This is a genomic window from Chitinophaga lutea (assembly GCF_003813775.1).
GTDB classification, from domain to species: Bacteria; Bacteroidota; Bacteroidia; order Chitinophagales; family Chitinophagaceae; genus Chitinophaga; species Chitinophaga lutea.
Genome location: NZ_RPDH01000001.1, coordinates 2,824,138 through 2,881,808, shown reverse-complemented (window position 1 = coordinate 2,881,808; position 57,671 = coordinate 2,824,138). Strand labels below are relative to the sequence as shown.

Here is a 57,671-nt window from a genome sequence, read left to right as displayed (position 1 = left end):
GGCTGCCGTCTTTCATCAGGTAGGTCTGCACCAGGTCGCGGGAAGGCGACTGTTCGTAGTTGTTGATGTTGCCGTTATTGCCGCCATTCTTTTTCAAATCCTGGTCGAAAATATTTACCAGCATCACTTCCTTGTTGTTCGCCAGGTTCGCGCTGCTGAACAGGGCATAATAGTCCGTAGCAGGATTGCCGGTGTTGTGCAGCTGGAACTTCCCGGAACTGATGATTTCCTCCGATACCTTGGCGGCCGTTTGCAGGAATGCGTCGGCTGTTGCTTCCAGTTTCAGTTCGCTGTGATATTTCCTGTAAGTGCCTTCGTGCAGGGCAATCCGCGCCTGCGCCAGCTTCACGGCCCATTTCCCGGGCGTACCGGCCGGTACGGACTCTTTCACTTTTGCCGCCGCAAACTCGAGGTCGGCCATCACGCTGTCCATGATCAGCTTTCTCGGGTCGCGGGGTTTGTATAACGACACACTGTCGCCGGGATCCATCGCATGCGCATACCAGGGCACATCCGAGAATCTTTTTACTTTATCCATGTAAAAGAGCGCCCGGTAATACCTGGCGAGGCCCGCGTAGTGGTCTTTCACCTCCTGCGTTACGCCGGCATTATGATAGTTGTCGAGGAAATAGTTGATGTTGCGCAGCCTACCCCAGCTCCAGCCACCGGTGATGGTTTGGGACGAAGGCGTGCCCGTCATCATGCTTTTTATTTCCATGGCGCCGGTAGTGGCTTTGTCATCCGTATCCTGGTCGCTCACGTAACGGCCACGATCCGCCATGCTCAGCAGGCCGGTAACATAGAGGTTCAGGTCTTCCTCCGACTTGAAAAACAAATCCGGAGGAATGGATGTTTGCGGGTAGCGGTTCAGAAAGTCTTTCTGGCACGATGCTGCCGTCAGCCCTATCACGACGGCCAGCGATATGTTGAGAAGCGAGAATTTTTTCACTTGAAATGCTTTTTATCTTAAAAATCAAGATTGATACCGAAGGCATATTTCCGCTGGAAGGGATAAGCCCAACCAAAACCATCCTCGATGGACTCGGGATCAAAATATTTTTTGATGGAAGAGAACTCGTACAGGTTCTCACCGGTCACGAACACCCGGAGACGGCTGATGTGTATCTTTTTAGCCACCGATGAAGGCAGCGTATAACCCAGCGTTACGTTCTTGAAACGCAGGTAAGCGCCGTTCAGCAGGTATTTGGACTGCGGAATGTCGAGGCCGGAGCCATAGTTGGCGTCCGCCAGCCATGATTGCAATACCGGGAAATATCCGTTGGGATTGGCATCGGCGAGGCCTGCGGCAATGTATGAAGCAGAGTGCCTGTCGCGCGCAGCACCGGTTTCAGATGCACCGCGGTAGAAATCGAGGTTCCAGGGGTATACGCCGGCATATGGCTGCTGGTACGGGCCCCAGAAAAGATAGTGGCGGGGATAAAAATCACGTTTGGCTACGCCCTGCAGGAAAACAGACAGGTCGATGTTGTTCCACTGCGCCTCCAGCGTGATGCCGTAGCGATAGCGGGTGGCGCTGTTGCCGATGATTTTATAGTCGCCCGGATTTGCGGTGGTGCCATTACCCTTGGTGATCTTGCCGTCTTTATTCTGATCGGTATATTTCGGCCAGCCCGGCACAATATCGAGGGCGCCCCAGGGTACGATAGCCGTCTGGTCGAGCGCCTTGATCTCATCCGCATCCTTGAAATAGCCGTTGTTCTCCAGGCCCCAGATCTCTCCCACATACTGGCCGACGCGGTAATCGCTCAGCAGGCCGAGTTTGTTTTTGTCGTATTTCGTGATTTTGGTGCGGGAATCGGAGATGATAAAACGGGAGCTGAAAGTGAGTGGTTTATTGCCCAGCGAGAATTCGTTCTTATAACCTACAGACAGTTCCCAGCCTCTTGTATCAAGGTCTGCGGAGTTGGTCGGCGGAACGGAGGTGCCCAGTACGCCGGGTGCGGAAGACGCCGCTACGAGCATCCCGATGGTTTTACGGGAATACATGTCGAACCCGATCAGTATGCGGTCCTGGAAAAGGCCCAAATCGGCGCCCACGTTGAACGTATTTACTTTTTCCCAGGTGTACGACTGCGGGTCGACCGGCAGCAATGCCGCACCGGTAGCCACCGTGGGGAAAGCGCCGTTAACCAGGTAACCGGATGTGCCGACGGGGATTGTCGGGATGTGGCGGAAGTCGCTCGTCACCTGGTTGCCCAGCGCCCCGTAAGAGGCCCTGAACTTGAGGGTGGACAGTTGCCTGATGTTGCGGACGAAAGCTTCTTCGCTGGCGATCCATGCGCCTGAGATGGAGGGGAAGAAACCCCAGCGGTTGGAGGGCAGGAACCTGGAAGAGCCGTCCCACCGGCCGTTCGCTTCAATCACGTAACGGTTTTTGTACGTATAGTTCAGGCGCCCGAAATAACCGCGCAGCGCGTAGGTGGTATAACCGGCGCCCACAGTAGGCGTGCCGGTGGCCAGCGACAGGTACGGAAGGCTGGATGTGATCAGCACGTCCCTGGCCGCCTGTTCGAACGACCAGATATATTCTTCCTGGTTAAACCCAGCCAGTGCTTTTATCTCATGATCAGCGCCCAGTTTTTTGGTATAGTTGGCATACAGGTCATACACATCATGCTTCACAATGCCGTTGCGCACAGACACGGAGCCGCTGCCGCCTTCGGTACGGATGTCCTTCGGGCCATACCCGATGCTGTACTTTCTATAGTCGGTGTTGTATTTCCACATTTCGCGCTTGAAGCTGGCGTTGGCAGTCACCAGCAGATCGCCGTTGAGGAAGGTACCTACGCCTCTCACCACGTCCTGGAAACCGAAGCGGGTAGACACGTTCCGGCCGCCGCTGGTCAGCTTCGCGCCAAGCCGCCCTGCATCGGTATTCGCCCAGGTGCCGTCCGGGTTTTTAGCCACCTGCGTGGGCATGAGGTAATACAGATCGGTGATGCCGTAAGTGGGCGCATCGTATTTGATCTGGTAGATGTTCAGGTTGTTGTCAATCTTCAGCCAGCCCAGCGGCGAGAAATTCACGCGCGCACGGAGGCCGTAGCGGTTCCAGTCGTCTTTCGCGAGTTTGTTGAGGCCGTTCTCTTTGGTGTAGTCGGCCGACAGGAAATACCCGAAAGGTTTGCCTTTCCCGGTTTCGCCGCCACCGCTGAACGTCACGCTGTGATTGGAAGAGCTGCTCGACTTGTTGAAAAAGTATTCGTTCCAGTCGTTGCTGCCCATATAGATCCACTTGTTCGGATCATTGGGGTCGGTGCGCACGTCTTCCACGGAGGGATTGTCTGAACGCTCTTTCGCCCACTGGTAATGATAATCGGAATAGTTCACATAGTCCCAGGGCGTATTGTCCGTGGCGGTTTCCAGCACCCTCGAAAAGATGTAGGGGTCGGTTACCTGTTTGGGCAGTACGGTGGGCCTTGAGCTGGAGATGTAGTTATTGTAGCTCATCCGCTGCTTTCCGCCGGCGCCCTGTTTGGTGGTGATGAGCACTACCCCGAACGAGGCGCGCGCACCATAGATGGCGGCAGACGCCGCGTCTCTCAGCACGGTGATCGTGGCGATGTCGTTGGCATTCAGGCGGAAGAAGTCGTCCGTAGCCGCCGTGATGCCGTCGATGATGATCAGCGGGGTGGTTTCCCCGAAAAGCGAGCCCACGCCGCGGATATTGATGTTGGGCGTGGCGCCGGGAGCGCCGCCCTTGTAGTTGATATTCAGGCCGGGGCTCACACCCTGGAGGCCCTGGAATATGTTCGAGATGGGGCGCTCGGCCAGCTGTTTGCCGGCAACCTGGTCTACCGCACCGGTGGTGCTGATTTTCCGCTGCACGCCGTACCCTACCACCACCACTTCTTCCATCGAATTGGAATTGGGCTGGAGGACGACGTTCAGCGACGCACCGGAGCCCATCTGCAGTTCCTGCGTAACATATCCCACATAAGAAAATATCAGCGTCCCTTCTTCAGGTACCTTCAGTTCGAATTCACCCTTTTCATTGGTGAGCACGCCGATAGTGGTGTTCTTCAGCCGTACGCTCACCATCTGCAGCGGTTCGCCCGCAGGGTTCACCACTTTGCCTTTCGCCACAATGTCTTTCGCCACGGTAGCGGAGGGGGCGATCACGATAAGGTCGCCCGACAGGAAACGGTAGCCGAGGTTGGTATTGGCCAGCATCTGCTCCAGTACCTGCTGGATGGGCTGTTCCTTCGCGTCGATGGTCACTTTATGCCATGCAGGCAACCTGTCATCGTTGTAAACGAAACGGTATTTCGTTTGCAGTTCGATGAGGCTAAATGCTTTTTCAAGATTAGTACGGGACAATTTTACGGAAACGGTATGCTGGGAGCGAACGCTGGCGCTGACCTGCATACACGCAACAAAAACGAACATCGCGGAGAGCTTCATAAAAATAAACAGTTTTTTGAGGCTTCGCCCTGGTGGAAGCCAACTCACCACTGTACTTTTTTTCATACCTTTGAGTTGTTGGTTAATTGATAATTGATAAATGTTTAACGCATAGCAATGTCACTAGCCGACTTAATGGCGGGAAATGGCGCAATCATTTCCCGTTTTCTTTCCGGCTATACTGCAGAATGATATTATATGTGGCTGAAATTCTTTTATTCGATCCAGATCACACCGTCGTCGCCCTGTCTGAAGTGAAAGGAGCCGGTCAGCTCCAGTGCTTTCAGTACTTCAATGAGGCTTTCCTTGTCAAACACTCCCGATAAGTACACCTGTCTTTTGTTGTCGTTTTTAAAGCGGATATCTGCGTCGAACCAGTGCTCGAGCAGTACTGCCACCCGTTCGAGCGGCATTTTCTTGAAAGCGAGTTTATTTTCCACCCAGGCCGTTTCAGCGATCACGCTGTCTTCCACTTCCGTCAGCCTCGATTTCACCGGCTGATGTATCTCCACCGGGTTATGACCGTTGTTGTCCGGAGTTACTACAGCGGTCAGCATGGTGAGTTTTTCATTGGGCCTCAGGCGTACCACCCTGTTCTCCGTTTCATCCAGCACCACTTCCACCGCACCGCGTATAAGGGAGGTCACGGCGCTGTCTTCCTGCGGGTAGGCGCGCACATTGAATTCCGTGCCCAATACGCGGATGGCGAAAGTTTTTGTTCGTACGGTAAACGGGCGGTCAGCATCTTTCGCCACATCGAAAAAAGCTTCGCCTTCCAGCGTCACCTCCCTTTTCCCGCCGGTGAACTGTTTGGGGTAGTCCAGTTTACTGCCGGCATTGAGCCATACGGTGGTGCCGTCCGGCAGTTTGATATGGCTGCGGGAGCCTTTCTGCGTCACGAGTTGCTGCGGGGCGCCCTCCAACGGCGAATTGGCGGCGGGCAACCATTGGCGGCCCACGAAAAATGCCAGCGCCACGGCAGCGGCCACGCCTGTGAGTTGTAACACCATTCGTCTCACTTTACCTTTCGGGCGCACCGGTACCGGCTCGTCGTCCGCGTCCCCGGCTGCTTCCAGGCGGAGTTTATGCCTTCTCAGGGCCATATCCACTTCCTCGGGGCCAAAGAGCCGCTCCCGGTCTTTCCATGGATGCATGAGCATTTCCTTGATATAAGAAGCTTCCGGATGTTGTTGTAACAGGCGTTCCAGCTCCTTCTCCTCTTCGGGAAGCAGCTCATTTGCCATTTTCCGGGCAAACAGATTCCATATCCTTTCATGCGTCATACCAGAAGGACAGGTATGGCCTCAAAAGTTCCCTAAAGACTGCTGAAAAAATTTGTGTTAACGGAAAAGGAAGGATTTGGCGAGGTCGTGCGGCATATTCAGCCGGATGGCTTCCGCTACTTTTTTCACCGCGATGGTGAGCTGGGCGTCGACTGTTTTGGAGGAGATTTCCAGTAATTCGGCCACTTCTTTGTACTTCATCCCGTCCTGCTTCACCAAACGGAAAATAAGCTGGCAACGGGCTGGCAGGCTCCGGATGGCGGCCTCTATCCGCTGCGCCACCTCGGCGGAAATCATGCCTTCTTCCTGGTCGGGCGCCATGGCCAGCGCATCGGTATCCAAGGTATCCAAATGGGCATGCTGGTTCCTGCGGTGCTGTTCCAGCGTATTGAGAGAGCGGTTGCGGGTGCAAACGTAAAGATATACGCCGGGGTTCTCCACATCGGCCAGCTGCCGGCGTTTTTGCCAGACCATCATGAACACGTCAGACACGATCTCCTCCGCCAGGTGGAAAGAACCGGTGATAGCGGCCGAAAAATGAATCAACCGGCTGCAAAACAGCCTGTACAACTCATCATAAGCCTGCATATCCCCTCCTTCACAAATGTTCAGGAAAAGGCGTTTGATCAGTTCATTTTCAGTCATGCCCCAAAAATATGGTATTTAGTATCCTGCGATTATTAACGTATCGTTATTTCCCCGTTCTGGTTGATTATCCTTCGTTCACTGTCAGTGTTTCTGGAAGTAAAGTACAAATTTTATTAAATTTAGCTCCAAATTCTGATGTTATGAAACTAAAATCTGCTATCCTCTGTCTGCTCTGCGCTGCATCGCCCTTCATCCGCGCTGCCGCCCAACAGCCTACCCTCGAGAAATTATGGACTTCGGACACCACCCTGCGGGTACCGGAATCGGTCTATTTCGACGCGAAAAGAAATGTACTGTACGTGGCCAATATCGACGGCGCTCCCTGGGGAAAAGACGGTAAGGGATTCATTTCCCAGCTGACGCCGGACGGTAAGATCACGAACCTCAAATGGGTGGAAGGCCTCAGCGCGCCGAAAGGCATGGGCGTACACGGGAATCATCTTTACGTGGCCGACCTCGACGCCGTGGTGGTGATCGACATCGCCAAGGGCGCCATCGTAACCCGCCATACCATCGACGGGGCGCTGAACCTCAACGATATCACCGTCAGCCCGAAAGGCACCGTATATGTGTCCGATTCCAAAAGGAAAAAAGTGCACACGTTTGAAAACGGCAAATCAGCCGAACTGCTCGACAGCGCGAAAAGCGGCCTGAAAGGCCCCAACGGCCTGCTGTTCAGCCAGGGCCAGCTGCTGGTGCTCGACGGCGGCGCGGTGAACCGCGCTGAAAAAGACAACAGGATCGCCAAACTGGTAGATGTCACCAAAGGCACCGACGGCATCGAACATGTGAAAGCGGACGAATATGTGGTGTCGTGCTGGCAGGGTGAAATGTTCTATGTAGACCTGAAAGCCGGCACCGCCATCAAAATGCTCGACACGCAGGGTGAAAAGCTGCAGACGGCCGATATCGGTTACGATGCGAAAAAACGCATCGTATATGTGCCGACGTTCTACGGCAACCGCGTGACGGCCTACCAGTTAAAACCAGCGAAGTAACGCGTTTTAAGGGCTTCCTCCGATTCATGAAATCATAACGCGGGAAGCCCTTATCCTTTACGCATCTCACAGGCTCCTTTTGTACCTTTGCGCCAATGCGTCTGACCCGGATATTCATGATACTGGCAGTTTGTTTGCACGGCATCGCTGCCCGGGCACAGCGGACTGATACCTATACCTTCTCTCATATCTCCATTGAAGACGGGTTGGCGGGGAATCATATATCCTCCATCCTGCAAGACCGTAAGGGTTTTATCTGGATAGCCGGCACCGCCCTTCAGCGCTACGACGGCGAACGTTTCCTGACCATCACCAACTTCGACCGGCTGCCCGGTTCGATGTATTATGAAGATATCGCCCTGTTCGAAGACCGTACAGGCCGCATCTGGATAGGCACGCCGGACAACATCCGTATGTACGACCCCGTTACCGCCAAAGTAAGAGCCGTGCCGATCGAAGACGGACTGCTGTTTGCCGGCAATGTGGGCTGCCATGCCATTATCCAGGATAACAAAGGCGTGATCTGGACCACTACCTCCGCCGGGCTGTTGATGCTCGACAGTGCGGCCAGCCGCTTCCGCAGGGCGCCCGGGCTGCCGGACAGTATCCGCCGCCAGATGAACAGCGCCATTCTTGAAGACTATACCGGTCGCCTCTGGCTGAGCGGCACCAACGGCCTTTACGTGTACAGCGCCGACCGCCGTGAAGTGTACAGCCATTACAACAACCCCGCCGGCCTGACCGCTTTCGGTATGGGCTACAGCGTCAAGAAACTGTATGAAGATTCGAAACACCGTATCTGGATGGCCAGCCGCGGCAGCAAGGAGCTGTTCGTCTGGAACCCTGTCAATAACCGGCTGCGGGCTTACCGCTTCGTGAACAGAAATAACGACAGCGACCAGGTGTACGACATCAGCGAAGACCTTCAGGGCAACATCTGGACCGCCATGCTGGGCAACGGCCTTTACCGGCATAACAATACCCACGATACTTTCGACCTGCGCATCCCCGGCAACAATGCGGACGCGCTGGGCCTGCACTTCGACTATGAATCCAACTGCCTGCTGCACGACCGCGATGGCCACCTCTGGGTGGGCACCGACAAGGGCATCAACATCATGAGCCTGCACAACCAGTCGTTCACCCGCCTCGATTACCGCCGCAGCTTCCCCGATTCGGAAGTGACCGGAATTTACCGCGCCACCAACGGCGACGCCTACATCGGCTATTGGGGAGCAGGGTTCGTACGGCTCAACACTGCGCTCCAGCTGCAGCAGCAATACACCTACAGCGCCACCGGCAACGGTCTGCCGGAGGAAAGAAGCCTCGTGTGGAGCTTTGCGGAGCTGCGCAACGGCCGCATCCTGATCGGGCAGGAAAACGGGTACATCTCCGAATTCGATCCGCAGCAGCGCCGCTTTAAAAACTACCGGCCCAAGGGGCTGTACGACCAGACCGTGCTCACCATCACACCGGAAAAAGACACCACCGTTTGGCTAGGCATATACAAACACGGCCTTGCCCGCTGGAACCCTGTACAGAACACCATCTCCAACTATCCGCAGGTGCTGCATGCCATACAGCGCAATACTTCGGTGATGGCCATCGTGCCGCAGGCCGATTCCCTGCTCTGGCTCGCCACCACCAGCGGCGGACTGCTCCGCTTCCACAAAGACCGCGGGCTGGTGGAAAAACAGGTCATGTTCCGCCACCACAACGATACCGTGCGCAACATCACAAGCCTGCTGCGGTACAACGACAGCCTGCTGGTGGCGGGCACCGACCACGGCATCTTTTTCTACAACCATCTCCGCAACACCTGGGAGGTACAGGATATCAACGGCGAACATTTCGACGAATGGATCCTGAGCATGCATAAAGCCGCCGAAGAAGATGCCATCTGGTTCACGACGCAGTACGGCTTTTACCGCCTCAACGGCAAAACCCGCACCTTCAGCGCCTTCATACAGAACGACGATATCATCGACAACCACCGCCGCGTGCGGCGCAACATTGCCCTGCTTTCGAACGGCGACCTGCTGGTGGGCGCCTCCGACCACGCGGTGAGTTTTTCACCGCAGCACCTCCAGGAAAAACCCGCACCGCCCGATGTGACCATCGTGGAGATGCGGGTGATGAACCAGCTGGTGAACACCGATTCCGTAGCCGGCACCGACCGCGCCATCATGCTCCCGCACGATCAGAACTTTATCAGCATCTCGTTCAAATCACTGCAATACCATAACGAGAATGCCCGGTACTATTATCAACTCGAAGGCGTGGACGCCGACTGGCTGCCGGCCGAAAGCCTGCTGGTGGCGCGGTACACCGATCTTTCCCCCGGCCGCTATACCTTCCGCGTAAAAAGCATGAACACAGCCGGGATATTTTCGCGCAACACCACTTATTTCCGCATCGAGATAAAACCCGCGTTCTGGCAAACGTGGTGGTTCAGGGCGCTCGGCGTGCTGGTGCTGCTGGGCCTCATTTACGGGTACTTCCGCTTCCGCGTGTACCTCGTGAAAAAAGACGCCAAGAGCCGCGCGGCCTTCCGCGAAGAACTGGCGCAGCTGGAGATGAAGGCGCTGCGCGCACAGATGAACCCGCATTTCATTTTCAATGCACTCAATTCCATCCAGACGTTCATGATGAAAAATCAGACGGAGCAGGCCCTCGCCTATCTCAGCCGCTTCGCGCGGCTGATCCGTAACGTGCTGGACACCTCGCAGCTCAACAACATTTCCATCACACGGGAAGGCAGCATGCTGGAGAACTACCTCGAGCTGGAGAAACTGCGCCTCGATAATAAATTCGATTACAGGATAGACGTGGACCCTGCGCTGGACAGCGACTTCGTGGAGATACCCGCCATGGTGCTACAGCCCTTCGTGGAAAACGCCATCTGGCACGGGCTGCTGCACAAGGAGGAAAAGGGGTTATTGCACATCGCTTTCATCCGGGAAAACGGGCAGATACATGTGGTGATCGAAGATGATGGTATCGGCCGCGATGCCGCTACCATCATCAAGCAGCAAAGCCATCCCGCGCATGTGTCGCGGGGCCTGCAGATAACAAAAGACCGGCTGCAGATTTACAACAGCCGGTTCAATCTGGATGCTTCTTTTGATATCGAGGACCTCCGGGATGCCGCCGGCAAACCTTCCGGTACGCGCGTGAACCTGTGGTTCCCGCTGCAGGACGATTAACCCAGGCCGATCTCCTCGTGCCGCTCGGGTATTTCAATATCGTCGAATCCTTTTTTGTGGAGCCAGTCTTTAAACACCGTCTGCACTTCATATTCCCCATGTACGAGGAATAATTTCTTCACCCCGCGCGGATTCTGGCAGGCCAGCCACTGGCTCATATCTTCATAATCGCCGTGCGCGCTCATGGAACGGATAACGCCTACTTCCGCTTTCACCTCGTGCCGCTCACCGTAAATCGATACTTCGGTAGCACCGCGCATCAGGCGGCCGCCGAGTGATTGCGGTTCGCAGTACCCCACGATCAGCACGGTGTTTTTCCACTCGCCGATGTTATTGGCGATGTGGTGCTTCACGCGGCCGGCTTCCGCCATGCCCGATGCGGAGATGATCACGCAGGGTTCCTTGCGGAAGTTGAGCATTTTCGATTCTTCCACCGTTTTGATATACCGCAGGCCGGGGAAGCTGAACGGGTCGTCATCCACTTCCAGCATTTTGGCGACCTTCCTGTTGAAACATTCCGGGTGCATGCGCGTGACCTGGGTGGCTTCGAGCGACAGCGGACTGTCTACGAACAGATCCACTCTAGGCAGTTTGCCCGCCAGCTGTGCGCGGTTGAGCGCATAGAGCAATTCCTGGGTGCGGCCCACGCTGAAAGCGGGGATGATGAGTTTGCCCTTTTTCACCACGCAGGTTTCGTGGATGAACTTGAGCAACGCTTCATCTGTCGGCTCCACATCGGCATGCAGCGTGCTGCCGTATGTGGATTCCATGATGATATAATCGGCCTGGGGGAATACTTCGGGTGATTTGAGGATGGGGTCGCCATATCGGCCGATGTCGCCGCTGAAGGTCACCTGCCGCGTAACGCCCGATTCCGTGATGCGCAGGTGCACACAGGCACTGCCGATGATATGGCCCGCGTCGGTGAACAATACTTCGAGATCTTCATCGATGCGGTGCCATTTGCCGTACGGAACGGGCGTCAGCTGTTCCACTGCACGTTTGGCGTCTTCCAGCGTATATAACGGCTGGATGTACGGTTTTCCTTCCCTAGCATTCTTTTTGTTGACGAACTTGATATCGTCTTCCTGTATCTCGGCGGAGTCGAGGAGCAGTATTTCAGAGAGGTCGCGCGAGGCGGGCGTACAATAGATATCGCCTTTATAGCCCAGCTTGCACAAACGCGGCACGAGGCCGGAGTGGTCGATGTGGGCGTGGGAAAGGATCATCACGTCCACTTCCTGCGGATCGAACCCGAAATCGTGATTGAGGGGCACAGTTTCCCGGCCCATACCCTGGTACATCCCGCAATCCAGTAAAATCTTCTTTCCGTTCTTCAGGGTGATCAGGTGCTTTGAACCGGTAACGGTTCTGGCGGCACCATGAAATGTTATCTTCATAGCTATACTTTTTTAAAACTCCACGTGATCTGGAATCTGGCAATTTCTATACCATCTTCCTGTTTCCCCGTCACCTTGATATGGATGGTGGAAGGTTCGCCGCTGTTCACGGCCAGTGCTACGGCACGATGAATATCGTCGCCGGCTTCGCAGGTGAAGTATGTTTTTGTTTTGGCTTTTTTAAGGAAGAGCGCCTCCATCCCTGTAACGAGCATGGATACACGCAAACCCGCTCCCTGCGTATGTGCGATGGCCAGCACGCCGGAGCTCATTTCCGCCGCCATAGCCAGGCAGGCGAAGTAGGTGGATCTGAACGGGTTCTGCGAGAGCCAGCGGAAAGGCACCACCGTGGTGCAGCTGTGCGCATCCATGGAAACCACCCTCACGCCGGCCAGCCAGGCGCTGGGCAGCTTGTATAAAAGGAACAGGGAAAACCGGAAGCGGTTGTTCACCAGCCTGATAAACCGATTGTTCGCTACGGGTACGGCCATATGTTCAATTATTACAGGTTGTGCACGTAAGCGGAAATGGCCCGCTGTGCATTCACCCCGGGTTCGCCGGTCGGTTTTTCCACCGGCACATTATTGATTTGCCTGTCCAATATTACGGCATTTGTGTTATCCGCCAGCTGAATGTCCAGAATATCTTTCAGCTGCCGGAAATACGTTTTGTCGTAAATGGGGAAACACACTTCTATCCGGCGGTGCAGGTTGCGGTTCATCCAGTCCGCACTGCCCATATATATCTCTTCGTTTCCGTTGTTCTGAAAATAAAATATCCGCGCGTGCTCGAGGTAGCGGTCTACGATCCTCCGCACCGTAATGCCTGGCTGCGGCACAATGCAGCAGATACTGCGTATGATCAGCACCACCTCCACGCCTGCTTCCACGGCGGCGTACAGTGCGGCGATCATTTCCTTTTCCTGCAGGTTGTTGAGCTTGATGACGATGCGCGCCTTCCGGCCGGCACGGGCATGTTCCGCCTCGCGGGCGATCATGCCCAGGAACCGGTCCATCAGGTTGAACTGCGCTACCAGTAAATGATTGAAGGGAATAAAATTGTAGCGGGCAGGGGCGATGCCGGTTTGCATATAGAGGAACAGCAACTCCAGTTCCTGCGTCATTTCCTTATGCGCCGTGAGCAGCACATGATCGGTATAAAAACGGGCGGTGCTTTCGTTGAAATTGCCGGTAGCCATCAGGCCCACATAATCCCAGGTGTTGCCGCGCTGCCTTTTGACCAGCGCCACTTTCGCGTGCACCTTCAGGTTGGGGATGCTGTAGAGTATTTTGATGCCGGCTTCCTTCATCCGTTTGGCCCAGCGTACATTATTCGCTTCGTCGAACCGCGCTTTCAGTTCCACCATCACCGTTACCTGCTTGCCGTTGCGGGCCGCGCTGATAAGGGCATGCACGATCTGCGAGCCGGACGCCACGCGGTAGAGAGTCACATATATTTCTTTGACATCCGGGTCGAGGGCGGCCTCGTTGAAATACCGGAGGATGTAATCATAATTCTGGTAGGGCACATGCAGCACCACGTCCTGCTCCAGCACGGTGTCGAGCAGACCTTTTTCGCCATCCAGCGGCTTCACGCGGGCGGGCGGCATGGGCGGGTAAAAGAGCGACGGGTCTTTGGAGGGCAGCGGCATGTCGGCCAGGTCGCGGAGATGATGGTACCTTCCGCCGGCCACCATTTCCTGCGGGGCTATCCGGAAGTATTTCGCCAGCGCGGCCTGCAGGTGTTCCGGCATGGCCGCATCGTACAGAAACCTCGTCGGCAACCCCAGGTCGCGCTTGATGAGCATGTTCTCCACCTTCTGCAGCAGCGTGCCGCTGAATTCGTCCACATCGATTTCTGCATCGCGGGTCAGCTTGATGCTGTATGCACCCTGCACTGATCTCCCGGGAAACACGAGGTCCAGGTGCGCGCGCACCACATCATCGAGGAAGGCGATGCCGCCGCCGGAGAGTTTCAGGAAACGGGGTAAGATACCGGAAGGGATGTTGACCATGCCCATGCCCCCGTCTTCAAAACCGGCTATGAGGTAGAGGGCGTTGTTTTCGAGGAAGGTTTCCGCCGGGGTGTGCAGTTGCAGTACCACGGGATGCAGCAGGCCCATCACCGTGCTGTGGAAATAGTCCTGCACGGCCGCTTCGGGCGGCAGCGGCGTGCCATAATGAAGGTGAATGCCCTTCTGCTGCAGCGCCTGCAATACATTTTTCAGCATGCTGCCATACAGGTTCAACTGCCGGCCGATTTCGGCCTGCGCCTGCGGCAATACGCTGGTATTGGCCTCTTCGAGCTGGTGCAGCGCCATCAAAGCGGGCATGCGCACCCTGAAAAACTCGTCGAGGTTCGAAGAAAAAATCGAGAGAAAACGAACGCGTTCGAATAAAGGCACTGCCTCATCGCCCGCCATCATCAGCACACGGCCGTTGAAAGAAAGCCAGCTCAGGTCCCTGTCGTTCAGTGATGTATCCATCTTGTACAAATCCTATCCTTTTGACGAAAAAAACAAAGCTGCAATCGTAAATGCCAGCACCGAAGCGATGAGCCCGAACATAAATGTATTGTAAGCGAAGCGGAGCAGCCTGTATTTGCGCCCCAGCACCACGCCCAGGTTGTAGATGTCGTGTATCATATTGCTGTAAAGATACTCCCCGTTCCCCATGATCGTTTCCATCCCGTCTTCGTATTCCTGGTAAGTCATCTGGTGGAAGTTCCCGAAAAAGAGCAGGTTCGATTTTTTGCTGCGGATGTCGAGGTCGGTGAAACGGCCGCTCGTCACATTCGGGCGCGTGGCCAGCACGGCAAACACGATGGTGGTGACGCTCGTGGTCAGGAAGAGGATGGCGGGCAGGATGAACTGCGGGTAGTCTTCCAGCTTGCGAAGCAGCACGGAGAGCAATACGGAAATGATGATGGCGTTCACCGATATCATGATATTGGCCTTGGAATCGGCCATGGAGCTCAGGCGGATGTGATTGGTGGAAGTGGTGCGGAACATGGTTTCCACGCCTCGGCTGGAGCGTTTGTCCTTTTCCCCCTTTTCCCCTTTCAGTTCTTTTTCATGCACCTTCTCAAACTGTTTCTCGGCCGCTTTGAGCTGTTTCTTTTCTTTCTCCCGCTCTTTCTCCTGCTCGCGCAGCGCTTCGCTCTGTTTTTCCTCGAGCTTGGTGCGGAGCTTTTCCAGGTTCTCTTCTTTCTGCTGCTTCAGCAGCGTCTGGCTGTAAGCGGTGTGATATTTATGCGATTCGAGGAACTGTATGCTCGACTTCGCCCAGTCGGCCCCCGATATTTTACTGCCGGTGGCCAGTTCGGTTTCGGCGCGGAGGAGTTTGTTGCGCTTTGAAAATTCCTTGGTGCCCAGGTGAAAAAGATCGGCGTCGCAAACGATCTGCTCCAGCAGGTTCTGCGGCGCCTGCGGCATTTTGGTGGCCAGTATGCAGCCTGCTATCTGTTGTGCGGTGGCTTCTGGCAGGCCCTGCGACAGTGCGAAGGCCCGTGCGGCATCGGCGCCGGCCTGCTCGTGATGCTGACGCTCTCCCAATAAATACCCCATATCATGAAACCATACGGCGATCATCACCACGAGCAATTCCTGCTCAGGCAACCGGTAATGCGCGGTGATCTGTTCCGCCGCATGTACCACCTGCAGCGTATGCGCCTTGTTATGATATACCAGTACAGGCTCGGTATGCTGATCAAACTGTTGGGTTACATAAAGCTGCGCGGCGGCAATCACTGAACTAATTTCCATTGGATATTGTATTTACAGAGAAGAATTCAATTCCAAATTACGTCATTTTTTGCGTTAATTTTATTGTCTAAAGTCCGGTTTTATGAAGCTTATTAAGTATTACGCCCTGCTGTTGCTGTTCTTCTCCTGCCAGATGGTCGGGGAAAAACAGGAAAAAGGAGCCACCTCCCCGCAAGGATACGAGCTCTCAAAGCCGGAGCGTTTTAAAGTCCGTGAGTCGCTCCAGGAAATCTCCGGCCTCGTGTATAACGGCGACGAATCCAACTTCATCGCCAATAACGACGAGCAGGGCAAACTCTTCCAGGTAGGCCTGCGCACGACCGATCCCTACCCTTCCTGGAAATTCGGCAAAGGAGGCGACTATGAAGAAGTGGTGCATGCGGGAAACGACTGGCTGGTGCTGAAAAGCAACGGCACCATGTATAAGGTGGCCGGTCTTTTCACCGACTCTACGGACTCCGAAGCCTTCCATTTCCCGGTGCCCGGCAAACGGGAATTCGAAGCGGCCTATTACGATGCCGGCAAAAACACCACCTTCATTATCTGTAAAAACTGCGAGGAAGATAAAGGCGAGAAAGCCACCAGCGTGTATGCTTTCCGGATGGACAGCCTGCGGTACGATTCCGCAGCCGCCTTCCGTTTCGAGAACAGGGACATTCCCGGGCTGAAAGAATCGCCCTCCAAACACTTCCGGCCTTCCGCCGCCGCCGTGCACCCCCTCGAAAACCGGGTGTACATCGTGGCTTCCATCAACCGCCTGCTCGTCATTACCGACCTCTCCGGCAAAGTCCTGGAAGCGCATCCCCTGCCGCGGAAACATTTTTCACAACCGGAAGGCATTACCTTTGCGCCTAACGGCGACATGTATATTTCAAACGAAGGAGACGAGGAAAACACCGCCGATATCCTCAAATTTAAGTACCATCCGCACACCAAATAACTATGCACACCAGGCTATACGTATTGATCACCCTTTTCCTGCTGACGGCAGCAGGCGCGCATGCTCAGTCGGCAGACAGCATACAGCAACGCATCATCCTCATCGGCGACGCGGGGGAAATGCACAATGGTAAAATCCCCGTCATCGATGCCGTCAAAAGGAACATCGACCTGCAGCGGGGGAAAAATACCGTGCTTTACCTGGGCGACAACGTATACCCGCTGGGGTTGCCCGACCCCGCCGCGAAGAACCGGCGGGAAAAGGAAAGCATCCTCGACTACCAGGTGAGCCTCGTGAAAGGCACCAAAGCGGAAGGCATCTTCGTGCCTGGCAACCACGACTGGTCGAAACACCGCCCGGAAGGCTGGCGCACGGTCATGCAGCAACAGTTGTACATCGATTCGATGCAGCTGCCCAACGTGCAGTTCCTGCCGAAGTCCGGCTGCCCGGGCCCGGAAACCGTAGCCCTCGGCGACAACGTGCTGCTGGTGATCATGGACACCGAATGGTGGCTGTACCCCGGTAAAAAGCCGGGCATCGAATCGGGCTGCGACTGCAAAACGGAGGACGAGGTGCTCACGGCCATTGCCGACATTGCGGCCCGCAACCCTACCAAACTGCTGGTGTTCGCCGGGCATCATCCGCTGCGTAGCCACGGTCCACATGGCGGATATTATACCTTCAAAAAACACATCTTCCCCTTAACCGACGCCAAACCGTACCTCTATGTGCCGCTGCCCGTGATCGGCTCCGTTTACCCGCTGGTGCGCGGTGTGTTCGGCACACGGGAAGACATGCCGCACCCGCTCTACCGCCGGATGATCAAAGGCATAGAAACCGCCATCCCGGGCGATGCGCCCGTGGTGTTCGTGTCCGGCCACGACCATACGCTGCAGCTCATCCGCGAAGGCAACCGCAACTTCATCGTGAGCGGCGCCGGCGCGAAAGACAACCAGGTCAAAAAAGGCAGGAACTCTCTCTTCGCCACCTCCGTCAACGGTTATACGGTGCTGGAAGTGCTGAAGAACGGGAAAATATATGCCCGCTTTTATAACGACCACGATGCTGCGCCTCTCTACACCAGCGAGCTGCTCGATCTGGCGGCGTACCACCGGCGCGAGGAAGCCATCGCGGCCACCGCGTTCCCGAAACTCGTGACCGTTGCCGCGGATTCGCAGTATGCAGACGTGAATGGTTTTCACCGCCTGATGCTCGGCCGCAACTACCGCTCCGTTTGGGCCACGGCCCTTACCTTCCCGGTGATGGAACTGGATACCCTGAAAATCCTCAAACGTGGCGGCGGCAAACAAACGCGCTCCCTGCGGCTGGAAGATAAAAGCGGCCGCGAATGGGTGCTGCGCTCCCTCAAAAAGGATCCGCTCAGCGCCGTGCCCGAAGCCCTCCGTGAAACCTTCGCCCGTGAAGTGGTGCAGGACCAGATATCCGCCGCCAACCCCTACGCCCCGCTGGTGGTGGCGCCCCTGGCCGAAGCTGCCGGCGTGCCCCATACCAATCCCCGCTTCGTATACCTGCCTAACGATACCGCGCTGGGTATTTACCGGAAAGACTTTGCGGATGGCGTGTACCTCTTTGAAGAAAGGGAACCGGTAACGGCCAGCAAAACATACAATACGCTCAAGGTACTGGAAGACCTTGCTTCCGATAACGACAACAGCGTGAACCAGCGCGCTTACCTGCAGGCCCGCCTGCTCGATATCTTTATGGCGGACTGGGACCGCCACGAAGACCAGTGGCGCTGGTATGCGGAAAAAGATAAAAAGGCCAAGGAATTTTATCCCATCCCCCGCGACCGCGACCAGGCGTTTTTCGTGAACCAGGGCGTTATTCCCCGCCTCGCCGCAAAACGGTACATATTCCCGGCAGTGCAGGGCTTCCGCACCAAAATCCCCGACATCGGCGGATGGAACTTCAACCCCCGCTTCCTCGACCGGAATATGCTCAACGGCCTGGAAGACTCCACCTGGGAGAGAATGTCGAAAAACATGACCGTGCTGATGACCGACACGCTCATCGTATCGGCGGTAAACCAGCTGCAGCCTGCCATCCGCAAGCAGGTAGACAGTATGATGATCCGTACGCTGAAAGCCAGAAGGGGCATCCTCCAAAAAGAAGCGCTGAAATACTACCGCTTTCTCGCCAAGGGCGTGGACGTAACGGGGTCCGTCAAAAACGAACAGTTCACCATCACCCGCCAGCCCGATGGTTTTGTGAACGTGACCTCGCAGAAGATCAGCAAAAAGGGAGAGCTGGAACAAACGCTGTACAACAGGACCTTCAACCCGGCGCATACCAAAGAGGTGGCAATTTACGGCCTCGGCGGCGAAGACCGGTTCGTTCTCCGCGGCAACGAAGGCAGCCCCATCCGCATCCGCCTCATCGGCGGCCGTGAAAAGGATACGTATATCGACAGCAGCGCCCGCAGGAGCGGCAAACGCACCATGATCTACGACCTCGCCAAGGGGCCGGACAGTTTTGCCGTGAACAGCAACGAGCGCCTGCGCCTGTCGTCCGACCCGGCGGTGATCCACTACAACCGGAAGGCCTTCCAATACAACATCCTGCAACCCCTCATCGCCGGCGGCTATAACCTCGACGATGGCCTGCTGCTGGGCCTGGGCCTGCAATACAAAGGCCACGGCTTCCGGAAAGATTCGTTCGCCGTGAAGCACGTCATTTCCGGGATGCACGCGGTGGCCACCCAGGCTTACCAGTTCAAGTACCAGGGCCAGTTCAACGATGTGATCGGCCGCTCGGACCTGCTGATCGGCGCGTTGATACGCGCACCGCACAACACCGCCAACTTCTTCGGTTTCGGTAACGAAACGTCATACGACAAGGAAATAACGGATCCCGCTATACGGTACTACCGCGGCCGGTTCAATATTTATATGGGCGAAGTGTCGCTGCGGACCAACCTCGCCCAGAACATCAGCGGCACCATCACGCCGTCGATCACCGCGGTCACGCTCAATGCGGAAGACAATGCGGGCCGCTACCTCACCAACTATGACCTCAACAAGCTCGATTCCGCGCAGCTGTTCGCCAACAAATTGCATGCGGGCCTGCGGCTCGGTTTCAATATCGACACGCGCGACAATGATCTTGTGGCCACCCGCGGATTGCTGTGGACCACTACCATCCAGGGGAACAAAGGGCTGAACGGCGCCAGCAACAACTACGCGCAGCTGCGCTCCGACATGAGCATTTACGCTTCGCTGGGCCTGCCGCCCAACGTGGTGTTCGTAGCCCGTTTCGGCGGCGGCACAACCTGGGGCAAACCGGAGTTCTTCCAGGCCCTCTCGCTGGGCGGTTCCTCCAACCTGCGCGGTTTCCGCAACAACCGTTTCAGCGGCACCAGCATGCTGTACAACAACCTGGAGCTCCGGATCAAACTGTTCGACTTCACGTCCTATATCATTCCGGGCTCTGTAGGCCTCATCGCGTTTAACGACGTGGGCCGCGTATGGGTGAAGGAAGAAAAGTCCGGGCAGTGGCACAATGGTTTCGGAGGCGGCCTCTACCTCTCTCCCATCAACATGTTCATTGTAACGGCCATGCTGGGGCATTCGCGTGAAGGCACCCTGCCGTACGTAACGTTCGGGTTTAAATTCTGATAACCTGCTTATAATGTGAAACGCCCGGCTGATCGCCGGGCGTTTTTATTTGCAATACTTGTTCTATCCTACTTGTGCTGTATGGTTGGCCGTTCCTCTCCGGCTCCGTCTTCCCAAACCGGCGGGTTCTTTTTATTTTCAGCCACCCGCAATCCCATCACTTCTCCAAACCCATTCAAAGCCGTTCCGCTGAATTACGCTTCCGTTTTCACCAGGCCTTCCATGTTCACGGTCACCCGCATGGCGCGGAGGCCGCTGATGCCCTGCACATCTTCCAGGTCGAGCATTTCGAGTTCGGGCATGAGCATGTTTTTGTTCTGCAGGAACTCGATATATTTTTTGTACTCATCCGCTTCGCGCACATAAGCGTACACGATGGCGATTTTACCGGGCTGCGTGAGCCTTTCATTCGTACCGCGCACACGCACTTTGTCGATACGTTTTTTCATGATTTCGTAACGGATGTTGTATGCCCCTTCCACATCAAAACGCCTTTCGTCTTTCCGGAAACTGATGGCGATGGGGTTGCTGTGGGCCAGCACCAGCTGCGTGGTTTGCAACGGTATGCGCAGCTTGGGTTCCAGCGCGTGCGTGATGCGGGCAATCTGCGCCATAGACGACAATTGCCACAGGCGCACGTTGCGCAGGTAGATCATATCGAATTTTTTGTCCGGGGCGATGGACTGACCGATGTAAATGTTATACTCCACCCCGTCCGTCCTGTATTTCTCGAAATAACAGGGGAACGACCGTTGCAGCTCGTCCTTTTCCTTGTCTAGGTAACGGTTGATGGCGCTGTTGATGTCCTGCAGGCTCTCTTCATACTCGCGGCGGTGATGATAGATATGGCCGCTCGTTTTGTCGATTTTTTCGAAATAGTCGTTCAGCGCCGGCTTCAGGCGTTCTTCGCTTTCATAGAGGTGCCTGAAAGTAGGTGCGATTTCATAGTCGAGGAACTCGTTGATCCGTACTTCGTCTTCTGCAAAGAGCGTTTCACGCATGTTGTTGAGCATGCGGTTGTTTTTATACTGCAGTTCTTCGAGCAGCGGAAGATGCAGGTCGCCGTTGATATGACTGAAGGTTTCCTGGATGAGCAGCAGTTGCTCCCGGAGGTCGTCGCGGATGGCGGAGCCTCTTTCCACGGAAGAGTTCCGGATGTCGACCGCGCCGTACAGCGGGTATACGTCTTCGAACTGGATGTGCGCGATCGCCTTTTTATTTTCTTTCGGCGCATGCAGGTATTCCCAGGCAGCTTCCGTGAATTTCCATTCCACGGCGGGTTGCAGGGCAGTAAACTGTTCCTTGATCACTTCGTTGATGCGTTCGTTGGCCAGTTCCATACTGCGGCCCAGCAGCATGGTACCCACCGCATAGCTGGGCTGCAGGCGGCCGAGGATGTCCCAGTCGAGCGGCTCGCCGCCGTTGGTGGCCAGTTCCAGTATGCCCAGCAGGTTATTGCCATGCACCACGGGCAACAGGATAAAACTTTTGACGCCCTGCAGCGGCAGGTATTTCAGGAAGGGGTACAGCGCCACCGTCTGGCGGTTCACGTCCTGTATCACCAGGGGCTGTCGGTGGGTGGACAGGTACTCCAGCAGCTGTTCGTTGATGGCGATGCGTTCCGCTTCGTTACGTGCGCTGGAGAAGATGATGCTTTGAGACACATATACATTCTCCATCACATTGCGGTTGTTCACCTTCAGGAACGGCGTCAGATGCACGCTCATGTCTGCGCGGCCGGCCAGCGTTTTCAGGTATTCCCGCGCGTGGGCGTATGTTTTCAGCTCATTGTCTTTCCGGATGTTGAGCACGAGGTTTTTCATCCCGGCCACTACATGTTCCTTCGTCACGTCCTGAATCGTCCAGATCACAAAACCCTCGAGGGCGAAGTTTTCCAGCGGCAGCAGTTTCCGCAGGTCGGCGAGACTCTGCAGTTTGAAATCGCCCACGCAGATATTGTCGCAGTTGAGCGGCGGCAGTTCGCCTTTCACCTTCACATCCACGAACCGCGGGTCGATGTTGAGCTTGATGTATTTATGCAGGCCCGTTTCCGGGTTGATGATGTTATGGATGATTTCCGCATCGTAGTGCACTGGCAGGTTGTACATCCGTTCCAGGATGAGTTTGTACATCCAGGTGAGTTTGTCGTTCTTCACCTTTTCTTCCGAAATGCCTTTGGGTACGGCTTTCAGCTCCCCGCCGTCTTCCGAGAAAATCTGGCGGAAACGTTCCGAATAGTAAAATATGGCGAAGCGGTACGGTACGCCGATGCCGAATATATCGCGGCTTTCGTCCATGGTGATGGGAAAAACCGTCGCGGTCAGCAGGTCGAGGTATTCCTGATAGTTGGCGATGTCGATGTCTTCCCGGAGCGGCTGCTGCAAGGCCGGATTGCTCTCGAAGTGGCGCACGATTTCCTGGAAGTAGGCTGCGCGGGCGCCTTCGGCATGCGCTGCTTTTTCCTTCATGAAACGGATAAAGGGCACGAACGAGATATGGCTGTCGATCAGCTCATCCTCCTTGAACATACGCGGGTGTGCAGTTAATATCTTCATAAAAATGTCATAAAAGTATCATACGCGAACAGCGACAGTGCAGGATAACAGGTTGTGTGCTTTGGGGGAATAATGCAACAGTGCAAAGTTACGCGTTTTCCATATGCGACGGTTCAGGAAGGGCATAAAAATAGGAAATGCCGTTGTCCGCATCGTCGAAACTGACGGGCTTCCGTTCCCGGTATTTGTAAAAGTAGGCGCAGAGCCCAAAATCACCGGCGCAGCACAGGGTATGGAAGCAGTAGAGCCCCAGCAGCAGGGCCTGCCAGCCGGTCGCCACAAAGGGAAAAACAGCCGCGCACAGCAGTGAAATAACCGCGAACGGGGCCATGGCGATGTATCGGAACTGCCGGTAATGCACTACGTAGGCGTGTGCCACGGCATAAAACATCAGGTAGCGCCAGATCACGCCGTAGCGCACATCGCGGGCGCCGTACCAGCGGAACATGAGGCCGTGCACCATTTCGTGCAGCGGTACCAGCAGGAAGGTGGCGGGAATCCCCAGCAGCAGCCAGCCGCAGAAAGCGCCGAACTTCAATGCCCCGGAACCGATGCCCCACCCGGCGAAAACGCCGGCGGCAACGCAGCCCAGCAGAAAAAAGAACCAGAATAAACGAATGTAAATAGTTTTGGTCTGCAGCCCTTCCCGCAGGGGGATGACCAGCTCACGGAACCCATACCGGGCCAGCGGCTCGTACCCCTTTTCCTGCAACGATTGCATCAGCGCCTCCATACGCCTACATCGGGATTTCCACCTGGTTTTTCAGCAAATCCTCGAGTGTATCGCGTTTGCGGATCAGGTGGGGCTTCCCGTTTTTCACCAGCACTTCTGCCGGCTTCAGGCGGGAGTTGAAGTTGCTCGACATTTCAAAGCCATAGGCGCCGGCGTTGTAAAACACCAGGTAGTCGCCTTCCCGCACTTCGTTGATCTTGCGGTCCCAGCCGAAAGTGTCGGTTTCGCAGATATTCCCCACTACCGTGTAGATGCGGTCAATGCCCTTGGGATTGGAGATATTTTTGATGAGATGGAATGAATCGTAAAACATCGGGCGGATCAGGTGGTTAAAACCTGAATTCACCCCTACGAATACGGTAGCGGTGGTTTGTTTGATCACGTTGGCTTTCACCACAAAATAACCGCACTGGCTCACCAGGAACTTGCCCGGCTCAAACCAAAGCTGCAGCGGGCGTTTGTAAGATTTCGCAAAACCGTTGAACGCATCGGTGAGTTTTTTACCGAGCAGGTCGATGTCCGTTTCAGGATCGCCCTGCTGGTAGGCCACTTTGAAGCCGCTGCCGAGGTCGATGAACTCAAGGTCGGGAAAATGCTCGGTGAGCTCGAACATGATCTCCACGCCGCGCAGGAAAACGTCCACATCCTTGATCTCGGAACCGGTGTGCATGTGCAGGCCCGTCACCTTAAGTTTGGTGGATTTGATGATGCGCTCGATGTGGCGGATCTGGTGGATTGAAATACCGAACTTGCTGTCTACGTGCCCGGTGGATATTTTGAAGTTCCCCCCGGCCATGATGTGCGGGTTCAGGCGGATGCAGATGGGATAGCTGCCCCCGAACCTGTTGCCGAACTGTTCCAGGATGGAAATGTTGTCGATATTGATGTTCACGCCCAGGTCTTTGGCCGCGATGATCTCGCTGAGGTCTACGCAGTTGGGAGTGAAAATGATGTTCTTCGGATCGAAGCCGGCCTTGAGGCCCAGTTGCACCTCCTGGATAGACACTGTATCGAGCCCGCATCCGATGGAATTGATATAACGCAGCACGTTGATGTTCGTGAGCGCTTTACAGGCGTAAAAAAAGCGTGCGTCCGCCTTGCTGAAGGCATTCTTTAACTTCTCGTACTGGGTTTTGATCTTTTCGGCATGGTACACATAAACCGGGGTACCAAACTCTTCTGCCACTTTCACCAGGAAATCGGCGCTGAGAACATCGCTTTGTTTAGCCATTGTATTGAATCAATTGAATGTGCGAAAATAATAAGAATTTAATCTTCCTGCATAAAATCGTCGAGATCGCGGCGTTCCTTTTTGGTGGGGCGGCCTATTTTGCTGGGGCGCTTGCCGGTATGGAAGCTGCTGGCCACGCGCTGGTTGTACTGCTTGTCCTCTTCCGGCGTGATATCGATATAAAACTTGATAGCCTCCGAATACTGCATCCGGTTGGCCAGCAGGCCCGTCACCTCTATTTTCCAGCGTTTCGCTTCGGTTTTCACTTCGTACTGGTCACCGATATTGACGGCACGGGCCGCCTTCACGGCGGAACCATTCATTTTCACCTTCCCGGATTCACAGGCGGCAGCGGCCTGCGTCCGGGTCTTGAATATCCGGATCGCCCAGAGATACTTGTCCAGGCGGAGTTTTTCTGCGCTCATGGCGCAAAAATACGGCAAGTTTGCACTTTTCCGCCCATTGTCTGACGAACGCATTTCATCAGCATTTGTCGCATTTCACCACATAGAATGTCTCGTTCACGGCCGGTGCGGGAAAAAGGTTTCGGCTACTTTTGCAATACACCTTTCAACACACCCGCTATGAAAAAAACGAACATTATTTATTGGATACTGACCGGCCTGATGGCCGCAGGCATGGGAGTCGGCGCTATTTTCGACGCCCTTTCATGGCCAGAAGCCGTGGCTTACGTGACCCGCCTGGGTTACCCGGCTTCGTTGGTACCTTTCCTGGGCATCGCCAAAATACTGGGCATCATCGCCATCCTGGTGCCGGGTTACCCCCGCCTGAAGGAATGGGCGTATGCCGGTCTCATCTTCGACCTGGTAGGCGCCATGTATTCGCACATCGCTTTCGGCGACCCCGCCTCCACCTGGGCCCCGATCATTTTGTTCATCGCCCTGGTAGGCGGCTCTTATTATTATCACCACAAACGTCTGCGGCAGAAAGCCGGCCCCTCAGCGTCTTTCAGCTACTAAGGCTCGAAACTCTGGCAGGTAGTTCGTATATTTCGGTCAGTACCAATGCTGACATGAAAAAGAGTTACCTCCTTTACCCGCTGATCATCGGCGTTTTTGCCGCCCTGATATGGCTCATCATCGCACAGGGGCAACAATTGCAGCCTGCGCGGAACGTTACGGCCGCCGCGCCGGCAGCCACTGCCGCCCCGGCCGGCCTGTTGCCGGAATTGCTGTCACATGCGCAGCATCCGCTCAGCCTGTTGCTGCTGCAGATCATCGTTATCCTTTGTGTGTCGCGCCTTTTCGGCTTCGCCGCACGGAAAATAAAACAACCCGCGGTGGTGGGCGAAATCATTGCCGGTATCGCATTGGGGCCTTCCTTGCTGGGCCTTTTCTGGCCCGCGGGCATGGAAGGGCTGTTTCCGGCCCGCTCCATGAGCAGCCTGCAATTCCTCAGCCAGATAGGGCTGGCGTTTTTTATGTTCATCGTGGGCATGGAGCTGGAAATCAGCAAAATACGCCAGAAGGCGCACGATGCGGTGATGATCAGCCACGCCAGCATCATCATTCCCTTTTTCCTCGGCGTTTGCCTCGCTTATTTTACGTACACCCAATACGCCCCTGCTTCTGTCAACTTCCTGTCGTTCGCGCTGTTCATGGGCATCGCCATGAGCATCACGGCCTTCCCGGTACTGGCCAGGATCGTGCAGGAACGGGGCCTGACGGGCACTCCCCTGGGCACCATGGCCATTACCTGTGCGGCGGCAGACGATATCACCGCCTGGTGCATATTGGCCATCGTGGTAGCGATCGTCAAAGCCGGCGGACTGCTCACGGCCCTGGTCACCATCCTGCTCGCACTGGTGTTTGTGCTGGGCATGCTGCTGGTGGTACGGCCGTGGCTGCAACGGCGGATGACGCGGCTGTCCGGCACCAAAACCAAAGTGGCCCTGGGCTTTTTCGTATTGCTCATCGCAGGGTACCTGGCGGAAGTGATCGGCATCCACCTGCTGTTCGGCGCATTCCTCGCCGGTGTGATCATGCCGGCTGAAGCCAATATCAAAAAAGTGCTGACGGACAAACTGGAAGACGTAAGCGTGGTGATACTGCTGCCCATCTTTTTTGCCTTTACGGGCCTGCGTACGCAAATCGGGCTGCTGAACGACGCCCACCTCTGGACGATGTTTGCGGCCATCATGCTCGTGGCCGTAGGCGGCAAATTCGGCGGTTCGGCCCTTACGGCGAGGCTGGTGGGCCAACCCTGGCAGGAAGCCCTCTCCATCGGCGCGCTGATGAATACCCGCGGCCTGATGGAACTGGTGGTACTCAATATCGGTTACGAACTGGGCATCCTTACCCCGCAGGTATTCGCCATGATGGTGCTGATGGCGCTGGCCACCACCTTCATGACGGGCCCGCTGCTCGATGCCATCAATCACTGGTACGGCTTGAAAAAACAAAAAGCGCTGTCTCATAAAGCGCTTTAAAATATAGAGGCTCCGGAATCCGCTTCCGGAGCCTTTTTCCTTTAATGAATGTTCCGTCAGCCCTGGATTCGCATCACCCCGAATTTCCCGTTTTTGATCTGCACGTTGCCGCCGCCCACACGCGTGAACTGCCCCGAAAAGGTACCTTCGATCGGCTCTCCTACTTTACCATAGCGGGTTACGTTGATATTCACCGTTTCCGAAGTATACATGATGTTATTCAGCTTGAGCGTGGCCACGCACATTTTATAGCTGCCGGCGGCAGTTCCTTCGAAAGTCAGGCTAAGTACGTTATCGTTATGCACCACCACGCAGATGGTTTCATCACTGTTGGCATCAAGTATGCCGGTAGATACAGTGGGCGCACCGCCGGCCATGGCCCACTGCCGGTTACTGTAGCCGTCCCCGTCGATCACAAAACTGGTTTCCTGGTGCGTTGTGGCGGCGCAGAGCCTTATCGGGCCGATTTCTTTACCGGCATCGTTGTCCGGCAGTTTCACGGTTGTCTCCGCCATGTTGCCCGTCATATCGAAAGCCCGTACCAGTACGGTTTTCCCCTTCGGGGCAAATAGCCGGAAGCTGGCGTTCTCGTCAGTAAATGCGCTGCCGATATTCTCACCATCTAGGTACATGCTTACAAAAGCCCCCATCGGTGCGCCCGCACAAGTGGTCACACGGCCGGTTACGGCAGGCGCGCAGGGCAGCGACAAATCCTGTGTTACGACGGCCAGCGGCGCCAGCCCGGGAAATGATTGCGACACACCGCCCTTGCCGCCGTTAAGGCGCGGCTCCACGCTTACTTCAAACGGGATCCCGGCGGGCACATTGGCGACATAATTACCTTTTTCATCTGTATTCACAACGGTCTGCCCTACCGATACCATCACGCCGGGCACGCCCGCACCGCCGCTTCCGCCGCAACCGGGCGTGGGAATGACGCATCCTTTAATGGTCGCCCGCTGTTTGGGATCGTCGCAATTCCAGGTGGAAAAGTGTTTGACCGTACCCACGTAGCGGTTACCCGTTTTGGTGGCGCTGCCTTCTTCTTTCCAGATACCGGCCGCTTCATCAAAATGCCAGAGCGGGATGGTAGCCGGCGCGGTGGCGAGCTGTTCATCAGGGATCACCATAGTGAGGGTGGATGTTTTGCCCTGCTTCAGCTGGAGCTTTTCTCCGCCGGGGCTTTCCATCTCCACCTGCAGCATGCCGTAGGAATACAATATGACGGGTGAATTGTCGGTGCGGAGAGCCTGCAGATCGCCACCGGGAATGGTCTGCGCGAAATTGGGATCGGTAGGGTCGAGATGCACCAGGCTCATCTGCACGGGGCCGCTATAGCCGCTGCCGTCGGCCCTGACCACTCCCCCGGCCGGAAGTTCCACACCGGAACCGTCCGGTAGCCCTGCAAGCCCACCATTATCTGCCTGAAGGGTATGCGTAATGGTCTTGACCTGCAATGTGAACTGCACATGTGCCGCGCCGGTGGCCGGGGGCGTTTCTCCGCGCTGTTGCGAAAAATAGCCTGTCTTCGTACAGGAGATGATATACCGGTCTTTCGGCAACTTTACCTGCGGGATCGTAAAAGTACCGTTGGCGGCGGATTGTACGGTCTGTTCACCGATTGTGACGGCAGCACCCGGGATGGGCAGCCCGTCGATCGTTTTTACCGTACCGGTAATGCCGGTAGATACGGTTCCGGCCGGGCCCTGCACGTCTTTGTTACGGCATCCGCCGACCAGGGCGGCAAGCATCATTAAAATGGCCAGGGAAAAAGGGATCCGGCTAATGCGCCGGTGGGGTTGAAACATTGATTTCATGGTTCCGGTCGTTAAGTTTGACCGGCAAATTTCCGTAACCCGGCGTCAATAAAGCTGTAAAAAAGAGACAAAATGCTGGCGCTGCTGCAGTCTGCACATCCTCACAAACGTACGAACACCTCTCTCAACACCCGCGGCGTCATGCCGGTGAGCTCCAGCGTTTCGTGGCGCAGATGGGCATAGTCGTAATAACCGCAGGTATAGATCAGTTCCCGGGGGCGTACCACATGGTTGCTGCGCACCATATCCATCACATGCGTCATCCGCAGTATGCGGGCGTAAACTTTCGGCGTGATGCCGATCCTTTCGAGGAAATGCCGCTCCAGCGATTTGCGGGTGATGTTCACTTCCCGGCAAAACGCCTCCATCCGGAAATCTCCTTTCATCGCCGCCATATACCCCGCCATCTGTTGCGTACGGAGCACCTCCCCAGTAGAACCGGCGAGGCGCCTCAACAGGAACTGCTCCACGAGGAAAACCGCGGCGCAGAGGCGTTGGTCTTCACCGGTGGCGCCTTCGTGAGGAAGCGCCGCCATGGCCGCAAGGTCCTGCAAGCGATTGAGCAGCTCCCGTGCGGGGGCGCCGGCGATGTCGCAAAGGTCGGTCCCTTCATTGGTGAGCTTCTGCATGGAGCAGGCAAACAGGTCATGAAAACCGCAGGGTGTGAACTTGACAAGAAGGTATTGGCTGCCGGCCTCGAAAAAGGAATGCCGCAGGCTGGTGATCTGGCCTACGACGGTAGCGCGGGCTGCGGTTTGTTCTTCCTGTGCATGCCCGATCAGGCGAAAGGCAGGCCCCAGTGCAAACACCAGTGATTGCTGGCCTACAGGCAGGAAAGGCTGGCGCACGGCTTGTGGGAACGTGTAGAGCGCCAGGCGGCTGATGTGCTGGCGGAGTAACGGCGAAGGCTGAAAATGCCTGGCGGTACAGATCATGGTAGCAGGGTATTTTGGGGTACGGGTATAAAAAAAGCAGGTGTGCGACTGTTACGCTGCACACCTGCCATTGAATATGTTTCTTGATGTTATTTTCTTCTGACTGTTTTCTTCTTTTTGGCGGGGGCCTTTTTGGCGATCACCGGTTTTTTCGGGTTGGCGTTCACTTCCGGGCGTTTTACCGGTGCGGGGAAGCGTGACCGGTCAACCGTAGCCGCTTTATCGTCGAGGGTCAACTGGAGGGATTCCTTCAGGATCTCGTCTTTTTCGGCCAGGAACGTTTTCATTTTTTCTTTCGGGATACGCAGGTCGTAACTGTTGGTTTCACCTGCGAGGGCCTGGGAAAAATCAGGATTGAGGCGTTCCAGCTCATCCTTTTCCATGCTCAGTTTTTTCGCGATGGCTTCGATGCGGTATTTACCGGTAATGCTGAACTCCACGGTGTTGAACATGTCGTCGTCGGTCAGCGGCGCGGCTTTTCTGAATTCAGGCGCTGCGTTCAGTCTCGCACCGGGAGCGGCTGTATAGCTGCTGCCCACACCGAAGAAGGTGTTGAAACGGTCGAGGATATAACCGGTGGCGATGAATTTATACACGTGATTGCGGGACTCTGCGGGCAGGAAATACTGGATACCCCAGAAGTCGCTGCGGCCGCTGATGCGCTGTGCGCGCTGCACGCCGCCGGCTCCGCAATTATATGCCGCTACCACCAGTAACCAGTTGTCGAACTGTTCGTACAGCTCATTCAGGTATTTGGCGGCGGCTACGGTGGATTTGTAGAAGTCCTTCCGTTCGTCTACCCTTTTGCCCACGTTGAGCCCGAAGATGCGGGCGGTGCTGCTCATGAACTGCCACATGCCTACGGCGCCTACGCGGGAGCGGGCGTTGTAAGACATGCCGGATTCAATAACGGCCAGGTATTTCATTTCCTCGGGAATGCCGTGGTCGGAAAACACCTTTTCGATCATGGTGAAATAGGGCGCCGAACGTTCTACCATGGTGCTCAGGTGTTGGCTGTAGCGGGTAGCGTAGTCGTTCACATATCCTTTGATGTAGTGATTGCTCATTTGCTCTTCGTACACTTTAGGAGTGCGTACGATGGCAGGCATCGTTTGCGCCGCCTGTTTCACAGCCTGTGAAGCAGGAGAGCCGTGCACTGCCGTGTCTTTAGGCAGATTAGCAGATTTCTTTAGCGTGACGGAGGTGTCGGCGTGCAGTTCCAGACCCGGAACCGCGATCTCCTTAGGGCCCTTACCGGCAGCCGTCGCAACAGTGGTCAATCCCACGGCCGATAAGAGTAATAAAAAGACTTTCGTCATACACTGTTGTTTATACTTTGAGTGAAAGTTACTCACACATGCTCCTCATGTAACATATTATGAGCTATTTGTAACAAGTTCTCTTCGTCAAACTCCCTGGTGATGATCTGCAGGCCATACGGCATCCCGTTTGAATGCCGGTGCAAAGGTACGGAAATTGCCGGAACTCCGGTCAGGTTGGCCAACACCGTGTAGATATCGGCCAGGTACATCGCAATCGGATCGTCTGTTTTTTCACCAATTTTAAACGCTGTGGCCGGTACGGTAGGCAGCAGCACCGCGTCGTAACGCGACAGGATGGACTGCATTTTTTCCACTACCAGCCTTCTAACCTGCTGGGCCTTTGTGAAATAAGCGTCGTAATACCCGGCGCTCAGCACAAAAGTGCCCAACAAGATGCGGCGTTTCACCTCTTTTCCAAAACCTTCCGACCGGCTCTTTTTATAAAAATCGGTCAGTTCGATGCCTTTCTGGGGGGTACGGTACCCGTATTTCACCCCGTCGAAGCGGCTCAGGTTGCTGGAAGCTTCGGCCGTCGTCAGCACATAATAGGCCGCTACTACGTAGTCGAGGTAATCGAAATTGACCCCTTCCACGGTATGGCCATCTGATTTCAGTTGTTCAAAGAAACTTTCGTATCCCTCCCTCATTTCGGGGTCTAATCCTTCGTGGTGCAGGGCGTCTTTTAAATACGCAAATTTCCGCTTTTTATTGTGCCGGAGATTTGCCTGATAATCAGGGACTTCTCGCTGGGAGGCTGTACTGTCGTACATATCCGGCCCGGCGATGGCTTGTAGAACCAAGGCCACATCTGCAATATTCGAGCCAAAAATGCCTATCTGGTCGAAAGATGAGGCATAGGCAATGAGGCCGTGGCGGGAAATCCTCCCGTAGGAGGGTTTCAGCCCTACAATACCGCAAAAATCCGCCGGTTGCCTTACGGAACCGCCGGTATCGCTGCCCAGGCTCACCTGGCATAAACCGGCCTGCACGGCTACCGCCGAACCGCCGGAAGAACCGCCGGGAACACGGGTATTGTCCAGCGCATTGAGCACCTTGCCGTATGCCGAGTTCTCGTTAGTGGAGCCCATGGCAAACTCATCACAATTAAGGCGCCCGATGATGATGGCGCCTTCAGCGAGCAGCCGTTCAACGGCTGTAGCAGAATACAGGGACACAAACCCCTCCAGGATCTTCGAGGCGGCGGTCACTTCATGCCCTTTGTAGCAGATCACATCCTTGATGCCGATCACTACCCCGGCCAGTGTACCGGGCCGCTCCCCGCGGCTGATGCGCCCGTCGAGCGCACGCGCCTGATCCAATGCACTGTCCGTAAATACTTCCAGATATGCGTTGAGGTGCCGGGACTGCTCAATCCGCTCCAGGTACAGGCGTACCATGGCCTCGCAGGTCGTTTTTCCGGCATACAACGCCTCATGAAAAGACGATATACTGCTGAATTCAGTCAAACCCAAACCAGTTTAAATCTTACAATGGGAGATTTCTACAAATACTAAAACCGCACTCTTCTACCCCCGGTAGCGTGAGTAAGTGATTAGCTCTTTTTTACTTCGGTTTCTTTCATGCCCTCTTCCATTTCACGGCGCACGTTGTCTTTGGCATCTTTAAACTCGCGGATACCTTTACCAAGGCCACGCATAAGTTCGGGAATCTTTTTGCCACCAAACAGCAGCAATACTACTAAAGCGATAAGGATTAATTCAGTCATGCCAAGTTCTTGGAAGAGTAAAAGCGGTGATTTAACGAAAACTGCAGTCATTTCTGTGTTTTTAAAATGTTCAGCTAACAAAGATAGGTTTTAATTTGGGGTTTTTCAATGGATTTAAGGGACTTTAATGAACTTTTAAGAATCGTCTAATGCGGCCGTGAACAGCCGTAAAATGGTTGTTTTTTCGCTTTTCCTTCAAAAATCTTTGGCTGCAAAACCCCTTCAAAACCACCTCATTTCCAGCTCAAATCCACATCATCTCCACATCAAGTCCACCTATCTCCCAGTGTTCTCCGTGCCTTCCCTGTGTTCACCAGGGGTGAACCTCCGTAGATGCAGCAGCACAGGGCTTCTTCAGGGAGTGAAAAAAACATCGGTTCAGGGAGTTGCGGCTGTTTAATGGATCCCGGTAGACAGGCCCGGATTCGACGAAACAATGATCAAGAGAGCACCCTCTTCCTATTCCAGGCAGATCAAGGAACGAAAACAACACCACAGGCAGTGTTCATCAGGTATCGCCAGAGAGACCCCGGATTCGACGAAACAATGATCAAGAGAGCACCCTCTTCCTATTCCAGGCAGATAAAGGAATGAAACCAACGCCACAGGGAATATTCATCAGGTATTGCCGGAGAGCCTCCGGATTCGCCACCCTGCGATGCCCCAACGCTGAACAGCCCGCCGCTAAAGGGCAAAAAGAAAACGGGAGCCTTTGCGGACTCCCGTTTCACTAATTTCCCTGTATAAAATACTAAACCCTTTTTTCTTTGATACGGGCTGCTTTACCCTGGCGCTCGCGCAGGTAGTACAGTTTAGCCCTTCTTACTTTACCCACTTTATTCAGCACAATGGATTCAACATTGGGAGAATAGAAGGGGAACAGCCTTTCAACGCCTACTCCGTCGGAGATTTTACGAACGGTGAAAGAAGCGGTAAAACCAGTACCCTGGATTTTTACCACATCGCCCTTGAAGGACTGGATACGCTCCTTGTTACCTTCAACGATCTTATAGTTAACGGTGATGTTGTCACCGGCTTTAAACTTCGGAAATTGCTTGTTAGCAGTCAGCTGCTCGTGAACAAAAGAAATTGCGTTCATCATTCAATTATTTATAGGACGGCAAAGGTAAGGAAGAATATCCAATTACCAAGACCTTTTCCCGGTTTTTAATAAAATATCTTTTTAATCATGCTGTAAAAGGTCCGGGCGGCGGTCTTTAGTGCGCTTCAGGGCCTCCTCGTGGCGCCACTCCTCGATCTTGCGGTGATCGCCGCTCATCAGCACCGGCGGCACTTTCCAGCCCCTGAACTCCTCCGGCCGGGTGTACACGGGCGGGGCCAGCAGGTTATCCTGAAAAGAATCGAACAGGGCCGACGTTTCGTCGTTCAGCACCCCGGGCAGCAGGCGGCCGATGGCGTCTACCAGCACCGCGGCGGCCAGTTCCCCGCCGGACAGTACGAAATCGCCGATGGAGATCTCCATGGTCACGAAATGTTCACGCACCCGCTCGTCGATCCCCTTGTAATGGCCACAGATGAGCAGCAGGTTGCCTTTGAGCGACAGGCGGTTGGCCATTTGCTGGTTAAAGGTCTGCCCGTCGGGGGTCAGGTAGATCACTTCGTCGTACGTCACCTCCTTCTGCAGGGCTTCGATGGCGTTTACCAGGGGCTCGATCATCATCACCATACCGGCGCCACCGCCGAACTGGTAGTCGTCTACCTGGTTCTGGCGGAAATTCGAATACTGCCGCAGGTGATGCACATTCACCTCCAGGAGGCCTTTGTTCCGGGCGCGCTTCATGATGGAGTGCGCGAAGGGGCTCTCCAGCAGTTCCGGCAATACGGTAATGATATCTATGCGCATGATGTGGTTGTTTTATCCTAAATAAACGTCGAGCAGGCCTTCCGGCAGGTCGAGGTGCACGATCTGCTGTTTTTTATCGACTTTCAGCAGGGTCTGTTCGTTGAGGGGGAGCAGCATTTCCTTTTCCCGGTACGTCACCCGCGCCAGCACCTGTTGCGGCATTTCGATGATCTCCTCTATTTTGCCCAGTTCGCCCTCGGTTTTATCGGTGGCCGTAAAACCCAGCAGCGACAGGGGCGCGGAGGCGGACGCCAGCCCCTTGAAATCCGCTTCTTCCAGGTAAACACCCTTCTGGAGCAGTTTCCGGGCTTCCTCGCGGGTATTGATGCCCTCGAGTTTGAGGTATATGTTCTCCGTGTCTTTGGCTTTGGCCTTTTCCACGAAATACGGGAGGAAGCTGTCTTTCCGCTCTTCGATGAACACGGCGGCAATGTCTTTCAGGGCCGTTTTCCGGCCCAGGCTGTGACGGAGGATGAATTCCCCTTCCGTGCCGTAAACGGCGGCCAGCTTGCCGATATTGAAGTAATTAGCCATGCGGAACGCCTTTATAAAAGCAAAAAGGGAATATTTGCGAACAAATCTTCCCTTTTTTGCAGTATGTTATCTGGTGAATTATGCTTCAGGAGCTTCGCCTTCAGAAGCGGCGGGAGCAGCAGGAACATCCTCCACTTTGCGTACTACCGGTTGAGCGGCACGTACGGCTCTTTTCTGGCTTTCGCGGCGTGCAGATACTTTTTCTTCGTGGTCTGCCTGCCATTGTTCGAACTTGGTGTAAGCGGTAGGCTCATCAAACAAGCCGAGTTTAACCCCTCTCAGGAGGTGTTTCAGGTACAATACACCTTTGAAAGAAAGGATCCTTCTAACGGTATCGGTCGGCTGAGCACCTTTCTGCAGCCAGCGGAGTGCTTTCTGCGTATCGATGTTGATGGAAGCCGGTACAGTCAAAGGATTGTAAGTACCAATTTTCTGGATGAATTTACCATCCCTGGGCGCGCGGGCATCAGCCACTACAATAAAATAAAAAGGTCTCTTTTTTGCGCCGTGTCTCTGTAATCTGATCTTTACTGGCATAAATAAGTCGAATTATTTGTTGCGAGTTGTTAAAAAATATTGTTTCTAATTGGGGCAGCAAATGTAGCCCATAAATTCAAATTGCCCAAATTTTTTCAATTACAAATTAGATATCACGAATTGCAGATTGAAAGTCAGGCTATTATAAGTGATTTTGATTCAAAATCTGCCTACCGGGTTGACGGTCTTACCGCATTTTCAACCCCTTGGCGCCACCGGGCATCTTATTCATCATTTTCATCATCTGTCTCATCTGCTCGAACTGCTTCATGAACTGGTTCACGTCCTGGATCTCCTTGCCGGCGCCTTTGGCGATGCGCTTGCGACGGCTGCCGTCGATCAGGTCGGGGTTGCCCCTTTCCTCGGGCGTCATGGAATTGATGATGGCTTCGATGCCTTTGAAGGAATCGTCGCTGATGTCGAGGTCCTTCACCGCTTTGCCCACGCCGGGTATCATACCGAGCAGGTCTTTGATGCTGCCCATCTTCTTGATCTGCTGCAGCTGCTCTTTAAAGTCGTCGAAATCGAACTGGTTCTGGCGGATTTTCTTTTCGAGCTTCTTGGCCTGCTCTTCGTTGAACTGCGCCTGGGCCCTTTCCACGAGTGTGGTGATGTCGCCCATGCCCAGGATACGCTGCGCCATACGTTCGGGGTAGAACACGTCGAGCGTATCGAGCTTTTCGCCCATGCTCACGAACTTGATGGGCTTCTGCACCGTATAGGTAATGGTCAGGGCCGCACCGCCGCGGGTATCGCCATCGAGCTTGGTGAGCACAATGCCGGAGAAGTCGAGGCGGTCGTTGAACGCCTTGGCCGTGTTCACGGCATCCTGGCCGGTCATGGAATCCACCACGAAGAGGATTTCCTGGGGTTTCACGGCGTTTCGCACGTTGGTCACCTCGGTCATCATGGCCTCGTCTACGGCCAGGCGGCCGGCGGTATCCACGATCACCACGTTATATCCTTTGGCTTTGGCGTCTTTTACGGCGTTTTCAGCGATCTGTACGGCGTTTTTGTTCTCCGGTTCGCTGTACACTTCCACCCCGATCTGGCCGCCGAGCACTTTCAGCTGGTCGATCGCCGCGGGGCGGTAGATGTCGGCCGCCACGAGCAGGGGTTTCTTGCCTTTTTTGGTTTTGAGGAAGCTGGCGAGTTTGCCGGAGAAGGTGGTTTTACCCGAGCCCTGCAGGCCGGCGATGAGGATAACGGTGGGGTTGCCTTTCAGGTCCAGCTCCGCTTCGGTGGTGCCCATGAGCTCCACCAGCTCGTCTTTCACGATTTTCACCATCAGCTGGCCGGGAGAGATGGCGGTGAGCACTTTTTCGCCCATCGCCTTGTCTTTCACCTTATCGGTAAACTCCTTGGCAATTTTATAGTTCACGTCTGCGTCTACCAGGGCCCTGCGGATTTCTTTCACAGTAGTGGCCACGTTGATTTCCGAGATGCGGCCCTCCCCTTTCAGTTGCTTGAAGGCCGACTCAAGCCGCTCCGATAATGATTCAAACATTGTGATAAAAAGTAATATAGTATAAACAAAAAGTAAACCCTGCGCGGGGCGCGGTATTTACCACAGGATTGCAAAAATAAGAAAAGAAAGAGGCTTGCAATAAAAAATGGTGAATATCTGTCCGAATATTCACCATTCTCAATATAAGTTATGTTGTGCGCCGTTATCAGCCTCCCAGGTAATTGCGCAGCAGTTTGCTGCGGGAGGTGGTGCGGAGCTTCGTGATCGCTTTGTCTTTGATCTGGCGCACCCTTTCGCGGGTGAGGCCGAATTTTTCGCCGATGTCTTCGAGGGACATGGGATGTTCCACGCCGATGCCGAAATAGAGCATGATCACGTCTTTCTGGCGGTCGGTGAGGGTGGAGAGCGAACGTTCGATTTCGCGGCGGAGGGAGTCGTGGTGATCCAGTTCCTCGTCGGCGCTCACGGCGTTCGGGTTTTCGAGCACATCGAGCAGGGAGTTGTCTTCCCCGTCAATGAACGGCGCGTCCATCGACACGTGGCGGGCGGCTACGCCGAGGGTGGCTTCCACTTCTTCCGTATTGATCTCGAGAATGGTGGCCAGTTCGTCGGGAGACGGCTCTCTTTCGAATTCCTGTTCCAATTGGGAATATGCTTTGCTGATTTTGTTGGAGAGGCCCACTTTATTGAGCGGCAGGCGCACAATGCGGGACTGTTCGGCCAAAGCCTGGAGAATAGACTGGCGGATCCACCAAACAGCGTAAGAAATAAATTTGAAACCGCGTGTTTCGTCAAAGCGTTGAGCGGCTTTGATGAGGCCGAGGTTGCCTTCGTTGATAAGGTCTGAAAGGGACAGGCCCTGATTCTGGTATTGTTTCGCAACAGATACCACAAAGCGCAGGTTGGCTTTGGTTAGCTTCTCTAAAGCCCGCTGGTCTCCCTGTTTAATGCGGATAGCCAGGTTCACTTCTTCTTCCGGCGTGATGAGATCCACTTTGCCGATCTCCTGCAGATACTTTTCTAGCGACTGTGACTCACGATTGGTGATCGACTTCGTGATTTTGAGTTGGCGCATTGACATAGCACGGGAACAGTTACAGGTTAATAATAGTTAATTTAGAAGAATGCTAGACAAAAATAACTTTTTTTAGATACCGCCCAAAAAAAATAATGTACTGTTAAAACCTTTTTAAGCTAAATCGATTGTTGGCAGATAATCCTTAACCGGCGGGACCCAAGGGGCCTGCTAATGCTGTTTTAGCAGATCTTGATGTGTTGAAAGGCAATAAAGGTGAATAAAGCGGTCAGGAACCGCTCAATACATAGTTAAAAAACATTATATTTTAAGATTTGCTTACCCGTGCCTTCGAATACGTTAATATATCGAAAAAAATTCAAAATTTATTTTGATAGAATAAATATTTTTCTATAATTGCATGCAGATGATTTTGATTTATTAATAATACAGTGCGATGTCAAAGAAAGTGCAATATGAGTTAGAATATCCGGTTCGGTGCTCTCCAAGTATCTTATATGAATTTCTATCCACCCCCGCAGGCTTACAGGAATGGTTTGCAGATAAAGTAGATTTCAGGGATAATGTTTTTTCGTTTTCATGGAACGGTTCGGCTGAAGAGGCCGAGGTGCTGGAGCAGGAGGACGATGAGTATATCCGTTTACGTTGGTTACACGCTCCTAAAAATGAATTTTTCGAATTCAGGATCCAGATTTCCGAAGTTACCAATATGACCATACTGGTGATCAGAGATTTCGCCGAGAAGAAGGAAGTGGCGGATCAGAGCCAGTTGTGGGATTACCAGATCAAAGATCTTTTCCACCGTATCGGCAACTAGTGCCGTACGGGCTCGCCCCCTCTACCCCTTTTCTTCCAGCATATTCAGCAGTGCCGCATACGCCGGTACGGCCCTGGAAATGATGTTTTCCCAATCCTGCAACTCGTATTTTCTTGCAAGCTTTACAAAAGTCCCCTGCATCAGGCTCTGCCATTCTCCGGCCGTAAGGGACCGTACTGCCCGGTAGTTATCCGCCTCAAAGTGGTGCTCCCAGGGGCTTTCGTGCACACAAACATACCAGTCTCCCAGTTGATCCTGCAACCGGCCGAGCACGGCGCGGTAGCGGTGAAGGGGGGCGCCGGACAGGTGGAGGGTGATGCTGAAAAAACGCCCCCACCAGAAAAAGCTCCGGCAGGCGAAAACATCGTCGCGACCGAAGAGCCGCGGGTAATCCAGCACCGCATACGGCAGGCCCCCGTACTGCTCTCCCCGCGAAATCTTGGGCGGCATGCCGCCAGGCAGCGCCAGCCCTCCTATCGCCGGCTCCGCCGCCATGGCCTGCTGCAGCGCGCCGAACAGGTGGTACACCTTTTCCATGATCCTGTTTTTCCGCAGGATAAAATCCGCGTCCAATACCGTGCTTTGCTCTATCGTGTTCAGTTTGTATGCTTCCATCTGTTGTTGTTTGCCGCAGGGTTTATCCGGCTAAAATACGGTATACAATAAATTAACGCTTTTTTGTATTCCGCTCCCTTCCGTGCTTGCGGGATTCGTGTTAACTTTGCAATGCCTGCAGACAAAAGTATATTGAAAATCAGGCAGTTTTACATTTTACTAAAGCTATTTTTTATTCGGCGGTTGTGAAGAAACTCGATAAACTCATCATCAAAACATTTGTCGGCCCCTTTGTGGCCACTTTCTTCGTGACCCTGTTCGTGCTCATCATGCAGTTTGTGTGGAAGTACATCGACGACCTGGTGGGCAAGGGGCTGGATACGCCTGTGATCGTGGAGCTGCTGGCCTATACCAGCGCGAGCCTCGTGCCCCTGGCCATGCCGCTGGCGGTGCTGCTCTCTTCCATCATGACTTTCGGCAACCTCGGGGAAAGCTTCGAACTGGTGGCCATCAAATCGGCCGGCATTTCGCTGCTGCGCTTCATCCGCCCGCTGGCCATCTTTTCGGCCTTCATTGCGCTCGGCGCATTCCTGTTTTCCAACTACATCATTCCCATCGCCAACCTGCGCGCAAAGTCCCTGCTGTGGGACATCACCAACTCCAAACCCGCCTTCAACATCAAACAGGGCGTGTTTTACGGCGATATTCCCAACTACGTGATCAAGGTAGCCCGCAAGGAGCCCGACAATAAAACCATCCACCAGGTCATGATCTACGACCGTACGGAGGGCAGCCGGGCCGAAAGGCTTATCCTGGCCGAAAAAGGCACCATGGAACTGTCGGCCGACAAACGTTTCCTCGAGTTCACCCTCGAGAACGGCTGGCGCTACGAAGACCACAGCGAGGCCAGGGGCAACAGCAACAACGAGCTGGTGCGCATGGGCTTCAAAAAATATAAAAAACCTTTCGACCTCAGCGACTTTGCGTTCAGCCGCCTGAATATGGACCTGTTTGCCGACAACCAGCAGATGCTCAACATCCGCCAGCTCGACAAAAGCATCGACTCCCTGCGCAACCGCGACTCCATTTTCATCCGTACCGTGAACGCCTATGTGACCAGCCGCTACCCGTTCTATAAATGGAAAGACACCGGCTGGCTGGCCAGCGCGCCGCCGTTGCAGGTCGACAGTTTCCTGCAGGTCATCCCCGCCGCCAACCAGCGTTATGTGCTGGAAAGGGTGGAATCCAACCTCCGCGAAACCGAATCCTCCCTCAGCAGCCCGGCCAAGGAGTATGGCGACAATTTCTCCAAAATATCCCTGTACAAGGTGGAATGGCAGCGGAAGTTCTCGCTGGCGGCCGCCTGTATCGTATTGTTCCTGATCGGGGCGCCTTTGGGCTCCATTATCCGGAAAGGCGGACTAGGGACTCCGCTCGTTTTTGCCGTTATATTCTTTGTGATCTTCAATATATTTTTTATGTTAGGGGAGAAAATGGCCCGTAAGGATGTAATGGCGTCGTGGAGCGGGATGTGGCTGGCCAACCTGGTACTGGTTCCTATAGCCGCCTTCCTCGTGTACAAAGCCATGAACGACTCACAGCTGTTCAACAAAGAATTCTATTACAGATCATATCAAAAATTCAGAAAATACATCCAGAAACGGCGTACCAAACATGAAATAAGCACGTAGCCCTTTCTGCAAAACATTTTACGGACCTACAACTTTTACTTGCATGTTGAAAACACTGGCAGCCCTGGTGCAGTCAAACCGTTATTTTTATGTCCCGTTTTTCCTATGGGTACTCACCGGCGGCACGCTGCTATCCCTTTATTCCAAAGACCAGTTATTCCTGGGCGTGAACGGCGCGCATTGTCCCCTGGCCGACATACTGGTGACCGGCAGCACCTATCTCGGCGACGGGATTGCTTTCGGCGTAATGCTCGTGGTGCTGATGATCATGCGCAAGTGGCGGCTGTTCCTCGTCGGCGCCGGCTCCCTTCTTTTTATCACCCTGGTGGTGCAGTGTATCAAACATTACGTGAACGATCCCCGGCCTATCCTCTATTTCCAGGATCCCGCCATCCTGCATATCGTTCCCTGGATCAACGTGCACAGCGGCCTGAGTTTTCCGTCCGGCCATACTTCCACCGCCTTCGGCATGTTCAGTTTCCTGGCGCTGATCCTGCATAACAAAAAATGGGGCTTCCTGCTTTTTGTACTGGCGCTCTCCACGGCCCACAGCAGGCTCTATCTCAGCCAGCACTTCTTCGCCGACGTATATTTCGGCAGTATCATCGGCACCCTTTGCAGCACCATGCTGTACTGGCTGTTCGAGTACAGGAGAAGCCAGACGCCGGGCACTACCTGCCTGCACAATACCGTCATCACACCGCCGGCGGGCATAGCATAATATTTAAATCCTTTAAATATTACCGTTTCTTTGCGAACTTAGCGCTTCGCTTGAATCCTTACATCCTGATGAAACCGCGCAAGAAGGATGTTTCCCATAACGGGGAACGCCTGCGGGGTTGCATCCGGCCTTGAAAACTCAATAATTAACCGGATGAAGTATCTGTTGATAGCTATTGTGGCGGCTCTGTTGTTCATTCCTTTTTTGGGAGCCGTTCATTTGTTTGACTGGGACGAGATCAACTTTGCGGAAGCTGCCCGTGAAATGATCGTGACCGGCAACTACTCCCAGGTGCAGATCGATTTTGCCCCCTTCTGGGAAAAGCCCCCGCTGTTCATCTGGATGCAGGCCATCAGCATGCAGCTGTTCGGCATCAACGATTTTGCGGCCCGCTTCCCCAACGCCGTGATCGGCATCGTGACCCTGCTGACCTTCTACCATATCGGTAAAAAACAGGTGGATGAAAAATTCGGCCTCTGGTGGGCCCTCGTATATGCGGGTTCGTGGTTGCCGCATTTTTATTTCAAGTCCGGCATCATCGATCCCACTTTCAACTATTTCATCTTCCTGGCCATATACTTCGCCTACCGCATCGGCTACGCACCCAAACCTGCACGGATGGCCATTTTCAGTGGCGCCAGCCTGGGTCTGGCCGTACTCACCAAAGGGCCTGCCGCCATCCTGATCGCCGTGCTGGTACTGATCGTGTACTGGATCTACAATAAATTCCGCATCCATATCAAAATCAGGCACCTGCTGCTGATAGCGCTCTTTGCGTTGCTGACGACCGCGCTCTGGTTCGGGTACGAGATCATCATGCATGGCTGGTGGTTCGTGAACGAGTTCGTGATTTACCAGTGGCGGCTCTTCAGCACGCCCGACGCTGGCCATGGCGGGCCGTTCTTCTATCACTGGATAGTATTGCTGATAGGATGTTTCCCGGCCAGCATCTTTCTGCTCAGTTACATCCAGACCAGCCGCACCAAATCGATATACATGCAGCAGCCCGCGGAAGCGAAAGATTTTAAAGTGTGGATGTGGATACTGTTCTGGGTGGTATTGCTGCTGTTTTCCATCGTCAAAACCAAGATTGTCCATTACTCCTCGCTGTGTTATTTCCCGCTGAGCTACCTTGCCGCGCTGCAGGTGTACCGGTTGCTCGAAGGCCGCTTCACGCTAAAGGGATGGAACATCAGCCTCATCCTGTTCATCGGCGTGGTGCTGGGGCTGGCCATCAGCCTGCTGCCGCTGGTGGGCATCTATAAAAACGAGCTCATCCCCCACATCGGCGACAAATTCGCCAAAGCGAACCTCCAGGCCGACGTATCGTTCAGTTACGGCGAAATGGCCTACGGGCTTACCTACATCGTGCTGGTGATCGTCAGTTGTGTATTCCTGTTTTCGAAAAAAGTGCAGCGGGGGCTTTTATGCCTGTTCGTCAGCACCATCCTCATCATCCAGGTAACGGTGCTGCATTTTGTGCCGAAGGTGGAACGTTTCTCACAGAACGCGGCGATCGAGTTTTATGAGCAGTTCCAGGGGAAAGACGTATATGTGAAACCGTTATCCTATTTCAGCTACGCCCATTTGTATTATACCCGCAAACAGCCGTCCACCAACCCGGAATATTACAAAAACAAGGAACAATGGCTGCTCGAGGGGCGGATCGACAAACCGGCCTACTTCATTTGCCGGATCACCGACAGCGAGCCGTGGCGGGCGCATCCCAACCTGGAGCTGATCGGCGAAAAGAACGGGTTCGTGTTTTTCAAGCGGAAATAACGCCGGGGCATTCTATCGGGACTGACCGGTTTGTGAGATGGGCCCTACAGCCGGGTTTGCGGCGCCAGGGGAAATAAGAGCGGACAGGCATACGAAAGAATGTGTTGTATTTCAAAATAAAACAAGCAGCGGCGAAGCGCTGCAACATCAAAAAGGGCTGACGATTGCATGCGTCAGCCCTTTTTATATGTCGGCCGCAAGGGCGTGAATTTTGCCTGCGGTGCTGTTATCATGTGAATCGACTCTCCTGACCGGAAAGCACGCCGTTATTTTTTCACCGCGTTCAGGCGTTTCTCCACTTCGTCCCAGTTCACGGCGTTCCAGAACGCTGCAATATAGTCGGGGCGCTTATTCTGGTGCTTGAGGTAATAGGCATGTTCCCATACGTCGAGGCCAAGAATGGGCGTGCCTGGTTCTTTGACCAGCTGGAGCATCAGGGGATTGTCCTGGTTAGGGGTGGACGTAATCGCCAGCGAGCCGTCTTTTTTCACGATCAGCCAGGCCCAGCCGGAACCGAATACGCCTTTGGCGGCATCACCGAATTTCTGTTTGAAGGTATCGAAAGAGCCGAAAGCTTTATTGATGGCCGCGCTCAGTTTGGCGGACGGTGTGGTGGCCTTGGGGCTCAGGATGGTCCAGAACAGGCTGTGGTTGTAATGCCCGCCGCCATTGTTGCGGATGGCTGCATCCTTGGCGGTCACTTTCGCCAGGATGCCTTCGAGGGTCTGGCTTTCGAGGGCGTTGCCTTTGAGGGCATCGTTGAGATTCTTTACATATGCCGCGTGGTGCTTGTCGTGGTGGATCTCCATCGTCAGCTTGTCTATATTGGGCTCCAGCGCATCAAACGCATAAGGCAAAGGCGGTAGCGTGAAAGGTGCTTTTTCTGTCAACAGGGTTTTGCTGCCCTCCGCGGCAAACAGGCCTTTCGGGTCTGCCATGGCGGCCAAGCCGGCAAGGCCCGCCACTTTGAGGAATTCTCTTTTATGCATGGTAATCTGAATTAATTCTTACAAATCTAAAAGATAGCGTTTAATTACACGCAAATTTTACACCAGCTTCATGTATGATTTAATCGTTATTTTTGCAAAAACTGCAAAATAAAGCAGCTGTTTATAGTTTAATTTGAAATAAATTGCTATTTTACTTTTATATTCATGTGTAGTTGTCGTATATCTAATCATTCTCTAAAAAGATGAAGCTATTTATCCCAGGCAAAAGTAATTGCCTTGCCCCGGCCCCCGAAAGGCCGTGCGAGCCCTATACTGTCTTCACCGGTTTCAGCCGGAGCTCGTCCATCATCCCCGCCCAATGTTTAACAACAGCTGTTATGCTTGCTTTACCGGAAAGGTGAAGTTTGGAATTGAATTTAGCTCATTTACATTATAATAGATACATAGATGCAGTGGAATATTTCGCCCGCAGGGGCGGTGCCGTCAGATTTTCCGTTTTTATGCCCGGAATAACCCGATAAACGAATTATTAGAACATTTTTTATACTTGTTTTTATACTGATTAATGTATGATCTGTAGGACGAAGAAAGGCCCCGCGGCCCCTTCAGTGAACGTGGGTCTGGTGAGGTACTTATACTTTGGCCCTTTGGAGATAACCTAACGAACATTACCAGGCATCATTAAAAAAGGCAACATCATTCACTGTAAAAAAACAGTTCAGGAAGCAGCATGATTATCCAGGAACGCGTACAGCAGACAAGGCTTGAGCAATTGACCCATACGCCAGTGTTTTATAATCCCGCTAATGGGGAAGAAAAGGCCGCTTTGCTGCAATTGCTGCGGAACCATCCGCAGATCAGAGTTTACGATGAGCTTTACGGTCAGTTGAAAGAGCTGATCAAAAGCCTGCATCCCACCCGCCCGTTAACGCCGCAGGAGTCGGACGAAGCCGTACAACGGCATCTCAACGGCGTTCCGGCGGAAGACTACGGCATGTGGGTGTATTATCCCTGGGCTGAAAAACTGGTGCATTTACTGGGAGAAAAAGAATTCATCGCCATGCGCACGTCGCGCAACCTGCATAAAATAACGGTGGAAGAAAGGGATGTGCTGGGCGCCAAAAAAATCGGGGTCATCGGGCTTTCTGTAGGGCAAAGCATCGCGGTGACGCTGGCGATGGAGCGCATCGGGGGAGAGCTTCGGCTGGCCGATTTCGATACGGTGGAACTGAGCAACCTGAACCGGTTGCGCACTGCGGTTTTTAACCTGGGCATGCCCAAGGTGATACTGGCCGCCCGTGAGATTGCCGAACTGGACCCCTACCTCAAAGTGGTTTGTTTTACCGACGGCGCCACTGAAGAAAACCTGGATGCCTTTATGACGGGAGGCGGCAAACTGGATGTATTGGTGGAAGAGTGCGACGGGGTGGATGTGAAGATCATGAGCCGCAAAAAAGCAAAAACGCTGCAGGTACCGGTGGTGATGGATACCAACGACCGGGGGATGCTGGACATCGAGCGGTACGACCTCGACCCCACCTATCCCCTGCTGCACGGCCTGATTCCTGATATCGCGGACCTGAAAACGCTCAAACACCTGACCAATGAAGAAAAAATACCTATACTGGGCCCCATGGCCGGCATGGCACATATGAGCCCACGCATGAAATATTCATTGGGAGAAGTTGGAAAAACAATTACCACCTGGCCCCAGCTGGCATCGAGCGTGATGCTGGGCGGCGCAATGGTTGCAGACACCTGCAGGCGCATCCTGCTGAACCAGCTGCAATCGTCAGGCCGGTATTATGTGGATTTTGATCAACTCATTCAATAATGCCCCTGTAACCTAAAAGAGCAATCAATGAGTGCACCGATTAATGTAAGGGCTTTTTTCGCACCGGACGACCCGGAAGCGGCTTTGCGGTTCTACGAGGGCCACAGCAAGCTGCTGCAGATCTATTTCGGGATTACCAAGATTACATCCGGCAACCAGGACTGGATATCACATAAGAACACCGTAGTGGTCATCGTGGAGGACGACACCGGCACAAAAACATACGGCGGCGCGCGCGTGCAGATAGCCGACGGTGTGTTGCCGTTACCGATAGAGGTGGCCATCGGCAAGTACGATCCTAAAATATATACCGACGTGGTCCCGGGCAGCGCCGAGATCTGCGGGCTCTGGAACTCCAAGGAGGTGGCGGGCATGGGCATCGGCAGCCTCATCCTGAGCAGGGTATGCGTGGCGCTGATGACGCAGCTGCCAGTGAAGAACGTGCACGTATTGTGCGCCCCCATTACCACCCGGGGCGCCAAAAGGGTGGGCGCCGTGATAGACACCTCGCTGGGCAATGAGGGCGTTTTCTATTATCCGAAAGACGACCTGGTGGCTACGGCAATGATTATCAAGGACATCCACGAGGTGTCCAGTGCCGAACAGGTCGAGAAGGATTTGATCTTTAATCTACGGGCCAACCCGAACCAGATAAGAACGGAAACCGGGCCAAAAGGTACATTTGAAGTAAATTACCAGCTGGGGCTACCCCAGATGGTCCGATAAAACTGTTATGTTTACTGGTATAACATCAGTAAATTGACGTTGCAATTTCGATTTTAAGATGCCGATACGTTTTTTGGTTTTATTAATCCTCTGCCTGCAGGTGCAACTGGCCACCTTTGCAGAGGAGCCCCGCGTCGTTTATAACGACAGTTCAAAGCTGATGCAGATAGGCCGGTACCTTGAATTATTCCGTGACAGCACCAACCAGCTGACGATCGACCAGGTCCGGAAACAGGCCTTTACGGCTGCCGGAACCGACGTGCCCAACCTCCAGATTTCCCCGTTCAGCAACTGGGCCCGCTTTGTGATCACCAACGAAACCGGGCTCAACCGGCTCATGCTGGAAGTGGAATACCCCACTATCGACGAAATCACCCTCTATGAAGTGTCGCCCGGCGGCGGATACAAAATAGTGGAGCTGGGCCAGTTCCAGCCGTATAAAAACCGCCCGTACGACCATCAGAACTATATTTTCCCGCTTGATCTTGCCCGTGGCGAAAGCCGGGAATTTTACCTGAAGGTAAAAGCCGGCGAGCAGGCGCAGCTGCCCATGTACCTTGGCGGCGAAAGCGCCCTCAACGCCAAAAACAACGAGCGTAACTTCATTTTCGGGCTGTACATTGGCATCATCCTCGTGATGGCGTTGTATAACCTTTTCATTTATCTCACCATCCGCGACCGGAGCTACCTCGTTTACGTCAGCTACATCGTTTGCGTGGGCCTCACACAGGCCTCACAGCAGGGTTACACCTTCCGGTTCCTCTGGCCCAACAACATCTGGCTGGCCACCCATGATACCCTCATTATCCCGATCCTGAACGGTATCACGGCGGCTCTGTTCATACAGTCGTTCCTGCACACCCGCGAAAAATACAAACTCGGCCACAACATCCTCACCGGTGTGATCGTGGCATATTCGCTGGTGTTCATCCCCACCTTCCTCGACAAATATTTCATCGCCAACATGATGGCGCAGATGATCGCCATGGCGGCTTCGCTGCTGGCTATTTTTGTGGGGTACAAGGTGGCGCGCCGGGGTTTCATACCGGCTCGCTACTTCCTGGTGGCCTGGAGCATCTTCCTCACCAGCGTGTGTATTTTCGTGCTGCGCAACTTCAACATACTGCCGTATAACGACTTTACCTACTACGCCCTGCAGGTAGGCTCGGCGGCCGAAGTCACCCTGCTGTCTTTCGCCCTGGCCAACAAGATCAACATCTACCGCAAGGAAAAAGAAGAATCGCAGGCCATGGCCCTGCGCATATCGCAGGAAAACGAACAGCTGGTACGCGAACAGAACGTGATTTTGGAAGCCAAGGTGCTGGAAAGAACCGAGGCCCTGCAAAACAGCAACGTGGAACTGAACAAGGCCCTCAGCAACCTGAAGGAAGCCCAGACCCAGCTGGTGGAAGCCGAAAAAATGGCCTCCCTTGGCCAGCTCACAGCCGGTATTGCGCATGAGATCAATAATCCCATTAACTTTGTTACATCGAATATCAAACCGCTGAAGCTCGATTTTGAAGACCTCAAAAACCTGCTCAAACGCTATGAAGCCATCAAATCCCCGGATAACATCGAGGAGAAACTGGCCGATATTGAGCAGTTCAAACAGCAGATTGATATCGATTACGTTCACAGCGAAATAGACACTTTGATCCGCGGCATCGAAGACGGCGCCAACCGTACCGCCGAAATCGTAAAAGGCCTGCGCACGTTCAGCCGCCTCGACGAGAGCGACCTGAAGTTCGTAGACCTCCATGAAGGGCTTAACTCCACCATGGTGCTGCTGCGGAACAACATCCCCAAAAACGTGGAAGTGATCTATAACTACGGTGAGCTCCCCAAAATCGAATGTTTCGCCGGGAAACTGAACCAGGTGTTCCTCAACATCATCAACAACGCCCTGAACGCCATTAAAATGAAACCGGAACAGGGCCAGGAATCCCTTACCATCAGCACCCGCTATCTCGAAGCAGATAAACTGGTGAGTATCAGCATTAAAGACAGCGGCATCGGCATGACGGACAAGGTGAAGGAAAAGATCTTCGAGCCTTTCTTTACCACCAAAGACGTGGGAGAAGGCACCGGGCTCGGGCTTTCCATCGTTTTCAGCATCATCGAAAAACACCATGGCCGGATACTTGTTGAGTCCGAGCCGGGTAAAGGAGCGGAATTTATTATATATTTACCACTTCATGTGCCGATTGTGCCTAGTGTTCAGAGCCAGAGTCAGAGTCAAATGTCCTAATTAACAAGACCCTTCATGAAAAATAACCGTATCAGGATCCTGTACATCGACGACGAAGTACATAACCTCAATGCATTCCGCGCCAATTTCAGGCGCAGCTATGAGATCTATACCGCCAACTCGGCGGCGGAGGGAATGCAGGTACTGAAGGGCATCGAAGTGCATATCATTATTGCCGACCAGAAAATGCCGACCACCACCGGCGTTGAGTTCTTCCATGAAATAAAAGACATTCTGCCGGATCCCATCCGCATTCTCCTCACGGGTTATACGGATGTGGAAGATATCATCGACGCCATCAACAAGGGCCATATCTTTTCCTATATCAAAAAACCATGGGACGAGCATGAGCTGTTCAAAACCATCAACAACGCCTATGAGATCTATTCGGCCCGCAAACAGCTGAAAGAAAAGGTGCTGGAGCTGGAAAAGACCAACGACGAGCTCAACCGTTTCATCTATTCCACTTCGCACGACCTCCGCGCGCCGCTGATGAGCGTACAGGGCATCATCAACCTCAGCCGGCTCGACAACAGCATGACCGACCCGCAGGGGTACATGGGCATGATCGAAGTGTGCATCACCCGTCTCGACAGTTTCATACAGAAGATAATTGAGTATTACCGCAATTCGCGCCTCGACCTGGAGTTCGAGAAAATCGATTTTGCCGCGCTGATCAATGATTGTATCGACACTTTCAAGCATCAGAACACCACCATCCGGTTCAACGTCAAAATCGATCAGCACGTACCGTTCAAGGGCGATTTTTTCCGTATCAGCGTTATACTGAACAATCTCATATCCAACGCCGTTAAATATCAGAAGCCCGATGAATCGAGCCCGCAGGTCAACCTGTCTGTAAAAGTAGAGCCGCATAAGGCCACTATCAGGATAGAAGACAATGGTATCGGTATTTTGAGCGAGCACCTGAGCAACATTTTTAAAATGTTCTTCCGCTCGAAAAACAACAACAAGCCCGGCAGCGGTATTGGTTTATACATTGTGAAAGAGGCGCTGAACAAAATCGGAGGCACCATTGGGGTGGACTCCAGGTACGGAGAGGGCACTCAATTTGAAATCTCTATCCCGAACAGAAATGAATTCGATTCCTGATCTGCGCGTCATACTGATCGATGATAACGACATCGATCTGCTGCTGCATGAACGGCTGATATCCATTCAGCAGATCAGCAGAACGATCCTGGCATTCAGCAATGCCAACAAAGCGCTCGAATTCCTATCGAGCAACATCACCCTGCCCCACATCCCTCCCACGGTCATCCTGCTCGACATCCAGATGCCGGAAATGGACGGATTCGAATTCCTGCGGTCTTTCGACTCCTATCCTAAAAAGATCAAGAACCAGTGTTACATCATCATGGTGTCGTCGTCGCTCGACTTCGGGGATATCTCCCGCACCAACGCCAACCCGCTGGTGATAAGGCTTTTAAAGAAGCCCCTGCAGCCCAAGGAGCTGAAAGAAGTGATCGAAGGCATTTTCAAGGAGCAATAAAAAAGGCTTCCCCATCAATATGGAGAAGCCTGTTCACACTTAAAATTAACCCCCTAGTTACTAAATTCTCAATAGTCGTTAATACCGTAGTAGTATACTTTGTCGCTGCCCGGATACATCCCTTCTATCTGGAAGTTCCCGCTCAGGCGCTGCAACGCCGCTTTCAGTTCGTCCACGCTGCGAACGGCCATACCGCCCACCCGCGTGATCACAAATCCTTTTTTCATGTTCGTCTGGTCGGCCAGTACACCTTCACCGATGTCGGTCACCTGTACACCGCCTGCAATGCCCATTTCGCGGGCATCACCGGCCGGCAGGGTGGCGAAGTCGGCGCCGAGCGACTGGACAGTGGCGCTGGCGGCACCGGCGATGGCGCCCATTTTACCTTTCAGCGTTACTTCCGCATCCTGGCCGGAGCCATTCCGGAGGTAGCTGAGCTTCACTTTGTCGCCCGGCTTCTGGCGTGCGATCTGTTCCGACAGCTGTGCGCCGGAGCCTACGGGAGCGCCGTTGATATGGGTGATCACGTCGCCCTGTTTGATGCCCGCCGCGGCAGCCGCGCCGCTGGGGTCGATGCCGGCCACGAATACCCCTTTCTCGTCGTCTTTAATGCCCAGTTCTTTTTTCTGCGCATCGTCGAGGTTTTCCGGCGCCATGCTGATGCCGAGGTAACCGCGCTGAACGCTGCCGAACTGTTTGATATCGTTGATCACTTTTTTCATGAGGTTGGAAGGGATGGCATAGGCATAGCCTGCGTAGGAACCGGTGGGTGAAGCGATGGCGGCATTGATGCCGATCAGCTCACCGTTGGTGTTCACCAGCGCGCCGCCGCTACTGCCCGGGTTCACCGCTGCGTCTGTTTGCAGGAAAGATTCCACGGGCGCCGCCGCCTGGCGGTTGATGCCGATGTTACGCGATTTGGCGCTGATGATGCCCTGGGTCACCGTCACGTCGAGGTTGAGGGGATAACCGATGGCCATCACCCACTGGCCCAGCTTCACATCGTCCGAGTTGCCCACGGGCATCACGGGCAGGTTTTTACCGTCTACCTTGATCAGGGCCAGGTCTGTATTGGGATCCGTGCCCACCACTTCCGCTTTGTAATTTTTTCGGTTGGAAAGGGTCACCGTGATATCGGACGCGCCGTTCACCACGTGGTTGTTGGTCACGATGTACCCGTCGCCGCTGATGATCACACCCGAGCCGGAGGCGCGCTGTTCCGGTTGCTGGAAGCGGCGGCCGCCCCCGTCACCGAAGAAGTGGCGGAAAATATCGTCGTCCATTCCTTCAAAGGGGTTTTGCTGCTGTGCAACCTGGCGGGATTTTACCACGGTGCGGATGTGTACCACGGAAGGCACCGCCGCGTCGGCAGCCTGTTCAAAGCTTACCGGCTGGTTGTTGACGGGGCCGGAATAAGCGGTACGGATCAGGGGCTGGGTTTCGTCGGTAGTGATTTTATGATATAGGTCGCCGGTTTTACCGCTCAGGGCGAATCCGCCGACAACGATTGCCCCTACAAGTGCGATAGTGGCAAATACTGTCTTTTTATTCATAATCATCTGTTTTAGATACCGTAAAAGTGACGGAGCATTCTGAACAGATTCTGAATAAACGGGAGGAGGACGGTGGATTTAACGTTTTATTAGGAGGAAGGGGCGTCATTACGGGGCTGGAAACTCATTCTGTGGGGTAGATGCAGGATGGGGGCAATTGAAAAGAATAAAGTACCCGGGATATATGATTTTGTGTCTGGCACAGGTTATCCGAATGGCAGTGTGCTTGCAGTAACAGAGGGGAACAATTCAAAACAAGGCGTCGGGGGTAATAGATACTATCCGGTTAAATACGCGTGACGCGAATGTGCAGTTCACGCCTGCTGCATCTGCACCCGGAACGTATGCAGCGGATGAGCGTACTGGTAAGTAATGCTGAAGCCGTACAGGTCGCAGATTTTGCGCACGATCTCCAGCCCCAGCCCCATGCTGTCCGCATCGGTGCTTTGTTTGCTGAAACGGTGAAAAATGCGCTCTTCCGGCAAGGCGAAGGGTTGGCCGGTGTTCTGCACGGTGAAGGTGCCGGCGGCGAGCCTTACGATGATGTTGCCGCGGGGGATGTTGTGGCGGATAGCATTGGCCAGCAGGTTCCCCAGGAGTACTTCCATGAGGGTGGGATTGACGGATACCGAGAGGTCGTTTGTCCATTCACGCTGCACCGTCAGCTCTTTCTGCTGTAGCTGCGGCTGGTATTGTTCGAGGAGGTTTTCGGCGGTCCGGCGGACGGATACGTTTTCCGTTTCGGGGAACTGTCCGTTCTGGATGCGGGTGAGCAGGATGAGGCCTTTATTGAGGCGCGCCATACGCTGGCTGGCCGTGGCCAGATCCGTGATGAGGCCCGCCTGTTCTTCCGACAACGGATCCGTTTGCATCAGCAGTTCCAGTTTTCCCTGGAAGATGGCCAATGGCGTGCGCATTTCGTGCGAGGCATTTTCAGCAAATTCCTTCTGTGCGATATATGCCTGGCGGCTGCGTTCCGCCAGTTGCTCCAGGGCGGTGTTCAGTTCGGCGAATTCGTTGATGGAAGACGGCGCCAGCTGCAACGGCCCCGGGTCGTCTACCTTATACGCGCGCAGTTTCTGCAGGGTTTTGTAAAAAGGATCCCACACTTTGCGCGAAAGGCTCCGGTTGACGAGCAGTAAACCCGCCAGCAGGAATGTGAGCAGTAGTACCTGGAGAATGATGATGCTGGTGATGAGCCTTTCGTGGTTGGCGATGGATGATTTGATCCGGAGGCGGTAGGTTTCGCGGTTGATAACGAGGTGCGACGTGAGCAGGCGGTAGGTATCCGCCGTGTACAGGGAGTCGCGGCCCGTGTTCGGCGCCGCCTTTTCGAGGGTAATATCGTTGCCCAGCACGGGCTCGCCGTTTTTGAATTCCATCACCTGCAAACGCGGTATCAGCTGGGTTTTGGTGGCTACCAGCCGCGCATCCACGTTAGCGATCACTATTTTTTTCAACACGAAATAAAACACGGGAATCGCCACCAGCAGTACAATGACCGACAGCAGGAAATAATATCGCACGGTTTTATTCAGCAGTTTCATCTTTTTAGCTATCTGGTGGATGTTAGTTCTTCTTGTTTTTGTTAGCGGTCTGATGGGATGTTATGTCCCTGGTACTTTTTACCTTTTTTTTAGTCTGATGGAATGTTCTCATCAGTATTTTTCATCTTTTTATTGGTTTGATGGAATGTCATTTCGTCGATTCTTTCTATCTTTTTTGTTGCCTGATAGAACGCTGTATCATCAAGTTCATTCCGTCTTTTGGGATGGGCTGACGGAATGTTATGTCATCAGTTCATTTTTGTTCTGCGGGCCCCATGGGCTCATACCCCATCAGTTCCTTTCTTCCATTGGAATGTTGTTTCATCCTCCCCATCAGGGAACTTCCATTTTATACCCCATCCCGTAAATCGCCTTGATACGGTCTGTCCAGCCCGCCTGCAGCAGTTTTTTCTTCAGGTTCTTCATATGGGCGTAGATAAAATCATAGTTATCGAACAGCCCCTCCCCGTCTCCCGACAAATGTTCCGCGATGGCCTGTTTGGAGATCACGCGGTTGCGGTTGGTGAGCAGGTAGAGCAGCAAATCGTATTCCTTTTTGGTGAGGTCTACCGGTATTTGCTCCACTTTCACCGTGCGGGCCTGCGGGTCGAGCTGCAGGCCTTCGGCTTCCAGCACCTGATTGCCAGCAAAGCGGCGGCGGCGGATAACAGCGGCGATGCGCGCGCTCAGTTCGGAGAAGTGGAAAGGTTTCGTGAGATAATCGTCTGCCCCCAGCTGAAGGCCCCGGATGCGGTCGTCGATGCCGTCGCGGGCGGAAATAATGATGACGCCTTCCGTTTTGAGGTTTTTTTTCAGCACTTCCAGCACCTGCAGGCCATTGCCGTCGGGCAGGGAAATGTCGAGCAGGATGCAGTCATAGTCGAATGCCTCGATTTTATCCAGTGCCGTTTTTTTGTCCGGCGCCAGTTCGCAGGTATAACTTTCCGCTTCCAGGTAGGCGGCGATACTTTTACCAAGCGCTGATTCGTCTTCAATGATGAGGATCTTCATACCGTTTATAGCAACGTCAAAATACAGAAATTGTTAGATAAAAAAGCCCGGGGAGGGAATTCCCCGGACGTGAAAATCAACCATATAGACTATCTCCCGATCTCCGGTATTGCGGAAGGCATTACAACCGGCGCGGGATCGGCAGCCACATCGGCCTTCTTCTCGTCAGGTTAAACAGGATCAGATTTTATTGTAGTGCCAGAGCTGGCGGGATGACATTGCGCCGGATAATTTACCACCAAGTAATTCATGCGCACGCTTCTCCCGCAGCCTGGCGAAGCTTTTTAACAACTGATTTGCGGATATTCAGATAACGGGGAGAGTGGGTTGTAACTTCTATTAGTCCACTGAAACGATAGACAAATATACGGTCAAAAAACTCATTCCGCCAAATTCCGGCGCGAAATAGTTCCGAACAGCGGTGGACGGGAGGCAACCCAGCGCCAGCTGGCCACCGCCGCTTCCCGGAATTATTCCTACCAGAAGAATTATTTTTTGTTTTTTCAAAAAAGCGCCTAAATTTGCACTCCATTCAAGGGGGATTAGCTCAGTTTGGTAGAGCGCTTGCATGGCATGCAAGAGGTCAGCGGTTCGAACCCGCTATCCTCCACAGAATTCAGCCCTTACCGTCACAGGTAAGGGCTTTTTGTTTGTTAAACCTGCAAGAATGAGCATCTTTTATGTGTATATTCTCTACTCCTTCGGTAGTAACAAGTATTACATCGGCCATACCGGCAATCTTGAAAAAAGACTAGAGATCTCCCGGCCTCCGTATCGAGCGACATTTTTGCGGAAAGCCGGTAATCCTCCCAGCTTCTCTTTGCATCCTGAAAAGAATATCCTACCTTAAAATCCACATATTCATCGCTTATGAATTTCAGGCGCCCGTGTTTGTTATGGCTGCTGCTGCTATTGTTCCATGCCGGCATGGCACAACCCTCGTCCAGAAAAGCCGATAGTTTACGGCAGCTTATTTCCGTTACAAAGAGCGACACCGCCAGGGGCAACCTGCTGGTGATGTTATCGGATGTATTAAGGCCGACGGATTCCGCAGGGGCCTTCCGCGCGGCCGCAGAAGCCCTCCGTTTGCAAACGGCGCAACGCTTCACTATCGGCATCGCCAAAGCCCGTTTCAACTTCGGGAGGGTATATTATGCATACAGCCAACTCGACTCTTCGGAAGCGCAATACAAAGCCGGCCTCGCTACTGTTGCGGGCGATACCAGTCTCGCCGCCGTGGCCATCAGGGCCAAACTGACGGGCAACCTCGGCGGGATATACGGTCAGCGGGGAATGGCGGAAAAAGAACTCGAAATGATCCTAAGCGTAATCCCGATGCTGGAGCAGGCAAGAGATACACTTTCACTGGCCGTTGCCAATTTTAACGTGGGCGCAAAATTTTATAACGGGGAACAGTTTACCAAAGCTTACGGTTACCTCCTTAAAGGTATCGCCTTTCACCGTCACCGTCCTTCACCTCAGCTGACAGACGCACTGATCGCCGCGGCCTGGTGCGCCAGCGACCTCGACAGCCTCGATGCCATGCGTCGCCACCTCGACGAAGCGCGGCAACATCTCGACACCACTGACCACTCCATGTTGGCACAATTCGACATCGCACAGGGGCTCTATTTCTTCCGGACAAAACAATACGCAGCCGCCGAAAAATCGTACCTGCATGCTTTAAAAGCAAGCCCGGATCCCTTCCCCCTGAACACCGCCAACGCGCTCGATGCCCTGCACGATCTGTACGCGGCACAGGGGCGATACCAGTCCGCCAAAAAAATCATGGAACAATACCTCGCATTGTCGCGCCGCATCAACTGGGCGAACAACATACTGCACGGGCTGCAACGCCTTTCCGGGCTGGAAGAAAAAATGAACAATCCGGCGGCAGCGCTGCAGTACCTGCGGGAGTATGTGCAGTTGAACGACAGCCTCAAAAAGGAAGAAAGCGACGTTCGCCTGCATTCGCTGGAGATGAAATACCGGGCCACCGAGCAGGAAAAGAAGATCCTGGTGCTCGAAAATGAAAGCAAACAACAACAGCTCAACCTGCAGCGCAACCGCGCGTATATTTTTCTGTTGCTGGCGGGCTTGCTGGTAGCGGTACTGGCGGCGCTGCTCATTTTCATCGTGTACCGGAACAGGCATCGTTCCGCACGGCAAAAAGAGCAGCTGCACTACCGCGAAATGGAAAATATCAGGCAGGCGCAACGCC

The 57,671-nt window shown here is 53.9% G+C and carries 45 protein-coding genes and 1 tRNA gene (2 of these 46 only partly in view); 18 read left to right on the top strand and 28 right to left on the bottom strand.

What is annotated here, in order from left to right:
* The 4 genes from EGT74_RS11705 to EGT74_RS11690 all read right to left on the bottom strand — a co-directional run.
* Positions 1 to 949: the 5' portion of a RagB/SusD family nutrient uptake outer membrane protein gene (locus tag EGT74_RS11705; RefSeq protein WP_123846679.1), read on the bottom strand. It extends 872 nt beyond the left edge of the window; only the first 949 of its 1,821 coding nucleotides appear in the window; its start codon is at positions 947 to 949; its stop codon lies off the left edge, out of view.
* Positions 950 to 966: 17 nt separating this feature from the next.
* Positions 967 to 4,422 (bottom strand): SusC/RagA family TonB-linked outer membrane protein, encoded by a 3,456-nt coding sequence (locus EGT74_RS11700; RefSeq protein WP_220392843.1) that lies wholly within the window; start codon positions 4,420 to 4,422, stop codon positions 967 to 969.
* A 215-nt stretch (positions 4,423 to 4,637) separates the two neighbouring features.
* Complete coding sequence (locus tag EGT74_RS11695) at positions 4,638 to 5,666, bottom strand: FecR family protein (protein ID WP_158618097.1); 1,029 nt, start codon at positions 5,664 to 5,666, stop codon at positions 4,638 to 4,640.
* Between the two features lie 96 nt (positions 5,667 to 5,762).
* Positions 5,763 to 6,350 carry an RNA polymerase sigma-70 factor gene (locus EGT74_RS11690; protein WP_123846676.1) on the bottom strand — a complete coding sequence of 196 codons (588 nt, stop codon included), beginning with the start codon at positions 6,348 to 6,350 and terminating at the stop codon, positions 5,763 to 5,765.
* A 143-nt stretch (positions 6,351 to 6,493) separates the two neighbouring features.
* Here EGT74_RS11690 and EGT74_RS11685 point away from each other — a divergent pair, with 143 nt between their 5' ends.
* Positions 6,494 to 7,351, top strand: a complete 858-nt coding sequence (locus EGT74_RS11685) for an SMP-30/gluconolactonase/LRE family protein (RefSeq protein ID WP_246008192.1) — start codon at positions 6,494 to 6,496, stop codon at positions 7,349 to 7,351.
* A 95-nt stretch (positions 7,352 to 7,446) separates the two neighbouring features.
* A complete protein-coding gene (locus EGT74_RS11680) occupies positions 7,447 to 10,557 on the top strand; it encodes a sensor histidine kinase (protein ID WP_123846675.1) in 3,111 nt (1,036 codons plus the stop codon).
* On the opposite strand, the gene EGT74_RS11675 is transcribed toward EGT74_RS11680, so the two are convergent.
* From EGT74_RS11675 to EGT74_RS11660, 4 genes are read right to left on the bottom strand one after another with little or no spacing between them, the layout of a single operon-like run.
* On the bottom strand, positions 10,554 to 11,957 hold the full coding sequence (locus tag EGT74_RS11675) for an MBL fold metallo-hydrolase RNA specificity domain-containing protein (RefSeq protein WP_123846674.1): 1,404 nt from the start codon (positions 11,955 to 11,957) through the stop codon (positions 10,554 to 10,556). The two genes, EGT74_RS11680 and EGT74_RS11675, sit on opposite strands and share 4 nt — an antisense overlap.
* 2 nt (positions 11,958 to 11,959) lie before the next feature.
* Positions 11,960 to 12,448, bottom strand: coding sequence for a DUF4442 domain-containing protein (locus EGT74_RS11670; RefSeq protein ID WP_123846673.1), 489 nt, complete (start codon positions 12,446 to 12,448; stop codon positions 11,960 to 11,962).
* 11 nt (positions 12,449 to 12,459) lie between these two features.
* The gene (gene ppk1, locus EGT74_RS11665; protein ID WP_123846672.1) at positions 12,460 to 14,442 is read right to left on the bottom strand and encodes a polyphosphate kinase 1; all 1,983 of its coding nucleotides are present in this window, start codon (positions 14,440 to 14,442) and stop codon (positions 12,460 to 12,462) included.
* Between the two features lie 12 nt (positions 14,443 to 14,454).
* Positions 14,455 to 15,720 carry a Pycsar system effector family protein gene (locus EGT74_RS11660; RefSeq protein ID WP_123846671.1) on the bottom strand — a complete coding sequence of 422 codons (1,266 nt, stop codon included), beginning with the start codon at positions 15,718 to 15,720 and terminating at the stop codon, positions 14,455 to 14,457.
* Between the two features lie 82 nt (positions 15,721 to 15,802).
* On the opposite strand from EGT74_RS11660, the gene EGT74_RS11655 reads away from it, so the two are divergent.
* Complete coding sequence (locus EGT74_RS11655; protein WP_123846670.1) at positions 15,803 to 16,660, top strand: hypothetical protein; 858 nt, start codon at positions 15,803 to 15,805, stop codon at positions 16,658 to 16,660.
* Between the two features lie 2 nt (positions 16,661 to 16,662).
* Positions 16,663 to 20,295 carry a BamA/TamA family outer membrane protein gene (locus EGT74_RS11650; protein ID WP_123846669.1) on the top strand — a complete coding sequence of 1,211 codons (3,633 nt, stop codon included), beginning with the start codon at positions 16,663 to 16,665 and terminating at the stop codon, positions 20,293 to 20,295.
* Between the two features lie 194 nt (positions 20,296 to 20,489).
* Here the strand turns inward: EGT74_RS11650 and EGT74_RS11645 are convergent, their stop codons facing one another.
* The 4 genes from EGT74_RS11645 to EGT74_RS11630 all read right to left on the bottom strand — a co-directional run bounded on the left by EGT74_RS11645 (position 20,490) and on the right by EGT74_RS11630 (position 25,239).
* A complete protein-coding gene (locus tag EGT74_RS11645) occupies positions 20,490 to 22,850 on the bottom strand; it encodes a GAF domain-containing protein (RefSeq protein WP_123846668.1) in 2,361 nt (786 codons plus the stop codon).
* A gap of 88 nt (positions 22,851 to 22,938) precedes the next feature.
* Positions 22,939 to 23,583, bottom strand: a complete 645-nt coding sequence (locus tag EGT74_RS11640; RefSeq protein WP_123846667.1) for a DUF3267 domain-containing protein — start codon at positions 23,581 to 23,583, stop codon at positions 22,939 to 22,941.
* A 4-nt stretch (positions 23,584 to 23,587) separates the two neighbouring features.
* Positions 23,588 to 24,814, bottom strand: a complete 1,227-nt coding sequence (gene lysA, locus EGT74_RS11635) for a diaminopimelate decarboxylase (protein ID WP_123846666.1) — start codon at positions 24,812 to 24,814, stop codon at positions 23,588 to 23,590.
* 38 nt (positions 24,815 to 24,852) lie between these two features.
* Complete coding sequence (locus EGT74_RS11630; RefSeq protein ID WP_123846665.1) at positions 24,853 to 25,239, bottom strand: RNA-binding S4 domain-containing protein; 387 nt, start codon at positions 25,237 to 25,239, stop codon at positions 24,853 to 24,855.
* Positions 25,240 to 25,398: 159 nt separating this feature from the next.
* Here EGT74_RS11630 and EGT74_RS11625 point away from each other — a divergent pair, with 159 nt between their 5' ends.
* Both EGT74_RS11625 and EGT74_RS11620 read left to right on the top strand, forming a co-directional pair.
* On the top strand, positions 25,399 to 25,794 hold the full coding sequence (locus tag EGT74_RS11625; RefSeq protein WP_123846664.1) for a DoxX family protein: 396 nt from the start codon (positions 25,399 to 25,401) through the stop codon (positions 25,792 to 25,794).
* A 53-nt stretch (positions 25,795 to 25,847) separates the two neighbouring features.
* Entirely contained in the window at positions 25,848 to 27,263 is a 1,416-nt protein-coding gene (locus EGT74_RS11620; protein ID WP_123846663.1) for a cation:proton antiporter domain-containing protein, read from the top strand.
* 56 nt (positions 27,264 to 27,319) lie between these two features.
* On the opposite strand, the gene EGT74_RS11615 is transcribed toward EGT74_RS11620, so the two are convergent.
* The 11 genes from EGT74_RS11615 to EGT74_RS11565 all read right to left on the bottom strand — a co-directional run bounded on the left by EGT74_RS11615 (position 27,320) and on the right by EGT74_RS11565 (position 38,547).
* Entirely contained in the window at positions 27,320 to 29,080 is a 1,761-nt protein-coding gene (locus EGT74_RS11615; RefSeq protein ID WP_123846662.1) for a carboxypeptidase-like regulatory domain-containing protein, read from the bottom strand.
* A gap of 101 nt (positions 29,081 to 29,181) precedes the next feature.
* Positions 29,182 to 30,015, bottom strand: a complete 834-nt coding sequence (locus tag EGT74_RS11610) for an AraC family transcriptional regulator (protein ID WP_123846661.1) — start codon at positions 30,013 to 30,015, stop codon at positions 29,182 to 29,184.
* 89 nt (positions 30,016 to 30,104) lie between these two features.
* A complete protein-coding gene (locus EGT74_RS11605; protein ID WP_123846660.1) occupies positions 30,105 to 31,334 on the bottom strand; it encodes a lytic transglycosylase domain-containing protein in 1,230 nt (409 codons plus the stop codon).
* Positions 31,335 to 31,366: 32 nt separating this feature from the next.
* Positions 31,367 to 32,803 (bottom strand): Asp-tRNA(Asn)/Glu-tRNA(Gln) amidotransferase subunit GatA, encoded by a 1,437-nt coding sequence (gene gatA / locus EGT74_RS11600; RefSeq protein ID WP_123846659.1) that lies wholly within the window; start codon positions 32,801 to 32,803, stop codon positions 31,367 to 31,369.
* An 86-nt stretch (positions 32,804 to 32,889) separates the two neighbouring features.
* Positions 32,890 to 33,144 carry a Sec-independent protein translocase subunit TatA/TatB gene (locus EGT74_RS11595; RefSeq protein ID WP_317126710.1) on the bottom strand — a complete coding sequence of 85 codons (255 nt, stop codon included), beginning with the start codon at positions 33,142 to 33,144 and terminating at the stop codon, positions 32,890 to 32,892.
* 670 nt (positions 33,145 to 33,814) lie between these two features.
* A complete protein-coding gene (gene rplS / locus EGT74_RS11590) occupies positions 33,815 to 34,165 on the bottom strand; it encodes a 50S ribosomal protein L19 (RefSeq protein ID WP_220392842.1) in 351 nt (116 codons plus the stop codon).
* 81 nt (positions 34,166 to 34,246) lie between these two features.
* On the bottom strand, positions 34,247 to 34,927 hold the full coding sequence (trmD, locus tag EGT74_RS11585; protein WP_123846658.1) for a tRNA (guanosine(37)-N1)-methyltransferase TrmD: 681 nt from the start codon (positions 34,925 to 34,927) through the stop codon (positions 34,247 to 34,249).
* A 12-nt stretch (positions 34,928 to 34,939) separates the two neighbouring features.
* A complete protein-coding gene (rimM, locus tag EGT74_RS11580; RefSeq protein ID WP_123846657.1) occupies positions 34,940 to 35,461 on the bottom strand; it encodes a ribosome maturation factor RimM in 522 nt (173 codons plus the stop codon).
* Between the two features lie 78 nt (positions 35,462 to 35,539).
* Positions 35,540 to 35,935: a 30S ribosomal protein S16 gene (rpsP, locus tag EGT74_RS27355; RefSeq protein WP_394338030.1), complete on the bottom strand. Its 396-nt coding sequence runs from the start codon at positions 35,933 to 35,935 to the stop codon at positions 35,540 to 35,542.
* Positions 35,936 to 36,185: 250 nt separating this feature from the next.
* Positions 36,186 to 37,505 (bottom strand): signal recognition particle protein, encoded by a 1,320-nt coding sequence (gene ffh / locus EGT74_RS11570; protein ID WP_123846655.1) that lies wholly within the window; start codon positions 37,503 to 37,505, stop codon positions 36,186 to 36,188.
* A 166-nt stretch (positions 37,506 to 37,671) separates the two neighbouring features.
* The gene (locus EGT74_RS11565) at positions 37,672 to 38,547 is read right to left on the bottom strand and encodes a sigma-70 family RNA polymerase sigma factor (protein ID WP_206614510.1); all 876 of its coding nucleotides are present in this window, start codon (positions 38,545 to 38,547) and stop codon (positions 37,672 to 37,674) included.
* Between the two features lie 391 nt (positions 38,548 to 38,938).
* Here EGT74_RS11565 and EGT74_RS11560 point away from each other — a divergent pair, with 391 nt between their 5' ends.
* Positions 38,939 to 39,319 (top strand): START-like domain-containing protein, encoded by a 381-nt coding sequence (locus EGT74_RS11560; protein WP_123846654.1) that lies wholly within the window; start codon positions 38,939 to 38,941, stop codon positions 39,317 to 39,319.
* A 21-nt stretch (positions 39,320 to 39,340) separates the two neighbouring features.
* On the opposite strand, the gene EGT74_RS11555 is transcribed toward EGT74_RS11560, so the two are convergent.
* Entirely contained in the window at positions 39,341 to 39,934 is a 594-nt protein-coding gene (locus EGT74_RS11555) for a hypothetical protein (RefSeq protein WP_123846653.1), read from the bottom strand.
* Positions 39,935 to 40,119: 185 nt separating this feature from the next.
* On the opposite strand from EGT74_RS11555, the gene EGT74_RS11550 reads away from it, so the two are divergent.
* The 3 genes from EGT74_RS11550 (at position 40,120) to EGT74_RS11540 (ending at position 44,068) form a co-directional block, all read left to right on the top strand.
* Positions 40,120 to 41,565 (top strand): LptF/LptG family permease, encoded by a 1,446-nt coding sequence (locus EGT74_RS11550; RefSeq protein ID WP_123846652.1) that lies wholly within the window; start codon positions 40,120 to 40,122, stop codon positions 41,563 to 41,565.
* Between the two features lie 43 nt (positions 41,566 to 41,608).
* Positions 41,609 to 42,286, top strand: coding sequence for a phosphatase PAP2 family protein (locus tag EGT74_RS11545; RefSeq protein WP_123846651.1), 678 nt, complete (start codon positions 41,609 to 41,611; stop codon positions 42,284 to 42,286).
* A gap of 153 nt (positions 42,287 to 42,439) precedes the next feature.
* Complete coding sequence (locus tag EGT74_RS11540) at positions 42,440 to 44,068, top strand: ArnT family glycosyltransferase (RefSeq protein ID WP_123846650.1); 1,629 nt, start codon at positions 42,440 to 42,442, stop codon at positions 44,066 to 44,068.
* A gap of 266 nt (positions 44,069 to 44,334) precedes the next feature.
* Here the strand turns inward: EGT74_RS11540 and EGT74_RS11535 are convergent, their stop codons facing one another.
* On the bottom strand, positions 44,335 to 45,057 hold the full coding sequence (locus EGT74_RS11535) for a superoxide dismutase (RefSeq protein WP_123846649.1): 723 nt from the start codon (positions 45,055 to 45,057) through the stop codon (positions 44,335 to 44,337).
* Between the two features lie 691 nt (positions 45,058 to 45,748).
* On the opposite strand from EGT74_RS11535, the gene EGT74_RS11530 reads away from it, so the two are divergent.
* The 5 genes from EGT74_RS11530 (at position 45,749) to EGT74_RS11510 (ending at position 51,339) form a co-directional block, all read left to right on the top strand.
* Entirely contained in the window at positions 45,749 to 46,852 is a 1,104-nt protein-coding gene (locus EGT74_RS11530) for a ThiF family adenylyltransferase (RefSeq protein ID WP_123846648.1), read from the top strand.
* Between the two features lie 27 nt (positions 46,853 to 46,879).
* Positions 46,880 to 47,578, top strand: coding sequence for a hypothetical protein (locus EGT74_RS11525; protein ID WP_123846647.1), 699 nt, complete (start codon positions 46,880 to 46,882; stop codon positions 47,576 to 47,578).
* A gap of 73 nt (positions 47,579 to 47,651) precedes the next feature.
* The gene (locus EGT74_RS11520) at positions 47,652 to 49,826 is read left to right on the top strand and encodes a sensor histidine kinase (RefSeq protein ID WP_158618096.1); all 2,175 of its coding nucleotides are present in this window, start codon (positions 47,652 to 47,654) and stop codon (positions 49,824 to 49,826) included.
* Between the two features lie 15 nt (positions 49,827 to 49,841).
* Positions 49,842 to 50,939 (top strand): sensor histidine kinase, encoded by a 1,098-nt coding sequence (locus EGT74_RS11515; RefSeq protein WP_123846645.1) that lies wholly within the window; start codon positions 49,842 to 49,844, stop codon positions 50,937 to 50,939.
* Entirely contained in the window at positions 50,923 to 51,339 is a 417-nt protein-coding gene (locus EGT74_RS11510; protein WP_123846644.1) for a response regulator, read from the top strand. Before EGT74_RS11515 ends, EGT74_RS11510 begins: the two co-directional genes overlap by 17 nt.
* 68 nt (positions 51,340 to 51,407) lie before the next feature.
* On the opposite strand, the gene EGT74_RS11505 is transcribed toward EGT74_RS11510, so the two are convergent.
* The 3 genes from EGT74_RS11505 to EGT74_RS11495 all read right to left on the bottom strand — a co-directional run bounded on the left by EGT74_RS11505 (position 51,408) and on the right by EGT74_RS11495 (position 55,450).
* Positions 51,408 to 52,892, bottom strand: coding sequence for a trypsin-like peptidase domain-containing protein (locus EGT74_RS11505; RefSeq protein WP_158618095.1), 1,485 nt, complete (start codon positions 52,890 to 52,892; stop codon positions 51,408 to 51,410).
* 314 nt (positions 52,893 to 53,206) lie between these two features.
* A complete protein-coding gene (locus EGT74_RS11500; RefSeq protein ID WP_123846642.1) occupies positions 53,207 to 54,439 on the bottom strand; it encodes a sensor histidine kinase in 1,233 nt (410 codons plus the stop codon).
* 333 nt (positions 54,440 to 54,772) lie between these two features.
* The gene (locus EGT74_RS11495) at positions 54,773 to 55,450 is read right to left on the bottom strand and encodes a response regulator transcription factor (RefSeq protein WP_123846641.1); all 678 of its coding nucleotides are present in this window, start codon (positions 55,448 to 55,450) and stop codon (positions 54,773 to 54,775) included.
* Positions 55,451 to 55,986: 536 nt separating this feature from the next.
* Here EGT74_RS11495 and EGT74_RS11490 point away from each other — a divergent pair.
* The 3 genes from EGT74_RS11490 to EGT74_RS11480 form a co-directional block, all read left to right on the top strand.
* Positions 55,987 to 56,060, top strand: a tRNA-Ala gene (locus tag EGT74_RS11490).
* Positions 56,019 to 56,300, top strand: coding sequence for a GIY-YIG nuclease family protein (locus EGT74_RS27350; protein WP_123846878.1), 282 nt, complete (start codon positions 56,019 to 56,021; stop codon positions 56,298 to 56,300). The genes EGT74_RS11490 and EGT74_RS27350 overlap by 42 nt, the downstream gene beginning before the upstream one ends.
* A 20-nt stretch (positions 56,301 to 56,320) precedes the next feature.
* On the top strand, positions 56,321 to 57,671 hold the 5' portion of the coding sequence (locus tag EGT74_RS11480; protein WP_123846640.1) for a tetratricopeptide repeat-containing sensor histidine kinase. The gene runs 659 nt beyond the window's last position; 1,351 of the gene's 2,010 nt are visible here — the first part of the coding sequence; the start codon lies at positions 56,321 to 56,323; its stop codon lies off the right edge, out of view.

Coding starts and splice junctions, on each gene's coding strand:
- lysA (WP_123846666.1), bottom strand. CDS start 24,814: ATGGCTAAACAAAGCGATGTTCTCAGCGCCGATTTCCTGGTGAAAGTG.
- EGT74_RS11660 (WP_123846671.1), bottom strand. CDS start 15,720: ATGGAAATTAGTTCAGTGATTGCCGCCGCGCAGCTTTATGTAACCCAA.
- EGT74_RS11530 (WP_123846648.1), top strand. CDS start 45,749: ATGATTATCCAGGAACGCGTACAGCAGACAAGGCTTGAGCAATTGACC.
- ffh (WP_123846655.1), bottom strand. CDS start 37,505: ATGTTTGAATCATTATCGGAGCGGCTTGAGTCGGCCTTCAAGCAACTG.
- EGT74_RS11495 (WP_123846641.1), bottom strand. CDS start 55,450: ATGAAGATCCTCATCATTGAAGACGAATCAGCGCTTGGTAAAAGTATC.
- EGT74_RS27350 (WP_123846878.1), top strand. CDS start 56,019: ATGGCATGCAAGAGGTCAGCGGTTCGAACCCGCTATCCTCCACAGAAT.
- ppk1 (WP_123846672.1), bottom strand. CDS start 14,442: ATGGATACATCACTGAACGACAGGGACCTGAGCTGGCTTTCTTTCAAC.
- EGT74_RS11690 (WP_123846676.1), bottom strand. CDS start 6,350: ATGACTGAAAATGAACTGATCAAACGCCTTTTCCTGAACATTTGTGAA.
- EGT74_RS11605 (WP_123846660.1), bottom strand. CDS start 31,334: ATGACGAAAGTCTTTTTATTACTCTTATCGGCCGTGGGATTGACCACT.
- EGT74_RS11540 (WP_123846650.1), top strand. CDS start 42,440: ATGAAGTATCTGTTGATAGCTATTGTGGCGGCTCTGTTGTTCATTCCT.
- rplS (WP_220392842.1), bottom strand. CDS start 34,165: ATGATGAACGCAATTTCTTTTGTTCACGAGCAGCTGACTGCTAACAAG.
- EGT74_RS11515 (WP_123846645.1), top strand. CDS start 49,842: ATGAAAAATAACCGTATCAGGATCCTGTACATCGACGACGAAGTACAT.
- EGT74_RS11505 (WP_158618095.1), bottom strand. CDS start 52,892: ATGAATAAAAAGACAGTATTTGCCACTATCGCACTTGTAGGGGCAATC.
- EGT74_RS11670 (WP_123846673.1), bottom strand. CDS start 12,448: ATGGCCGTACCCGTAGCGAACAATCGGTTTATCAGGCTGGTGAACAAC.
- EGT74_RS11625 (WP_123846664.1), top strand. CDS start 25,399: ATGAAAAAAACGAACATTATTTATTGGATACTGACCGGCCTGATGGCC.
- EGT74_RS11565 (WP_206614510.1), bottom strand. CDS start 38,547: ATGTCAATGCGCCAACTCAAAATCACGAAGTCGATCACCAATCGTGAG.
- EGT74_RS11650 (WP_123846669.1), top strand. CDS start 16,663: ATGCACACCAGGCTATACGTATTGATCACCCTTTTCCTGCTGACGGCA.
- EGT74_RS11535 (WP_123846649.1), bottom strand. CDS start 45,057: ATGCATAAAAGAGAATTCCTCAAAGTGGCGGGCCTTGCCGGCTTGGCC.
- EGT74_RS11510 (WP_123846644.1), top strand. CDS start 50,923: ATGAATTCGATTCCTGATCTGCGCGTCATACTGATCGATGATAACGAC.
- EGT74_RS11675 (WP_123846674.1), bottom strand. CDS start 11,957: ATGAAGATAACATTTCATGGTGCCGCCAGAACCGTTACCGGTTCAAAG.
- EGT74_RS11525 (WP_123846647.1), top strand. CDS start 46,880: ATGAGTGCACCGATTAATGTAAGGGCTTTTTTCGCACCGGACGACCCG.
- EGT74_RS11620 (WP_123846663.1), top strand. CDS start 25,848: ATGAAAAAGAGTTACCTCCTTTACCCGCTGATCATCGGCGTTTTTGCC.
- EGT74_RS11685 (WP_246008192.1), top strand. CDS start 6,494: ATGAAACTAAAATCTGCTATCCTCTGTCTGCTCTGCGCTGCATCGCCC.
- rimM (WP_123846657.1), bottom strand. CDS start 35,461: ATGGCTAATTACTTCAATATCGGCAAGCTGGCCGCCGTTTACGGCACG.
- EGT74_RS11700 (WP_220392843.1), bottom strand. CDS start 4,422: ATGAAGCTCTCCGCGATGTTCGTTTTTGTTGCGTGTATGCAGGTCAGC.
- EGT74_RS11695 (WP_158618097.1), bottom strand. CDS start 5,666: ATGGCAAATGAGCTGCTTCCCGAAGAGGAGAAGGAGCTGGAACGCCTG.
- EGT74_RS11655 (WP_123846670.1), top strand. CDS start 15,803: ATGAAGCTTATTAAGTATTACGCCCTGCTGTTGCTGTTCTTCTCCTGC.
- EGT74_RS11645 (WP_123846668.1), bottom strand. CDS start 22,850: ATGAAGATATTAACTGCACACCCGCGTATGTTCAAGGAGGATGAGCTG.
- EGT74_RS11545 (WP_123846651.1), top strand. CDS start 41,609: ATGTTGAAAACACTGGCAGCCCTGGTGCAGTCAAACCGTTATTTTTAT.
- EGT74_RS11560 (WP_123846654.1), top strand. CDS start 38,939: ATGTCAAAGAAAGTGCAATATGAGTTAGAATATCCGGTTCGGTGCTCT.
- EGT74_RS11680 (WP_123846675.1), top strand. CDS start 7,447: ATGCGTCTGACCCGGATATTCATGATACTGGCAGTTTGTTTGCACGGC.
- trmD (WP_123846658.1), bottom strand. CDS start 34,927: ATGCGCATAGATATCATTACCGTATTGCCGGAACTGCTGGAGAGCCCC.
- EGT74_RS11610 (WP_123846661.1), bottom strand. CDS start 30,015: ATGATCTGTACCGCCAGGCATTTTCAGCCTTCGCCGTTACTCCGCCAG.
- EGT74_RS11615 (WP_123846662.1), bottom strand. CDS start 29,080: ATGAAATCAATGTTTCAACCCCACCGGCGCATTAGCCGGATCCCTTTT.
- EGT74_RS11555 (WP_123846653.1), bottom strand. CDS start 39,934: ATGGAAGCATACAAACTGAACACGATAGAGCAAAGCACGGTATTGGAC.
- EGT74_RS11640 (WP_123846667.1), bottom strand. CDS start 23,583: ATGGAGGCGCTGATGCAATCGTTGCAGGAAAAGGGGTACGAGCCGCTG.
- EGT74_RS11630 (WP_123846665.1), bottom strand. CDS start 25,239: ATGAGCGCAGAAAAACTCCGCCTGGACAAGTATCTCTGGGCGATCCGG.
- EGT74_RS11500 (WP_123846642.1), bottom strand. CDS start 54,439: ATGAAACTGCTGAATAAAACCGTGCGATATTATTTCCTGCTGTCGGTC.